This window comes from Ruegeria sp. K11 (assembly GCF_056531905.1).
On the sequence record NZ_JBQFMP010000004.1, the window covers coordinates 56,739 to 111,473 of the forward strand.

The window sequence follows — 54,735 nt, forward strand, 5'->3', positions numbered from 1 at the left end:
ATTAAACGCAAGTGCGGACTTCAACGCCGAAATATGTCAGTCGCCGGAAGGGGTTATACAGCGGATCACCCAAACGTCATAACGGGAATGATCCAACGCGTTCAATGCCGGAGACGTGGCAATCATCCACCCGTCAAACAGTTGATCCGACTTGCCATTTTCCCAAATCGTCAGATAGGCAAAAGCATCGCCGGTCGGGTTGTCAACGGGGTACCGGCAATCGCCCAAAGCCACATCCAGGCCAAACACCGGTTGGGTCTGACCATTTTGCATTTCAATGTCGATGGTCTGTCCGCTGACCTTGTCCAAACCCCGCAGCATAGCGCCGGGACCCGACTGAACCTTTTGCTGGGCTGACACACCCGTGGCCGCGAAGAACGCGACCATCACGGCAAAACGCATCATTCGCCGCCATCTCCGGCCACGAATTTGACCAATAGCGAGATCAGGCTGACCGCGCCTTGAGTGTCTTCGACCTGATCACCGGCTTCGAAATAGAACGGAGATCCTCCGGGCATCACCTCGACAAAGTTACCGCCAAGCAGCCCCTCGGAGGAGATCACAATCGCGCTGTCATCTGGCACCAGAATCCCGTCCGAGATCGTGAATGTCGTATCCGCCCGATAGGTGTCAGAGTTCAGCGTAACCCCGGTAACGGTGCCAATCTTGACCCCCGCAAGACGCACATCAGTCCCCACGCCGACACCTTCAAGCGAGCGGAACGAGGCGCCAAGCTCATATCCGCCACTGCTTTGCGACAGACCGGTGGATTGGCTGGCGTAAACACCAAAAGCTACGGCACATGCCAAAACGGCGCCACCAACAAGGACTTCGGTTACGTTATAAGTCGACATCGCGCGCCTCGTCTATTCCGGGCTCCAGGCCTCATAATCCGTGCGTTCAAGCGGATCAGGACGACGCAACGATCCTGCCGGCGCATATGCCAGCGCCGTGCCCGTCAGATTCTCCTGATGCGGTTTTTCCCAGGATTTGTGTTGCAAGGGCTTGTCCGTTGGTGGTTCATCCCAAGTCCGGTGCAGCCAGCCATGCCAATCAGGGTCGATCCGGCTTGCCTCGGCCTCGCCATTGAAGATTACCCAGCGTTTGCTGTCATCTTCCGTACGATAGAACACATTGCCTTCATTGTCTTCGCCGACCTTGACGCCGTTTCGCCTGGTATAGATCTGAGTATTCAAAGTGGCCCCGTTCCACCAGGTCACGGCCCGCAACAAACTGTTCACAATACCCATCAGGTGCCTCCGGCAATTCTGTTCCCGCAGATATGGACTAAAGGCTGTCTGAGGTCCAGTCCCACAACAGTCACATGCCCTATTCCGGCAACTTTGCCGTCACTTCAATTTCAATCCGGTATTTCGGGTCGATCAATCCGCATTCGATCATCGTAGCGGCAGGCGGACTGGCCCCGAAAACCTCAGAAAGTATCGGCCAGCAGATCTCGAATTCTCGACGGTCCGGCAGCATGTAGGTCACGCGCACCACATCGGAAAAGCTTGCGCCTGCCTCTGTCAAAGCCGCGCCAATGGTTTCCAACGCAGACCGGCATTGAGCAACAACAGTCTCACCCTGCCCAACAGTACCAGCAACGTGAACACAACCACCGGCAACCACTGCACGACAATATCCGGCTTTCGCCTCAAACTCGCCCCCGGAAGATATGCGCTTGATCGCCATGGCTTTAATGAAATCTTCGTTCTGATGGACAATCAATTTGCGAGGCTCTGCCTCGCGCTCCGGGATATTTATAGCCAGATGAAGAACGGATCCCCAGCTTCATCTTTTTCGAAGTACTCCGGGGGAGTCGCGGCTTGCCGCGGCGGGGGCAGAGCCCCCAACAGCTTATCCGATCTCACCACAGTCAGTAGCTTCAAGCGGACTCCTGGCTCGCATCGGCATAGATGATCAGCGGTTGAGAATCCGAGGTCACCGCTTCCTCATTCACGACGACCTCGGTTACGTTTTTCATACCCGGCAGTTCGAACATTGTATCCAGAAGAATGTCTTCCAGAATTGACCTCAACCCGCGCGCGCCGGTCTTGCGTTCAATCGCTTTTTTGGCAATGGCTTTCAGGGCATCGTCTGTAAACGCCAGTTCCGCATCTTCCAGCTCAAATAACCTCTGGTATTGCTTTACCAGCGCGTTTTTGGGTTTCGTCAGGATCGTGACCAGAGCATCCTCATCCAGATCTTCCAGTGTCGCAAGAACCGGCAGGCGACCAACAAATTCAGGGATCAGGCCGAATTTCAGCAGGTCTTCGGGCTCAAGTTCCTTGAAGATTTCGCCCACGCCGCGGTCATCGTTGTCACGCACATCGGCGCCAAACCCCATGGCCGAGCCCTTGCCCCGCTGCGCGATGATTTTGTCCAGACCGGCAAATGCACCGCCACAGATGAACAGGATGTTTGTCGTGTCCACCTGCAGAAACTCCTGCTGCGGGTGCTTGCGTCCGCCTTGTGGCGGGACACTTGCTACGGTGCCCTCCATCAGTTTCAGCAAGGCCTGCTGCACGCCCTCACCGGAAACATCCCGGGTGATCGACGGGTTTTCGGACTTACGAGTGATCTTGTCGACCTCGTCAATATAGACGATGCCTCGTTGCGCGCGTTCAACGTTGTATTCGCTGGCCTGCAACAGCTTGAGAATGATGTTCTCGACATCTTCACCCACATAACCTGCCTCGGTCAGGGTGGTTGCATCGGCCATCGTGAACGGTACATCCAGAATCCGAGCCAGCGTTTGCGCCAGCAATGTTTTGCCACAACCGGTGGGGCCGATCAGCAGGATGTTCGACTTTGCCAGTTCAATATCGCTGCCCGCTTTCTGGGCGTGGTTCAGACGCTTATAGTGGTTGTGGACTGCAACGGACAAAACCCGCTTGGCAGTGGCCTGACCGATCACGTAATCGTCCAGAACCTCGCAGATATCTTTTGGGGTCGGAACACCATCGCTGGACTTCAGGCCGCTGGCCTTCGTCTCTTCGCGGATGATGTCCATACACAGCTCAACGCATTCGTCACAGATAAACACTGTGGGACCGGCAATCAGCTTGCGCACCTCATGCTGGCTTTTGCCACAGAAGCTGCAGTAGAGCGTGTTTTTGCCGTCTCCGCCTGAATTCGTCGCCATGTTTTACCTTTCGGGCTTCGTCCCAGCGCCCCGTTCAGAAAGCGCACTTGCCGCAGCTTAGGCCACCGCCGGGGCGGCCACAATCTCAAAATGTGCCCCGCAGGAAACGCGCGGCACCTTAGTCTCAGGCGTCATCGCCATCCATCTTGGCACGGTTTTCGACGATTTCGTCGATATGCCCCCAGTCTTTTGCTTCTTCCGGGCTCATGAAATTGTCACGATCCAGCGCTTTTTCAACCGCCTTTTTGGTCTGACCCGTATGACGCACGTAAATGTCATACAGGCGATCCTTCAGCTTTTGCGTCTCGGCCGCGTGGATCATGATATCGCTCGCCTGACCCTGATAGCCGCCGCTGGGCTGGTGCACCATGATGCGGCTGTTGGGCAGCGAGAACCGCATACCTTTTTCGCCACCGGCCAGCAGCACCGATCCCATTGACGCTGCCTGACCGATTACCAAAGTTGAACATTTCGGCTTGATGTACTGCATTGTGTCATAGATCGAGAGGCCACTGGTCACCACGCCACCCGGCGAGTTGATATAGATCGAAATTTCCTTGTTCGGGTTCTCCGCCTCAAGATGCAGCAGCTGCGCCACAACAAGGTGGCTCATCCCATCATGAATCGGGCCGTTGATGAAAATGATCCGCTCTTTCAACAGGCGCGAAAAGATGTCGTAGGCCCGCTCACCCCGGCTGGTCTGTTCGACCACCATGGGAACGAGCGTATTCATATAGGTGTCTACTGGATCGAACATTCTGAACCTGCCTGCTTTGCTGTGGATCGGGACCTTACCCGAAGAACTGTTACCCGAGTCTTAGTGCCGCCACCGAGGGGCTGCAAGGGGTGCTGCGCGATCCGCCTTTTCTTGGTGCAGCCTGTGCCATTTGCTGTGATGCAACCCGACCCGATCAGCCAGAGCATGCCCGCGTCAGCTCCCCGGCATCCACGAACCCATCACGCTATTTTGATCCGTGCATATGGTTACAGATGCTCAGAATATGTTTGAATGCACTGTACCACTTTCGAAACTTACAGCGATCAAAGAACGAGCAAGGAACTGCAAGATGGCGCTTTCAAATCTGTCTGGGGAGGGGACCTCGGGCACATACGATCTGATGGCCGACAACGCGACTCGGGCATCGAATTTTCTCAAGGCCATTAGCCACGAAGGCCGCCTGATGATCCTGTGTCACCTGGTATCCGGGGAAAAATCCGTCACCGAGCTAGAAGAGCTTCTGGCCGCCCGTCAGGCTGCGGTGTCGCAGCAATTGTCCCGCCTCAGGCTTGAAGGACTTGTGATTCCGCGCCGCGAAGGAAAGGCGATCTTCTATCGGCTTGCGGATGACCGCCCCTTGCGCATCCTCGAAGTGGTTTATGATCTGTTCTGCGAAAGCAAATAGCCCCACCCCATTCAATCGGAACCGCATTGCAGACTGTATTTGCGCAACTCGTGCGGTATTCACCAAAGCCAAGAGCGGATCACATCCCCGATTGTCGCTTTGCGGCCCTGACCGCCCGCTGATCCCGAATGGAACGGATAGAAGGGCTGGACAAAACCTGCAGCCCTACGGCAAAACTGCATGCAAATCGGAACCAAACACTCAATGGAGCACTCAATGATCCGCGCATTCCTGATTGGCCTGGCCCTGTTCACCCTGACCGCCTGTGAAACGGCAAAAGGGGCCGGAAAAGATATCGAAAAAGCTGGCGATGCAATTCAGGACGCTGCAACGGACGTGCAGGAAAGCTTCTGATTCGATCCGGGCCGGGCGGCGCCAAAGCTGTCTCTGGCAATACCGCGCTGAAGGTCCACGACCGCCCGACCCGTCTCCTCCCTGCGGAGAGGCGGTGATGAGAAGCGCTCCGACCCGGGTGGTACTTCGTAACACGCTCTGCCGCGTTCAAATGTCAGCGGCAGAGATACCCCCTCACTTTCCAGCCGGACCGAAGACGCTTCAGTTCACCTGACGCTCAAGAACGGTGCTGTAGGCCGTTCCCCGACGCAGGCTACGGAAATCCGCGTAAATCTTGCCGTCCTTGTAATAGGCATCCACGATGGCGTTGACGCCCACATCCGGATCGGCCGAGCTTTCGACCAGCCCGATCTTGCCCGAGCCATCCAGACTGATGGTGCCGGTGGCATCAAAGACGCGCCAGTCGGCATCGGCATTCGGGCGCCACTTGCTGGGCCCCCAGAACAGGTTGTCCTGCTGCTGCTGGATGTCCAGCAGCCACTCACCCTGATGAAAGCGCGGCGCATCCCCGGTGGCGGTGCGCGAGGGCGAGACCTTGGTATAGGTCCCCGTCCATGCACCGCGCAGGTCCGGCGTGGTGTCGGCCATCGCGGCCGTGGCGAGGGTGAGGCTCGTGGCCAGAGCGGCTGCTCCGGCAGTCATGTATCTGGTCATGGTCTCTCCTCCTGAATGCGACCTTTTGGAGTTCAAATGCGAACATCCGTGTTGTGGGATACAGATTGGGAGGAGGTGCGGGGCTTACAAGTTTTCTAAAGGATTGTTCATGTGGGATTAATGTGGCCTCAGGCCCATGCCAGAGCGGTGCCGAGGATGACCAGACCGATGCCGATAGCCTCGCGATACGAGAAGTTCTCGCCGAACAGAAAGAACGAGGCGATGGCGATCAGAACAACCTCGGCCCCCAGAATGCCGGTATAGATGATGCCCAGCCGTTCCTCGCGCAGCGCGGCGAGTTCCAGTGTGGCCCCAGCCAGCAGGGTCGCGACGATCAGCAGGCCAAGACCCACACCGGGGAGTTTCCACCAGAACTTCATCGCGATCATGGCCACGGAATAGAGACCCGCCGACCCGAGGGCGATGATGGGGATCATGGATGCGGACATCTGCGCCTCCTGCTGAGGGTACCGTTGGGTGAATCTTAGCAGGTAGGTGAGCTTGAAGCTGTGAGATGGGTCACAGACCCGATCAGATCACAATCGCAATGAGCTCCACCAATGCAATAAGGCACAGCAGAACGTTCGATGTCATGATCAACCCCTTGAGATTGCGCGCCTTCAGCCCTCGGGCAAAACTGGTCTGCGCAAACTCCTCGGTCATGTCGCTACGCAGGTTTTCGACGTCTTCAAGGGCTGTCTTGCCCGCCAGAACGCCATAGGCCGTGACCACGAGCACCAGAACAATCAGCGGCAGGGCAACCCCTTCAGAGCCGAACCCAATGATCGCGGCGATGGCGACATAAGCAAGGATCGAGGTGCGCATGATGTCGTAATAATGGTCAAGACGGCGCATCGAAATCTCGGAACGCAATTGCGGGTCCATAACACTTCTCCCTTTGAAAAATCTGTTTGGAATGAGGCGAGTGTAGCACTTCTTGCGGGATTTCCGAAATTTGGACACTCCCGCCCCACGGCCGATCAAAAGAACTGAGGGCAGCGCCGACCCGAGGGGGTGAGCGGCGTCTCGGAATTCGTCCGGTGGACGAATTCAGCCGTGAACGGGCGGAGCCCTGGGGCGCAAACTTTTGCGACACCCTCACGGCATTTCTTAGATCTTTGTGGGCGCTCGAGAAAGAAACCGATAGAATTCAGAAAAGACATCGGCGGCTTCGGCCGCATCAAAAAAAATGTCGTTGTGAAAAGTCCCATACTTTGACGACAATCGATCTCTTAGTATCTCCAAATCGCTTTTCGACTGACCGCGCGATGTCACCAGAATCTTTTCCAATGACCTCAATTTCGTGGACGGTAATATGTCCATGTTGAGTGCGTGAAACCCGAAACCAAGAAACATCAAAACTTCACAGTCATCGAATGCGCTTTCAAGCTCATCAACAACCACATCACTATCGACGCCTTCCGTAAAAGTCCTGATGCAGCTCCTTCGATGTAATAATTGGTCTTGGTTCAGCTCCACACCGAAATCAGTATTCCTATTTAGTTGATAAAACTCTTCTCCAACTGCACCGTAAACATGGGTTACGTTTAAGTTTTTGAGGACTATTTCCGGGGCATCATTTCTGTCGAAAAAGTATTCCTTAGCCAAATATACAAAATACTGCTGGATGCACCTATCATAGTTGAATGTAACAAAATGAATCTTGGAAAGAGCATCGCAAAATTCTTCAAATGATCGTTCGGCGAGTAGAATTCTTGTGAAGGCGGCGAGCCAAGTACTCTGCAATCTGGAGAACTCGAGCGTGTTATAGATATTACTCTGATCTACATATAGTTTTGAACGGCGCTCCGCGTCGGAGATCGCGTACACTATAGCCATCTTTCCGACTGCGATTACTTCCGGTTTATCTTTATGAGTATCCAAGTAGTTATCTATCGAAGGGGCTGACGCCATTCCTTTAGAAATTGCGCTACACGCCTGGAAAAGACTTCCAAATGAGTATTTTCCCGGCTCCCGCGCAGCCAAATTTCTGACCGCGTTTTCTATGGTCTTGTTTCGTACCCTTCCGTCGCGCCCATCGTATATGTCGGTCGCACAAATCTTGGAGATATTTTCCTTTAGTTGTGAGCCGACTGGTAGGCCGAAGTCCGTGCTTGCACCCGCACCTACTACTACTACAAACCTGCGGTCCAGTTCACTCATTGTTCCTCGGTAAATCTAGATGACAACTAAAAATGTCATCAAGTTTCGTAACCACTTACTAAAAGAAGGCCAACCATTAGCTATCCATCTTAAGTGCTGAAATAAACGCCTCCTGCGGGATATCGACCTTCCCGAACTGGCGCATCTTCTTCTTACCCGCCTTCTGCTTGTCCAGCAGTTTGCGTTTCCGCGTGGCGTCGCCTCCGTAGCACTTCGCGGTCACGTCCTTGCGCAGCGCCGAGAGGGTTTCGCGGGCGATGACCTTGCCTCCGATGGCAGCCTGGATCGGGATTTTGAACATATGGCGCGGGATCAGGTCCTTGAGCTTTTCGCACATCGCCCGGCCCCGCATCTCGGCCCGGTCGCGGTGAACCATGGTTGACAAGGCGTCAACCGGTTCGTCATTCACCAGCACCGACATCTTGACCAGATTGTCCTCGGTGTACCCGGTCATCTGGTAGTCAAAGCTGGCGTAACCTTTTGTTACCGATTTCAGGCGATCATAGAAATCGAACACCACTTCGTTGAGGGGGAGGTCGTACACAACCATCGCCCGCGACCCGGCATAGGTCAGGTCAAGCTGGATGCCGCGGCGGTCCTGACACAGTTTCAGCACGTCACCGAGGTATTCATCCGGAACAAGAATGGTCGCCTTGATGCGCGGTTCCTCGATATGATCGACCTTGGACGGGTCGGGCATGTCGGCGGGGTTGTGCAGCTCGATCATCTCCCCCTCTGAACCTTCTTTGGCTTTCATGTAGACGTGATAGATCACCGACGGCGCGGTGGTGATGAGCTCGATATCATATTCGCGTTCGATGCGGTCGCGGATGACCTCAAGGTGCAGCAACCCAAGGAAACCGCAGCGGAAACCAAAGCCCAGCGCGGCCGAGGTTTCCATTTCGAACGAGAATGAGGCGTCGTTCAGCGCCAGTTTGTCGATCGCATCGCGCAGGTCTTCGAATTCGGAACTGTCGACGGGGAAGAGGCCGCAGAACACCACCGGCTGCGCAGGTTTGAAGCCCGTCAGCGCCTCTTCGGTGCCGTTGCGGTCATTGGTGATGGTGTCACCGACGCGGGTGTCGCGGACCTGCTTGATGGATGCGGTCAGAAAGCCGATCTCACCGGGGCCAAGCGAGTCCACCATCTCCATCTCGGGGCGGAAAACACCGACGCGGTCCACATGGTGCAGGGTGTTGTTCGACATGAACTTGACCCGCATCCCCTTTTTCAGCGTGCCGTCCATGATCCGGACCAGAACGATCACGCCCAGATAGGCGTCGTACCACGAATCCACCAGCATCGCCTTGAGCGGCGCGTCGAGATTGCCCTGCGGTGCGGGCAGTTGATGTACGATGGCTTCCAGAGTTTCGTGGATGCCCTGCCCCGTCTTGGCGCTGACCTGAATGGCTTCGGTCGCGTCGATGCCGATCACATCCTCGATCTGCTCGGCCACGCGGTCACAATCGGACGCGGGCAGGTCGATCTTGTTCAGCACCGGCACGATCTCATGATCGGCGTCGATGGCCTGATAGACGTTGGCCAGCGTCTGCGCCTCGACCCCTTGGGTCGAGTCCACGACCAGCAGAGAGCCCTCGACCGCGCGCATGGACCGGCTGACCTCATAGGCAAAGTCCACGTGGCCGGGCGTGTCGATCAGGTTCAGCACATACGCCTCGCCATTGTCGGCGGTATAGTCGATGCGAACCGTGTTGGCCTTGATGGTAATGCCACGCTCGCGCTCGATATCCATGCTGTCGAGCAGCTGTTCCTTCATGTCGCGATCCTTGACGGTCCCGGTCTCTTGGATGAGCCGGTCAGCAAGGGTGGATTTGCCATGGTCGATATGCGCGACGATGGAGAAATTGCGGATATGAGCGAGGTCAGTCATGGGTTGGGGATATGCGTCGGAAATGGGCTGTGGTCAAGGTGGGACGACGCGCGAAGAAACCCATTGTTTATGAGGTCTCCGGACAGTCAGACCAACCCGTTCTTCACCAGTTCTGCGTTCATCCAATGCGTCTCGCTTTGAACATGGCCTTCGCGCACGTATTTTGCCAGATGTGTGGGCATCTCCTCTTCTTTGAAGGCCGCTGTTGTGCGCACGACAAATCCTTCTTGGAGGTCAAGGTTCAGCCCAGAAATTACGTCGTCCGCAACCTGAGCGGAGAACCGCCCGCGATAGAGTTCGGGAACCGAAGTGATCCCAAGCTCAGCAAAGCGCGCGAGTGTGGTGTCCCAGGACTGAACCACCTCGGCTTTGATCCATGCAAAACCCAGAAAATAGGTAGGCAATTCTGAATAGGCGATGGAGTGGCGGGCGAAGAGGTACTCTCCAACAATGCGCTCATCTTCGGCCAACTGAGGCGCGACACTGGCGGCGAATGCCTTCATCCAATCGCGCGAAGGGTGGTATCTTGCGTCGATGCTGCGAGGGTGACAGCCTTGGCTGTGAATGGTCGTATTCTCGCCGTCCATCTTTTCGGTAAAGACCACCTCATCAGCCGACGCCAGCGCGTCAACGCTGGACATAATCTTGTCATCGCTGGTCGCGCCCGGAGACTGCGGCAGGTGAAATGTACGTCCGTATTTCTTAAGCATCTTGGTGCATCTGTAGTTTCCAAAGAAAAGTCCGACCAGAAAACGCGGCATGTCAGCCGCTTGCAATCACTTTTTCGCACTACATGATTGATCCGTTAACCACTTTGATTCATACTCCCGCGCAGACTGAGAGGGGCAGAAGACCCGTCCGGGCAGGCAAAAACGAGGCTCGAGTATGAAACAGTTCCTCCTAATCGCATGTTGTGCGGCGTCGCTGACGGCGGTGGCTCCAGTTGCAGAAGCGGCAAAGATCAAGCAGGCGTGTCTGGCATCAGATCGTGAGGCGGCGACGCGGGCGCGGTGTTCCTGCATTCAGCGCGTGGCGGATCAGGCGTTGACGCGCAGTGATCAGAAGACCGTGTCGAGGTGGTTCGAAGACCCCCATCAGGCGCAGCAGTTGAAGATGTCGCAGACCGCGCGCGATGATGCGCTCTGGGATCGGTATCAGAACTTTGGCCAGATGGCGCAGGCGATCTGCAGCTAAGCCGGACGCAATCCTTGACCTGATGCCCGCTGCGCCTCAGAAATGGCGCAGCGAAAGGTGTATCTGATGGTGATGAAAGGGCTGACCCTGCGGGGCCTTGAGGTGTTCGAGGCACTGGCGCGCACCGGATCGGTGGCGCAGGCGGCCGAGATCACGGGGCTCAGCCAGCCCTCGGTGTCGCAGCAGTTGCGCAATCTGGAAAAGGCGTTGGGCACCGATCTGGTGGATCACGGGCGGCGGCCGATGCGCCTGACGCAGGCCGGGCGCAGCTTTCTGGCGCGTACGCAGGCGGTTTTGGGTGAGTTGCAGGTGGCCCAGAGCGAGCTTGCGGTGATGGATCTGGGGCATCTGACCACGCTGTCCATCGGGTTGATCGACGATTTCGACAATGACCTGACGCCGCGCTTAGCGACCTTGCTGGCCGACAGCCTGACCCGGTCGAAATTCAAGCTGATCACGCTGCCCAGCCTCGAGATATTCGAGGCGCTGGTGGAACAGCGCCTGCATCTGGCGGTCTCGGCCCATTCGGGTGAGGTGCTGGAGGGGGTGGTCGAATACCCTCTGGTGCAGGATCCGTTCATTCTGGTCGCGCCCAAGGGGGCCGAGCGGCCGACGCAGCACCTGCCCTTTCTGCGCTACGCCCGCGAGCAGTTGATCAGCCGCCAGATCGAAGGCCATCTGGCCCGTCAGCAGATGGAGTTCGAGGAACGGTTCGAGATCGGCTCGCACCTCGCGCTGATGGCGATGGTCGCGCGCGGGCTGGGCTGGGCGATCACAACGCCGCTGGGCTATATGCGCGCGGCACGGTTCCATGACGGGATGGAGGCGCACCCTGCCCCGTTCGGCGCGTTCGCTCGCACGATTTCCCTGTTCACCCGCACCGACTGGTCCGATCAGGTCCCGCAGGAGGTCGCGGGAATGATTCGACGGCTGATGCAGAGCCAGATCGTTGATCCGGCGGTGGCGCAGTTGCCATGGCTGGGCGGGCAACTGAAGATTATGGGCTAAACCAGGCTTGAACCCGTGTCGGACCGTTGAGATTTCCGGACTTTTCGAGCCCGGCTTGCAGATTGAGTGTGGCCTAAATGCGCGTTGCAGGACGAACCGGGTTTTCGCCGCTCCCGTACAAGCGACCGCCCGCACGCAGTATAGGCCTCGGTTCAGCGAGGTCTTGTGCACGTTGTCTGCAAAGCCGAAGGTGCGATCATGACAACGGAACTAGAATTCTCCTTCGCTGCGCTGACCAGTCCGGCGAGGCGGCACATCCGGGTGTTTCAGGTTCACCAGTTTCTCGATCGTTTCGCGATGGGTTTGACGGTTGCCGTTGTAGCCTTGGCGCTGACCGATCGGGGCATGGACCTGTTCCAGATATCGCTGCTTTTCGGAGTCTATTCCCTTACAACCATGGCGATGGAGCTCCCCTTTGGTGGGTTGGCCGACACCATTGGGCGCAAGCCGGTCTTTCTGGCGGCGGTCGTCGCCAGCATGGTCTCACTGGTACTTTTCCTCTCCACACGCGATTTCTATGTTCTCGCACTCTCATTTGCCTTTATCGGTTTAGGACGTGCATTACGGTCGGGCACGCTCGACGCCTGGTTCGTTGAAACCTTCAAAACCGCAGCACCAAATGTGGATGTTCAACCCGCACTTGCCAAAGCACAATGGGCCAATGCCATGGGCTTGGCCACGGGGGCTGTTCTGGGAGGCCTTTTGCCCGATCTCTTCAGCACGGCGGCAGAGGGGCTGGGCGTCAGTGTCTACGATGTGTCCTATGTGGCGAGCTTGGCAGTGATGCTTGGGGTTCTCGTTTATACCCTGCGTTTCATCGTGGAAAAACCGCGCCCGCTGGACCCTCAAGCTCTGAAACAGGGGTTCGCGACCGTACCAATGGTGATCAAAGATGCAGGTTTGCTTGCCCTGAAACATCCGGCGTTATCGGTGCTTTTGGCTGCTTTGGCATTTTTCCTGATGGCGACAAATCCGGTCGAAGTGATCTGGCCGACCCATGCAAAACCTATGCTCGAAGCAGAGTATGCGACCACCATCATCGGTGTCTTGACTGCAACCTATTTCTTCTCAATCGCATTTGGCGCGTGGCTGTCACCTCGCATCAGTCGCATTTTCAAGAGAAGGCACGCGATGACACTCACGGCGGCATTCGCGTGCACGGCGGTCGTTCAGGTCGCGTTGGCTTTGCAGAGCAGCATCGCCGGATTTGCGTTGGTATTCATCGTATTTTCTGTTGTCCTTGGCATTTCAGAGACGCCAGCCAGCAGTGTTCTGCATAGATGCGTAGAAGACCGCCAGCGATCCACGATGCTGTCTTTGAGATCGCTGATACAGCAACTCGGGGCTGCATTGGGCCTGATTTTGGCAGGGGCCATTGCCGATATTTACTCAACACCCACGGCATGGCTTGTCGGCGCAGCGTTTCTTGTCATTGCCGCGTTCCTGACCGGAGTTTTGGCAAGACGGCTTGGTGCGGAGACCGATGGCTGACATTGATGCACGGCGCAGCTTTGATTGTAGAGGGCACCCGGAAGCCGCCGGACAACATCCAATCTGACCCTCTGCGCCTATACATTTGTCCGCAAATGCGTCTCCAATCCCGCAACTGCCTCTTCGATCAAATCCAGCGCGCCGTCGAAATCGCGGGTGTAATACGGGTCGGGCACGTGATCCGCGCCGGTATGGGGTGCGAAATCGGTCAGCAGGTGGACGGGGGTGTCGTTGCCTTCTGGGCGCAGGGCCTCAATTGCGGCGATGTTGTCGGAATCCATACCGATGATCAGGTCGAAGCGGTTGAAATCCCGTGCCACGAATTGACGCGCACGCAGGTCGCCAAGGTCGATGTCGCGGGCGCGGGCAGCCTTTTGCATGGGGCCGTAGGGCGGGTCTCCGATATGCCAGCCCGAGGTTCCGGCGCTGTCGGTCTTGAACTCCGGGGCACGGGCGCGGAAGGCACCTTCAGCTGCGGGTGAGCGGCAGATATTGCCGAGGCAGACGAATAGGATACGGTGTGTCATGGCAAAGGGTGTAGCGCGTGAGGCGGGTATGGGAAAGATCGTCATTCTGACCGGGGCCGGAATTTCCGCCGAAAGCGGGCTGGGCACGTTCCGCGACGAAGGCGGCCTGTGGGCACAGCACCGGATCGAGGATGTGGCGACGCCTGAAGGGTTCGTCCGCAACCCGGCGCTGGTGCATGGGTTTTACAATGCCCGCCGGGTGCAGGCGGCCAAGGCGCAGCCCAACGCGGCGCATCGGGCATTGGCGCGCTTGCAAAGGGACTGGGTGGGAGAGGTGATCATCGTCACCCAGAATGTCGACAGCCTGCACGAGGCCGGAGGGGCCGCGCGCGTGATCCATATGCACGGCACGCTGGCCGGGGCTTTGTGTGCGGCTTGCGGGCATCGTTGGACCTCACCGCCCGAGATGGAGGTGGGCGAGCCCTGCCCGGCCTGTCAGCAGCCCTCGGCCCGGCCCGATGTGGTGTGGTTTGGCGAGATGCCCTATTTCATGGAAGAAATATACGGGCATCTGGCCGAGACGACGATTTTTGCATCCATCGGGACCTCTGGGCAGGTCTATCCTGCAGCGGCCTTTGTGCACGAGGCCGCGCTATCCGGTGCCCGAACGGTTGAGTTGAACCTGGAACCGTCATCCGGCGCGGCGCGCTTTGATCGGGTCATTCTTGGCCCAGCTTCGGAAACCGTTCCGCGTTGGGTCGATCTGCTTCTCGATCAACAATAATGCGCAGGCGCGCATCTGGGGAATCGTGTAATCTTAAACCTCAACCGAACCGGAGACCAAAATGACAGATCCTGAGCCCCAACGCGGAGAAATTCTTGGCGATCACAGCATGGATGGACGCGATGCCTTGGGCGATCAGTTGGCGAACCTGTGGTGGACCTTTCTGCTGCGAGGGATTTTTGCGGGTCTCTTGGGCGTCGCGGCACTGTTCTGGCCGACCGGCAGCATCTCATTGCTGCTGCGACTTGTCGGCGTGATGCTCTTACTGGACGGCGGGTTGACCTTGTTAGGTTTTGGTCGGCGCGGGCTGATCGGCGGTGTGGGGATCGGTGCCCTTGTCATCGGGGTGGTCCTGCTGGTCTGGCCAGAAGGGGTTGCGCGGCTGACGTTCTTCCTGCTGGGTGCATGGGCGCTTATTGTCGGCATTGGCGCTTTAATGTCGTGGAAACAAATGTCCGCCCACCACCCCGACGCCACAACAATGCGCAACTCGGGCTTTTTAGCATTGGTCATTGGTTTGATATTGCTGTTCTGGCCCGGCAGCGGGATGGTTGCACTGGGTTGGGCCATTGCCTTCTCGGCCCTCGCCTTTGCTGCCGTGATGTTTTTGCTGGCTGCGCGTTTCAAACAAGCCCGGGATCGTGTGGCGATTCGAGTCGTCAACCGCTAGAGTGCAACGGAAACAGGCCGGGTATGACCCGGCCTGACGCATGGATGACGGCCGCAACGCGGCCTGAAGACGGGCGTTTTCAGTTCGAATGCCCGCCGTGTCCGCCGGCATCCTGACGCTCCAGATCAACCGGAACGTCGATCACGACTTCACCGGCCTTCTCGAAGATCAGGGTCACAGGCACGGTTGCGCCCTGTTCAAAGGGCGCTTTCAGGCCCATGAACATGACATGGTCGCCTCCGCGTTTCAGCATGTGAACCGTACCCGCCGGGATCTCCATCCCGTCTTCGACATGAACCATCCGGGCAACGCCGTTGCTGTCTATTTCGTGCGTGTGCAACTCGACCCGGGCGGCCGCATCTGATGTGGCCCCGATCAACCGATCTGCCGTGTCGCCCTGATTTTCGATCATCATGAATGCCGCCCCGGCCTTGGCCGCTTTTCCGGCCGAGCGGGCATAGGCGTCTTCGACGACGATAGTGCCTCCGGCAAAGGCCGCCGGGGCCAGAAGGCAGGTTAACAGAGATGCCAGTAGAGTGGATTTGAGTGGCATATCGCCTCTCCTTTAGAACTGTTTGATTTTCAAAGTGAGTTAATGGGCATCAAACAGGAGGAGGCGACCGGGCTGGCGCATTCGGGACAGCTGCGGCAATCAGGTGCAGCGCAAGCTCGCACGGCGCGATGCGGATTGGCGCAGGTGCCGCCGGCAAGTGCTGCGCAGGTTCGTGAACGGCCCCCAACAATGACAGGGCGTAATCGGGGCAGTAATGCGGTGCCTTGGTGGGCTGGCCATCCTTGTCCATGTAGACAACCACCGGACCCGTGCCGGTGCACAGAACCATCTGACCCACCGCGCGATCCAACCCGCGGGACATGGCAAGGCCCTGTCCGGTCAGAACAACCAGCAGGGACATTGCGATCATAAGGGGTGTTCGAACAGAGACCGACATCCTGCCCTGGATATACGCCTAGCGGAAAGCCCGCTTCAAGCGCCAAGGCAGGACTGGGACAAATCGCCCTTTTCAGGACTCGGTGTTTTTCACTGCCTCGGAGTTCAATCCGGTATGCAGCCGATTGACCCGACGCTGCATGCGCGTACACCGCGCGACAGCCGCTGCAATCGAAGTGGGAATAAACATAATGTAATCAGTAACTTTGAAAGGCATGGGGAACCCTCCACAATGAGAATAAGTATAAACATATTCAATATTCAGCGAATCGTATGTGAACAAGATCACGAAAGAGGCTGAATTGTTGCGGTTACCTCAACAAAGCACTGAACGCTCACAAGCGTTCGGCAAAGAAAAAGCCCCGCACCCGAAGGTGCGAGGCTGAATTTCGGTCGCGAAGTGGTGTTACGCCGCAGCTTGCGCCTTGGCGATTTCTTTCTTCACTTTCAGCGCGTTATCGGACAGGTCCTCGTCCTTGGCCTTGGCCAGGAACGCGTCCAGGCCCCCACGGTGGTCTACCGAACGCAGCGCAGCCGCCGAGATGCGCAGCTTGACGCCACGGCCCAGGGTTTCCGACTGCAGGGTGACGTCATTCAGGTTGGGCAGAAAACGGCGACGAGTTCTGTTTTTGGCGTGGCTGACATTGTTGCCAGTCATCGGGCCTTTTCCGGTCAGTTCGCAACGGCGCGACATGGTTTCTTCCTTTGTTTCTGGAGGCCGGGCGTATGCCCGCGGCCAAATCACAAGAGGCGCAACCCGAAGTCGCGCCCGAAAACTGGTTGGATGCGTGTAGTGGGAATCGCAGGAAGGGTCAAGACGCAACACAGGAAATCTTTGAGACATGCGAGGGGTGCACAAATGGCCCTGACGGGCCATGCCTCCGGCGGGAGTATTTTGGAAAAGATGAAGCGGCGGGCGCGCTGTTTTCAAGTCAGTTTTGACAGGAATTGTTCGGAGGCGGCCGTCGGGCTGAGGAGGCCTTGTGCCACTTTCTGGTTGAGTGCGGCGATCTCCGCCTTTGCCTGGGGTGTTTCCAGCTTTGCCAGAAGTGCATGGCGGAGTTCCTGGTCAAACCAATAGCGGGCCTGAGCGGCGCGATTGACCTGCCACTGCCCGGATTCGCGACGCCATTGAGTCAGCGCCTGCATTTCGCCCCATGCGTCACTCAGCCCATGTTCCGCAACAGCCGATACGGTCATGGCTTTGGGAAACCCTTCGGGGTCCTGCGGTCGCTTGCGCAACAAGCGCAGAGCGCCTGCGTAATCGGCACAGGTGCGGGTCGCGGCGGCCTTGAGGTCTCCGTCGGCCTTGTTGATCAGGATCATGTCGGCCATCTCCATGATGCCGCGTTTCACACCTTGCAGTTCGTCACCGCCTGCGGGGGCCAGAAGCAGAAGGAACAGGTCCGACATTTCGGAGACTACGGTTTCCGATTGTCCGACGCCCACGGTTTCGATCAGAACAATGTCAAACCCCGCCGCCTCGCACAGGGCAATCGCTTCGCGGGTTCGGCGGGCGACGCCACCAAGGTGCGATTGACTGGGGGACGGACGGATGAAGGCGCCTTTCTCGCGGCTCAGACGTTCCATACGGGTTTTGTCGCCCAGGATTGATCCGCCTGAACGGGCCGAACTTGGATCGACCGCCAGGACGGCCACACGCAGTCCCTGCCCGATCAGCATCATGCCGAAGCTTTCGATAAAGGTGGATTTGCCGACCCCCGGCGTGCCCGAAAGACCGATCCGCAGGGCCTGACGCCCGGCCCCGGCAAGACGCGTCAGTAGCTCGGTGGCCTGTGCACGATGATCGGCGCGACCACTTTCGACCAGGGTGATCGCCCGGGCCAGAGCCCGCCGATCTGCGTTCAAAATCCTGTCAGCCAGGCTGTCTTTTTCCATTATTACCCCGATCTTTTGCGGCAAGACTACTTGCCGCCCCAAAGGGGGATTTGTCCAGACCGGACTGTTTGGGAAATCGATCACATGCCATCTGTTCGCACCTTTCTGTTGCTTTGGGTCTTTTGCTTCCTGCCCGAAATGGGGATCGCCGATCAAAGCCGGTATGCGCTTCGCGCTCTGGGGGTCAAAATGGGTGAGATGGTGCTGGATGCCCGGCTAAGCGAGGGTCGCTATGCGGTCTCAAGCCAATTGTGGACAACAGGTCTGGCTGGCGCGATCAAACGGGTGCGGTTTGTGATCGAGGCGGAGGGACATCAGGATGGCACACGCTTTGTCCCATCGCTTTATGTCGAGGATCTGGACACCGGGCAGCGGGAATCGCGTGTGCGGCTTGAGTATCAGAATGGTCTCGCCCAGGCGAGTGGCCCCAAGATCAGGAAGCGCAAGCGATATGCCGTGACGGATGCGCAACAGCGCGGTGCCGTGGACCCTCTGACTGCGATTTACATGGTTCTGCGCGATCAGGATCCAAGGACGATGTGCAGCTTGCGTCAGAAGATATTTGACGGCGAGCGCCTGACCGAAATTGCCCTGACCCGTCGCGAGGACAAGCGTGATGAAGTGCGGTGCAGTGGGACGTTCACACGGTTGGCCGGATACCGTCCCGATGACTTGCGAACAGGCAGCCAGTTCGCTGTCACGGTGACTTATGTGCCCGATGGAAAGGTCATGCGGACCAAGCGGGTTGAGGCTCAGACGATCTATGGCGCGGCGGTCGTCGTGCGCAAATAGCGGAACTGGACGTCGCGCGGTCATTGACGGATAAAGCCCGCATGACTCGCCTGCCTATCGATGATGCCATTCCCGACCTGCTTGCGGCTTTGAAGGCCTCAGGGAGGGCGGTGTTACAAGCGCCACCGGGTGCGGGCAAGACAACAAGAGTGCCCCTGGCCATGCTGGAGGCCAGCCTGTGCGCCGGTCGGATCGTGATGCTGGAACCGCGCCGTCTGGCTGCGCGCGCCGCCGCCGAGCGGATGGCGGAAACGCTGGGTCAGCCTGTGGGCCAGACGGTGGGTTACCGGGTCCGCGGCGCGGCAAAGGTTTCGAATTCAACGCGGATCGAGGTTGTCACCGAAGGTATCCTGACCCGGATGTTGCAATCCGACCCGGATTTGCCGGGTATCGGGGCAGTGATATTTGACGAGTTTCACGAACGCTCTTTGAACGCCGATCTGGGGCTGGCTTTTTGTCTTGAGGTCGCCGGTGCACTGCGTGAAGATTTGATCTTGCTGACCATGTCAGCCACGCTGGATGCAGAGCCTCTGGGTCGATTGATGAATGCGCCGCTGGTGACCTCCGAGGGGCGCAGCTTTCCCGTTGATATCCGCTGGCTGGACCAACCTTTGGGCCTCCAAAAGCGGCGGTTGGACGCCTTGATCGATCTGGTTGTTCAGGCCGAGCGCGAAACCTCGGGTGGCATGCTGGTGTTCTTGCCCGGTGAAGGCGAGATCCGCCGGGTCGAAACCGCGCTGGCAGGGCGCGTGCGCGATGGGTGTCAGGTGCGCCCTTTGTTTGGCGCGATGCCTTTTGCGGCGCAGCAACAGGCGATTGCGCCCGGTCAGGAAGACCGCAAGATCGTTCTGGCGACATCGATTGCCGAAACATCCCTGACTATCCCCGATATTCGCGTGGTTGTCGATATCGGGCAAGCGCGACGGGCGCGGTTCGATCCGGGCTCGGGCATGTCGCGGTTGGTGACCGAACGGGTGACACGCGCCGAGGCGACGCAACGGGCCGGGCGTGCAGGTCGCGTGGCCGAGGGGGTTTGCTATCGCCTGTGGTCCAAGGGCGAAGAAGGGGCACTGGCCGCTTACCCGCCTGCCGAGATCGAAGCTGCCGATCTGACCGATCTGGCGCTGGAACTCGCTGTGTGGGGAGCCGCCCCGGATGATTTGGATTTCCTGACAACGCCACCCGAGGGCGCGATGTCCGAGGCGCGGGCGCTGCTGCGCATGCTGGGCGCGTTGGGGCCAGAGGATCGGATCACCGGGCATGGCCGCGCTTTGGCTGCTTTGCCCTTGCATCCGCGATTGGGCCATATGGTACAGCTTGCAGGCCCAGATGCGGCCCCGTTGGCAGCCCTGATGGCCGAGCGCGATCCCCTGCGCGGTGCCCCGGCTGACCTTCTGTTGCGGCTCGAGGCCCTGCGCGATCTCCGTGCGTTTCAGCGCAACCGTGTTTGGCAGGTCAACGCGGGCGCACTTGATCGCGTCAGGGCCGAAGCCAAGCGACTGCGCCGCAACGGTGCGTCTTCGGACCTGAGCCCAGCTGCGATGGCGGCGCTGGCTTATCCCGATCGCATCGGTCAGCGTCGCAAGGGGGACACTCCGCGTTATGTTCTGTCGGGCGGCAAAGGTGTTGTGCTGGACAGCGACGACACGCTGGCAGCAGCCCCTTTTCTTGTGGTCTTGGATACTGATGGAAATCCTCGGGAAGCGCGGGTCCGGATGGCTGCACAAATCACCGAGCGCGAAATCCGCGACCTGTTTTCCGATCGGATTAACTGGGTCGAGGTCTGCGAATGGTCCCGACGCGATCGCCGCGTTTTGGCCCGCAAGCAAGAGCGGCTTGGCGCGATCACGCTGGACGATCGCATCTGGAAGGACGCCCCGGATGACGTCATTGCCCGGGCTATGCTGGACGGCGTGCGCGATCTTGGCATTCGGCTGGACGGGGCCGCCGCGCGTCTGGCTGCACGTGTCGAGCTGGTTCGGGCAGAGGGGCTGGACTTGCCGGATTTCTCTGCTGAAGGGTTGATGGAAGCCGTTGAGGACTGGTTGTTGCCTATGTTGTCCGGCGTACGCAGCGCCGAGGACTGGAAGCGTTTCGACATTCTGCCTGCTCTGCGCGCGAGGTTGGAGTGGTCGCAGATACAGGAACTGGACCGCCGCGCGCCGGGGTCATTCGAAACGCCTTTGGGGCGCAAGGTGCCGATTGATTATGGGGGGGCCGTGCCTGAAATCTCGGTTCGATTGCAGGAACTGTTCGGCGTCACCCATCACCCGGTCGTTGGCGGCACACCGTTGAAGATCACCCTGTTGTCACCGGCACAACGTCCGATCCAGATCACCCGCGACCTGCCGGGGTTTTGGGCGGGCTCTTACGCCGACGTACGCAAGGATATGCGCGCGCAGTATCCGAAACACCCCTGGCCCGAAGACCCAACGCAAGCCGATCCCACGCTGCGGGCCAAACGGCGCAGCTGAGACCGGCCTTGACCGTTTGTTTAGAATTTTCGACGAAAATTCTCGCGCGGCGGCAATGGAAGATGCCGCAACAGGGGTTTCATTGAAGAAAAGACCGTTCGTTGATATGTCTTTAGATGTTGAAATGCGCGCCTCAATAGTCTGGTAAGAATGTCCAAATGGCTGAAAAACATGTGGGAAGAGGCTGTCCGCCCCCTGTTTCTGCGCCCCCGCCGGGTGCAGTTTGCAGCCCTGTGCACACGCGACACAGACAATGGGCCCGAGGTTTTGCTGATCACCAGCCGAGACACCGGACGCTGGATCATCCCCAAGGGTTGGCCGATGGATGGCAAGGACGGCGCCGAAACTGCCCTTCAGGAAGCCTGGGAAGAAGCAGGCGTGCGCGCCAGGCACCTGAACCACAAGGCTGTGGGCACATACACTTATGACAAGCGGTTGGATGACGGCTCATCCCTGCCAGTGTTGACCAGCGTGTATCGGATCGAGGTTGATGAACTGGTTGACCAATTTCCGGAAGCAGGACAGCGCACACGATGCTGGGTGACCCCGACCGAAGCCGCAGCACGTGTCGACGAACCGGAACTGAGCGCGCTGTTCCGTCGTTTGTAATCCAGTTGCAACATATGTCGGGCAATACACTTGAACAGTCCGCCGCAACCCGATATCCGCGTATGTCATCCCAAGTGACCCTGAAACCCATGTCTGAAACACGAACCAATAGCCGATGGAAAGCGCTGGACAGCGACCTGCACCGCATTTCGCGCGTCGAACACGCGAATGCGTTTGTTGCGCGCCCATTGCTTGCACCTGGTATCGCACTGGCGTTTCTGGTGCTGGCGGGGCTTATGGCTGCTGTTTTGTTTGGTCAGGCCGATGGACGTCTGGTGGTCGTCGCGGCGGCCGTTTTCGGCGCTTATATGGCGATCAACGTCGGTGCCAATGATGTGGCCAACAACATGGGCCCCGCAGTCGGGGCGAAGGCTCTGCCCATGGGCGTGGCCATCGCCATAGCAGCGGTGGCCGAAGCGGCGGGTGCCTTGCTGGCGGGCGGGGATGTGGTGTCAACCATTTCGACTGAGATCATCCGTCCGGCCTCGGTCACCACCGAGGCACAATATGTCTGGGCCATGCTTGCGGCGCTGATGTCTGCCGCGCTGTGGGTCAATCTGTCGACTTGGATCCGGGCACCCGTCTCGACGACCCACTCGATCGTCGGAGGGGTTGTTGGCGCAGGGCTTGCCGCCGCCGGGTTCAGCGCGGTGAACTGGGATACGGTTGGCACAATCGCGCTCAGCTGGATGGTATCGCCGGTGGTCGGTGGCGTCATCGCCGCCGGGATTCTGGCGCTGGTCAGATCCAAGATTCAGGACCAGGATGATCGCCTTGAAGCCGCGCGGCGGTGGGTCCCAATCCTTGTTGGCGTGATGGCAGGTGCCTTTGCCGCATATATGGCCGTCAAAGGCCTCGCCCGTGTGGCACATATCGCGCCACCGACGTCGTTTATGATCGGTGCGGTCTGTGGCCTTGCCATCTGGCGGGTCACAATCCCATGGGTCCATCGCCGCACGCGCGACATGAACAACAGTCGGAAAGCGACGAAACCGCTCTTTCGGTTGCCGTTGATCGTCGCCGCAGTGTTTCTGAGTTTTGCGCATGGCGCAAATGATGTGGCGAACGCAATCGGACCATTGGCAGGGATCGTGTACGCGACCGAGTTCCACGATGTCACCGACCTGGTTGCGGTGCCGCAATGGGTGATGCTGATCGGCGCGTTCGGTATCTCTTTCGGGTTGTGCCTGTTCGGGCCGCGACTGATCCGCATGGTCGGCACGCAGATCACCAAGCTGAACCCGGTACGGGCCTATTGTGTCGCGCTTTCCACCGCAATCACCGTCATTCTGGCCAGTTGGTTCGGCCTGCCCGTCAGCACAACTCATATCGCTGTTGGAGCCGTCTTCGGGGTCGGCTTCTTTCGCGAATGGGAAACCAACCGACGCTGGAAACACCCAATCCGCCCGCGCCCGCCTGAGCGACGTTTAGCTCAGGAGGAACGCCAGCGCCGCAAACTTGTCCGGCGGTCGCATTTCATGACAGTCGTTGGCGCTTGGATCGTCACGGTCCCGGCGGCGGCGGCGATGTCAGCACTGATTTTCACACTTCTGACCGCATTTCACTAAAGGATCAGCCAGCGATCTGGTCTACCGCCACCGGCCCTGTCGGTCCCTTCAAGATCAAATCACGGACGCGCGCGCATAGGGGCGTCGGGACACCGTTCTGCGCCCCCAGACGGATAATCTCACCTTGCAGGCTGTCAATCTCGGTCGCGCGGCCCGCCATCAGGTCATAAGCCATCGAAGTCCGCGCCTTGGGATCGATCGTCAACATTTGAGCCGCAATTGCGGAAAACAGTACCGTCGGCATTCGCAGAATATGCGGAGTCATCCATGTGGGCAGCGGCGTGGTCGAGGCCACAGGGATCTCGGCCGCCCTCAGGACCGACAACGCCTCAGCCATCTGATCGGCCATCAGGCATCGCCAGGCCCGATCCATGAGTTGTTGCTTTAGTGTCAGCCCCGACAGAGCGTTCAGCGCATTGTTGAGATTGATCACCAGCTTGCCCCATTGCACCGCCTCGATCTGCTCGCTTTCGATCACGGGCAGCTCGGGCGTGCTGAGCATCCGACCCAACTCACCAGCGCCGGATTGCATCACAATTTCGCCGGACGTGGCCCGGTGGAAACTACCAGGTTCAGTGGGCACCACGTTGAACGGGATCATACCGGCACGAACGTCGTGCTCGGGCAAAGCGGCGCGCAGAATCCGGGCGTTATCCATTCCGTTTTGCCAGGACAGGATCGGGGCCGGTTGAACGTGATCTGCAATCAGTGCGCCCATTTCCGCGGTGGCGCCAGACTTGACCGTTACAATCACCATCTCGGCTCCGGCCAGACGGTCCGGGCTTTCGGCCAGAGTCAGGCCTTTGATGTGATGGCGCAGACCCGCGAAATCGGTGACCGTCAGACCCTTGGCCCGGATAGGCTCCAGCACGCGGGCGCGTCCCAGCAAGGTCACGTCATGCCCACCGCGTGCCAGCAACCCACCGCAATAGCAACCGATGCTTCCCGCGCCTGCAATGACGATCTTCATGACGACCCTCCGCTTTGGCGCGCAGGATCGCCGGGATGCGTGCCCGAGGCCAGCGTAACGTCAGGTCAGACACGCGCTAGCCTTGGGCGGGTGCGCTCCAGCTCTTCCGAGATCGGGATAAACTCCTGATCGTCGCCGGGCGGCAGATGAAAGGCGCCGTTCGCCCAGTCTGCGGTTTTCCATTCGCGGGTGGCAGTTTCGATCTTCTCCTTCGAAGAGGAGACAAAGTTCCACCAGATATAGCGATCCTCGCTCAACGTTGCGCCGCCCAGCAGCATCAGACGCGCGCCTTTTGGCCCAGCCTTGACCGAGAGACGATCGCCCGGCCGGAATACCATCATGCGGCCTGCCTCAAAACTGTCGCCTGCGATCTCGACCGAGCCCTGAGTGACATAGACGCCGCGGTCCTCATGATCGTCCGGCAGCGGGAACGCGGCACCGGGGTCAAGCTGGACGTCGAGATAGAAGGTCTCGGACAGCATCGTGACGGGGCTGGTCTCGCCATAAGCCGAACCGAGGATCAGCCGGGCGCTGACGCCTTGATCGGCGATATGCGGCAGCGCGGCCTGTTTGTGGTGTTCAAAATCGGGGGCCATGTCTTCGTGCGCTTCTGGCAGGGCAATCCAGGTCTGGATGCCGAAAAGGCTGTGTTTTTGGCTGCGGGTTGCGTCACTGGTTCGTTCGGAATGGGTGACACCGCGCCCGGCGACCATCCAGTTCACCTCGCCCGGATAGATCATCTGATGGGTGCCAAGGCTGTCGCGATGCTCGAATTCGCCCTGATACAGGTAGGTCACGGTGCCCAGCCCGATATGGGGGTGCGGACGCACGTCAATGCCGCCCTGCGTGATGAACTCGGCGGGCCCCATCTGATCAAAGAAAATAAACGGGCCGACAAGCTGACGTTTGACCGACGGCAGGGCGCGGCGCACCTCGAACCCACCCAGATCGCGGGCGCGCGGAATGATCAGCGCATCAAGGGCGGGGTTTTCAGATGGGCAATCGGGGCTATGGGTGGGGTTCCAACTCATTACTGCGCTCCCTTTGTAAATGGTTTTATGTTCACAAATAGAGGTATAGGTCAGACTTCACGAAATCTATTCGCACAATCGCACATAAGCCGTGCGGCGTGAGTGCCGAGACCCACTAACACTGCGCGCCAAATGCGCTGGAGGTTCGGTTCACAATTGATCTGCCGGTCTCGGAATGACAGCCAATCGTGCTATCTTTGTCGGACAGGCGTCCCGGATTGGGATATCATTTCGGCAAAGAGGTTGGCATGACACGTAATTCATACTCTCGTCGCACTTTGATGGCCGCCGGAGGCGCATTGCTGGCCACCGGCACATCCGGTCTTTTGATCCCCGCGCGGGCCAAAAGCGTGGCTCCGACACCTTCAATGCGTGGCGGGTCGAACAATTACCGGCCCGGTGCGCCGATTGTCGAACGGATCGGTGGTGGCGGTTTCTGGATGACCGGCACCGTGCGGCGCGCGGGCGACGGAGCCCCCCTGCCCGGTCAGCGCATTCAGATCTGGGCGCATACGACTGAAGGGCACGAACGCGATCAGCGCAGCCACGGGGCGACACTGACCGATGCCAATGGGGAATTCAGGCTTGAGATGCCGCAGATCGTACCCGCCTTTGGGCAGGCACATGGGCATCTGGCCTATGACAGCGGAGCATTCGAAACAGTGTTCCTGCGCCCCGTCATGGCGAGTTCAAAAGACAAGACCCTGGCCGCCCATTTCGTGCTGCAGCCTGCCTGATATTCCGTGCTACGATCCGTGACCCCATGGACGGCGCTGGCCGTTGCAATCGTCGTGCCGCTTATCGCGGCGGCGTTCAGCCCCCTGTTGGCGTGGCGGCAGCCGGTTTACATCTTTGCGGGTTTCTCGGGGATCATAGCCATGTGTCTGTTGTTGATGCAGCCGTTGCTGGCCGGTCGGTGGTTGCCCGGCCTGACGCCCGTGGCCAGTCGCCTATGGCACCGGTGGTGCGGGATCGCGCTGGCGGTGGCCATCGTGGTACATGTGGCGGGACTGTGGGTCACCAGCCCGCCGGATGTAGTGGACGCCTTGCTGTTCGTCTCGGCCACCCCGTTTTCTGTTTGGGGCGTGACGGCCATGTGGGCAGCGTTTGCGGCGGTCTTACTGGGGCTATACCGGCAGAGGCTGAGGGTGCGGTTCCGGGTGTGGCGACTGGGTCATACAGCGCTGGCGGTCGTGACGATCACAGGCAGCGTCGTGCACGCATTGCTAATAGAGGGCACGATGGAGATCATGTCCAAGATTGCCCTTTGCGCGCTGGTTATGTTGGCGAGCGCCGCGACGCTCGCCAGACTGCGGGTTTGGCAAATCAGGCGTTAAACGCCCAGACACCAACGCATTACCGCCTTTTGCGCGTGCAGACGATTTTCCGCTTCATCGAAGATGACCGAGTTCGGTCCATCCATGACCTCGGACGTGGCCTCTTCTTCACGATGTGCGGGCAGGCAATGCATAAACAGCGCGTCCGGCTTGGCATGGGACATGAGTTCGGCGTTGACTTGGTAGGGACGCAGCATGTTGTGACGGCGTTCCTTGGCGGACTGGCTGTCATGCATTGAAACCCATGTATCCGCGACGACCAGATCGGCCCCTTCGACAGCTTTGAACGGGTCGCGCTCGACGGTGATGGTCGCGCCTTTTTGGCGGGCGAAGCCCATGAATTCTTCCTCGGGGTCCAGTTGGGCCGGGCCGGTGAAGGTCAGGTCGAACCCGAACTGGCCTGCGGCGTGCAGGAACGAGGCGCAGACGTTGTTGCCGTCACCGGTCCAGACCACTTTTTTACCCGCAATCGGGCCGCGATGTTCTTCAAAGGTTTGGACGTCGGCCATGATTTGGCAGGGATGGGTGCGGTCGGTCAGGCCGTTGATAACAGGCACGTCCGAGTATTCGGCCATCTCGGTCAGGATCGTTTCGTCGAAGGTGCGGATCATGATCATGTCGACATAGCGCGATAGGACGCGAGCGGTGTCCGCAATCGTCTCGCCGTGGCCCAGTTGCATGTCCTTGCCCGACAGAACCATGGTTTCGCCTCCCATCTGGCGCACGCCGACGTCGAAGGAAACGCGGGTCCGGGTCGAGGGTTTTTCGAAGATCAGCGCCACCATACGGCCTGCCAGTGGCTGCTCGTCGTCCGGGGCAGCTTTGGGACGGCCAAGGCGCGCCAGTTTCATGGCGCTGGCCTGGTCGATCATGGCCCTCAGAGCGGTGGCGTCGGTTTTGTGGATATCAAGGAAATGGTTCATATCGTGTCGCTTTTGGCTATCGATGGCCGAGGGCTCTGCCCCCGGACCCCCGAGGTATTTTTGAACAGAAGAAGGGTCAGGCGGTGGCGAGTTGCCCCTCGACCTGGGTTGCGGCTTTGTCGAGGCGGATCAGGGCTTGAACGATGTCGTCCTCGGTCAGCGTCAGGGGTGGCAGCAGGCGGATCACGTTGTCAGCGGCGGGGACGGTGATGACCTCGTTATCGTAGCCCGCGTTGACCACGTCGATATTGACGGGCTTGCATTTCAGGCCGAGCATCAGGCCCGCGCCACGCACCTCTTCGAACACATCGGGGTGGTCGGCGATCAGGCCTTCGAGTTTCTGGCGCAGCAAGCCCGCCTTGCGGTTGACCCCTTCGAGGAAGGCAGGTGTGGCGACCTGATCAAGCACCGCGCAGCCTACCGCGCAACCCAGCGGGTTGCCGCCATAGGTCGAGCCGTGGGTGCCCGCGGTCATGCCCGAGGCGGCCTCTTCGGTGGCCAGCACCGCGCCCAGCGGGAAGCCGCCGCCGATGCCCTTGGCGACCATCATGATGTCGGGTGTGATGCCTGCCCATTCATGGGCAAACAGCTTGCCGGTGCGGCCGACGCCGCATTGCACCTCATCAAGGATCAGAAGCAGGCCGTGTTCATCGCAGATCTGGCGCAGGGCTTTGAGTTCAGCGTCAGGGACGGGGCGGATGCCGCCTTCGCCCTGCACCGGCTCTATCAGGATGGCCGCCGTTTGGTCGGTGATGGCGTTGGTGACGCCGTCGAGGTCTCCGAATGTCAGGTGCACGAAGCCCGGTAGCAGCGGGCCGAAACCTTTGGTCATTTTCTCGGACCCGGCGGCGGCGATGCCTGCGGACGAGCGGCCATGGAAGGAGCCGTCGAAGGTGATGATTTCGACCCGTTCGGGCTGGCCTTTGTCATAGAAATATTTGCGGGCCATTTTCACGGCCAGTTCGCAGGACTCGGTGCCTGAATTGGTGAAGAACACTGTGTCGGCGAAAGTGTGTTCCACCAGCTTGTCGGCCAGCGCCTGTTGCTGCGGGATGTGGTAGAGGTTCGAGACATGCCACAACGCATGCGCCTGTTCGGTCAGCGCCGCGACCAGTGCCGGGTGCGCGTGGCCAAGCGCGTTCACCGCGATCCCTGCGCCGAGGTCCAGAAAACGTCGGCCATCCGCCTCGGTCAGCCAGGCGCCTTCGCCCTTCACGAAAGTCAGGGGCGCGCGGTTATAAGTCGGCAGAACGGACGGGATCATCGGATCATCCTTTTTCGTAGCTTGAGCCCAAGTGAGTGAAACACCGGGGCCGGGTTCGTCAACTGATTTGGTGGAGAATGCGCGGATTTCATCAGCGCAATAGATCAAACGGGCCGGTTACGCGGTCAGGCGTCGGCGTCGGAGGCGCAGGATATGTGCATGTTTGATCATGCGGGCCGTATAGCCGGGTGTGGACGTTCTGGGAACCCTGTTTTTCAAAGGCGGATAAAAAATCATTCTGAGACCGGGATTTGCCGCTTGCCATTTGGCCCACACTGACGCACGGGTGGGCCATGACCCCGATCCGCCAGAACCCTGCCCTTGCAGCCCTTTTGATCCTTGCTGCCAGCGCGTTGCTGGCCGGGACGACCCTGCTGGCCAAGGCGCTGGGGACGGATATACTGGGCCCCGCCTTGCATCCGATGCAGATCAGCCACGGGCGGTTTTTGTTTGCATTTGTGGTGATCGTGACGGCGGTGGGCATCCTTCGCCCACGCCTCAGCCGCCCGCATTGGGGACTTCACATCGGGCGGACGAGCTTTGGATGGCTGGGAATTACACTGATGTTTGCCTCGGTCGCGTTCATTCCCATAGCAGATGCAACCGCGATCTCGTTCCTGAACCCCGTTTTTGCAATGGTTCTGGCGATCCCACTGCTTAAAGAAGGCGTCGGCCCGTGGCGCTGGCTGGCCGCCATCGTGGCGCTGGTCGGCGCGCTGGTTCTGTTGCGTCCAACGCCCGCCAGCTTTCAGCCTGCAGCGCTATTGGCGTTGACAGCGGCGGCCGTGATCGGAATGGAGTTGATCTTCATCAAGAAACTCGCGGGTCGGGAAATTCCGATCCAGATATTACTTATTAACAATGCTATGGGCCTGACCATTGCTTCGGTCGCGGTCAGCTTCGTGTTCCAGGTTCCGACACCCCAACAATGGGCGGCTTTGGCGGGGATCGGCGTTTTGATGGCATGCGCGCAGGCGTGTTTCGTCAACGGTATGGCCCGGGCAGATGCATCATTCGTGGCACCGATCAGTTATGCCACACTGGTCTTCGCAGCTTTCTACGACTTCGCGGTTTTCCATGTCATCCCCGATGGCGTCAGCATGATTGGCTCTGCCATCATCCTGACCGGAGGATTGATTCTTGTCTGGCGCGAGGCGCGGCAACGTCAGGCCTTGAGGCGATAGCCTGTTCGCAACATCTGCCAGGTCAATGCGCCCAATAGAAATGTTCCCCCCGCGCATACCAACATGCCCAGCCAGGGAGAGCTGTCCGAGACACCGATCATGCCATAGCGCAGCCCATCGATCAGATAGAACACAGGGTTCAGGTGGCTAAGACGGTTCAGCAATGGTGGCAGGGCCTCGACCGAGTAAAATGTGCCCGACAGGAACGACAACGGGATGACGATAAAATTGGTGATCGCTGCCATTTGGTCGAATTTGTTGGCGTAAATCCCGGCCAGCAACCCCAATGCGCCCATGAAGGCTCCGCCGAGGGTCACGAAGATCAACGCAACAAACGGGTGCTGTGGGACGATGCCCAGAACCAGTGCAAGTGCGATCATCACGGCCAGCGCGATGAAGACGCCGCGGATTACGCCTCCGGCCAGATAGCCCAGAAGAATTTCCAGCGGCGACAAGGGCGGCATCAGTGTATCAACAATATTGCCCTGCACCTTGGCCACCACCATCGACGACGACGTATTGGCAAAGGCGTTCTGGATCACGGTCATCATCATGATCCCTGGGGCCAGAAATGTCAGGAATGGCACGCCCATCACATCTGCCCGACTGGGGCCTATGGCGATGTTGAAGATCAAAAGGAACAGGCCCGCAGTGACCAGAGGGGCCAGCAAAGTTTGCGTCCAGACCGCCATGAAGCGCTGCGTCTCGCGCTGCGCCAGCGTGTAAAGGCCCATCCAGTTGACCGCGCCGAACCGGCGCGCGTTCTCATCCATAAGATTCTGCATGATCTGCCCTATAACTGATTCGATGACCGCTTGTAACTCGGCCCGCAGTGATTAGAATAGGACGCTGAGACGAATTCCCAAGGCGGCCCGAATCCGGGGCCGCTTTCCGCTTTTGAAAGGCAAATGATGTCCTGGACTGACGAGCGTGTAGAGCTGCTGAAAAAGATGTGGGGCGAGGGCCAGTCGGCCAGCCAGATCGCCAAGGAACTGGGCGGCGTGACCCGCAACGCGGTGATCGGTAAGGTCCACCGTCTGGGCCTGTCGAACCGCGCCACCGGTGCCGCACCGGCCAAGGCCGAGCCCAAGGAAAAACCGGCCCCCGCTGCCCCCAAGGCCGAGGCCAAGCCAAAACCCACGCCCAAGACCGAACCGGCGCGCCCGGCCCCTGCGCCCGAGGCGAAACCGTCTGTTCCCGCCCGCCGTCAGATCATCCCCGCCGGTCAGCCACTGCCACCGCAGCCCTCGGCCAACGAGATCAGCCCCGAGGCGCTGGCCAAGGTCAACGAGGTTGAGAAGAAGGCCAAAAAGCTGACGCTGATGGAACTGACCGAGAAGACCTGCAAATGGCCCGTCGGCGACCCCGCGACCGAGGATTTCTGGTTCTGCGGCCTGCCGGTTGAAGCGGGCAAACCGTACTGCGAAGCGCATGTGGGCGTGGCGTTCCAGCCGATGAGCTCGCGCAGGGATCGTCGGCGGTAAAAGTTAGCTACGCACGCCGTTATTTACGGCATGACATTTTTCTTGTCTTAACCGCTTACCCGTCGCAAGACAGGTGGGCGGAAATTTTTGACCCGAGAGATTCTTTCATTCAGCCCAACCTGAAATACAAGGTCCTGTTCTGTGCCTATGGTGTGTTGATCTTTGCTGCCTACGTACAGCCCATAGATCCGTATCTTTTTGAAGCCGACACGGACAAGAAAACCCTGTTATTATTCTTTCAAGGCCTACTTTTATCCTTGTGGCTCGTTCCCGCAATACCCGCATTCATTGGCGGCCTCGCCTTTCTGGGAATATGGCCGATCCCGCGACTTCTAGCAGGTTTCTTGGGATTTCTGTCGGTCGTGGTTGGTCTACTTCTAACGTTGCTCCATGGTTCACTTTCACTGTTTTCAAAAACTGAGCAGGTGCATGGGGTGACCCTTACAATTGCGGTTGCATCCAGCTTTCTCATTTGGTCAGGCCGTGATGGCAAGCCACAGCCCTCATGGATAGCAAAATCTGGGATTTCGATCGCAACGCTGACCGCGTTTTGGTCGCTGCTGACAATTCCGGTGGTTCTTTTTCAGGCCCGCTTGACCGCGGATGGCAATCCATATTGCATCGCCAAACATGTAGAAAATACTCCGATAGAAACCCTGCACGAACTACGTGGATTCTCTTTCTACACCACGGCAACAGGCTATAAATCCACGTCGGAATGGTACTTTCACGGTCTGATGATCGTCGATCACCCTGATGAGCAGCGCATCTATAACTGGTCTCCAAGAAGATGGAGGTTCGATCTGGTTGAACGCCCAGATGCATTGATCATACCTGTCCGCGAGGTCTGCGTTCCAAACTGACCCCTACTGCGCGGGGTGCGACGGCAAATCCGGCATCGGCACCCACCCCGGCAGTTCATCCGGCGAAACCGAGACATGCAGACGCTCGGACCTGTCCCGCCCGACCTTCCGGTGCTTGCGCAGTAGGAAAATCTTGCCCCAGCCGCGCCAGGTGCCGACCGAGGGGCCAGTGGTCGCGGTCGGGAAACGGTCGCGCCAGCCTTCGGGCAGGGGCAAACCGTGCATCTCGGCCTTGTCCAGCATCCAGATCAGAGAAATATTGCTGAGAGGGCGCGCCTCTTCGAACCCGTTGAGCTGACCGCCCACGTCTCCGTGCGTGCCCCGGAACCAAACCTGTTCCACATGGCCGTTAAAGCCGGGGGTACATTTCCACAGCACCGGCTCGAACACTTCGCGGGTCTCGTCCAGTGCCATGGCGTGATAGCCGTGGCGGGTGGCCGGGCCAAGCTGGTGGTTGTGGAAGGCGTGGCGTTCCTCGGCCCAGCGCCATAGCAGCGGCAGGCGCAGGCCCAGCGCCTTCACGGTATCCCAGACGCCGACCATCTCGATGGCAACATCCTCGTGACAGAACTGCCTGCGGAATGCGGCGGCTGCAGAGCCGCTGGCGTTGCATTCGTAATGGCGATAGGCCTGCTGAATATTGCGTTCCGTCGCATGTTCGGCCTTGAGCAGGCCAATGGCGTCGATCACACCGGCCAGGCTGCGCACACCATAGGCTCCGCGCGAATATCCTATGAAAAAGATGCGATCACCGGGTTTGTAGCGCGAAGCGAGATAGCCGTAGGCACGGCGGATCTGCCGGTTGATCCCCCGCCCCATCATCACGTCCAGAGAGGATTTCCAGCTCTCCCACTGCACCCCGGCCTCATAGAAGACCGAGACTTTGCTGCCCATCTCGCAGCATAGGCGAAAAGTCTGACCCGCATGGGTCTCAAACCCCTGCTCAAGCGTCGACATAGTGCCGTCGAGGATAATCACATGGCTGATCGGTTCGCGATGGCGCGACTCGGCCGAGTGCTCGGACCGTAAAGGCCGCCCGAGCCATCCCAGTACCTTTCTACTCAGCCGCGACAGAACCATGTGTCAGCAATTCCCATACTTTAAGGGGTGTGAACGGCATATCCGCCTGCCGCACCCCGTGATCCCAGAGCGCATCCTGAACCGCATTTGCCACAGCGGCCAGCGCGCCCACGGTGCCTGCCTCGCCACATCCTTTCATCCCCATCGGGTTGGACGTTGACGGAACCGGCGCCGAGGTAAACTTAATCATGGGTATCCCGGCGGCACGGGGCAAGGCGTAGTCCATCAACGAAGCCGTGAGCAGTTGCCCGCTGGAATCATGCACCACATGCTCGGACAAGGCCTGTCCGATCCCTTGCACGACTCCGCCATGCACCTGCCCTTCGGCGAGCATCGGGTTGATAAGGTTACCAAAATCATCGACCACTGTATAGCGGTCCACCCAAGTTTCACCGGTGTAAGAATCTATAACGATTTCGGCAACATGCGCGCCATTGGGATAACTGCGCGCATCAAGGTTGGCGCGCGCCTCATGGCGCAGCAGGTTGGTGCGGCCATCGGCGCGGGCCATGTCTGCGGCCTCGGTCAGCGTGGGGGTCAGGTTCGATCCCGGCGCGCGGAAGGTTTCATGATCAAAACGCACGTCGTCCTCCTCGACGCCCATCTTATCGGCCAGATAGGGCGTGAATGCGGCAATCATCACGTCGATTGTGGCCAGAGTGGCCGTGCTTTGCACCGTAACGGACCGGGACCCGCCGGTGCCGCCGCCGTGGGACAGACGGTCGGTATCGCCCTGTACTACGGCGATCCGATCCACCGGAACCCCGGTCTGATCCGACAGGAACTGGGCATAGACCGTCTCGTGCCCCTGCCCGTTCGATTGCGTGCCGACATAGAGGTTTACCGTGCCGTCGTCGCAAAACTCGATCTTTGCATTCTCAGACGGGTCGCCCAAAATGCTTTCGACATAATAACACAGGCCCTGCCCCCGGATCAGGCCGCGTTCGGCATCAGCTGCTTTGCGCGCGGCAAACCCGCTGGTCTGTTCGGCGGCGCGGCTCAGTACCATGTCGAACTCGCCCACATCATAGGTTTCACCTGTGGCGGTCTTGTAGGGGAACGCCTCGGGTTTGATGAAGTTCCGGCGGCGCAGCTCCCACGGATCGACGCCCAGCTCGCGCGCCGCCCGATCCATGATGCGTTCAAGGACATAGATCGCCTCGGGGCGGCCTGCGCCGCGATAGGCGTCGAGCTGTGTGGTGTTGGTAAAAAACCCCTCGACCCGCAGATAGGTGATTTGGACGTCATAAACGCCCATCAGCACCTTGCTGAACAGGCTGGTCTGGATCGCCTGCCCGAAATGACTGCTATAGGCCCCGAGGTTCACCTTGCTGTGCACCCGGTAGGCGGTGATCCTGTTGGTTTCGTCAAAGGCCAGTTCCGCCAGCGAGGTCAGATCGCGACCATGGTGATCAGACAGCATCGCCTCGGACCGGTCGGACATCCAGTGTACGGTCCGGCCAAGCTTCATGGCGGCGACCGAGACGCAGAAATATTCGGGGTAAGGCATGACCTTCATGCCAAAGCCGCCCCCAACGTCAGGGGTCGTAACGCGGATGGCCTCGGCCTCAAGCTTCAGCTTCTGCGCCAACTGCGCGCGCATGGCCCAGACACCCTGCCCGCCATAGGCAAAGTGCAACCGTCCATCGACCCAGCTGGCCTGACAGCCGCGCGGTTCAATCGAGGTGATGATCACGCGGTTGTCTACTACGTTAAGAGACACCGTGCGGGCCGCCGCGCGGAACGCAGCCTCGGTCGCGGCTTCATCGCCCAAGCCCCAGTCAAAGGCGCGGTTGTCCGGGGCTTCGGGATGAAGCTGCGGACCGCCCGCCTGAACATCCAGCTTTGCGGGCAATTCGTCGATCTCGACCCGGATCAGCTCGGCTGCGTCACGGGCCTGATTGAGGGTCTCGGCGATGACAACGGCAATCGGTTCTCCGACAAAGCGGACGCGCTCCGCAGCCAGCACATGTCTTTCGGTTTGGATGACATCCGAGCCATCGCGGTTCGGCACCGTAGCCGCGTTCATCACAGTCTCGATCCCGGCGGCCTTCAGGTCATCCAACACCATCACCAGATGTACCCCGTCAGCCGCCCGCGCCTCGCTCAGATCCAGCGCGGTGATCTTGCCATGCGCCACCTGACTGCGGACGAACACCGCATGCAGAGCTCCGTCAGGCACCGCGTCGTCCATGTATTGTCCCTGCCCGGTCAGAAATCGCAGGTCTTCGGTGCGCGTGACGGACTGGCTTTTACCGAACTTTTCCATGGGGGACCCTCTAATTGCCTACCGGCGCGACACTAGCCCCATGCGAAGTGATGTCCAGAGGCCCGCACATCTGCGTGAGACAATCCGAATGTCGCAATTGGCAAAGCAGAACGTATGTGCCGGTTTCTAGATTGGGATAACACTCAGTTCATGGGAGGTATCATGACCGCTTCGCTCACCCTGACGGATGGTCGTTTGGACAGAAATTCTGTGACTGCGTATTGGAATGACGGATACGTTTTTCCGATACCCATATTCACCCCCGAAGAAACAAAGCTGTTCCGGCAAGAGCTGGAAGACATCGAACAAAACTGGCGCGAAGCAGAGCTTCCTTTGCCAATCAATACCTACAAGCGGGTCAATGCACATGTCGTGATACCGCTGGCTGCGCGCATCGCCATGGACCCCCGTGTGTTGGACGTCGTTGAGGGTGTACTGGGACCCGACCTTCTGATCTGGTCCGCCGAGTTTTTCATCAAAGAGCCGCATACAACCCAGATCGTCGGAATGCATCAGGACCTGACCTATTGGGGAATGGGAGAGACGCCGGATCAACTGACAGCCTGGATCGCGCTGTCACCTGCCACGGTCGAAAGCGGATGCATGGATTTTGTAAAAGGCAGTCACAAGAATCCAATCCTGCCGCATAACGATACGTTTTCCGAAAACAACTTGCTTTCGCGGGGTCAGGAGATCGCGGTGGATGTGGCGGAGGCAGACAAAACACATATAGAACTACAGCCGGGTCAGATGTCCCTGCATCATGGCCTGACAATTCATGGCTCGAGCTCCAACACGTCAGGCGATCGTCGGATCGGTCTGGCCATTCGCTATTTGAACCCGAATGTGCAGCAACACGTGGCTGACCGTGACTACGCCATTCTTGCGCGTGGCGAAGACAAGGTCGGGAATTTCATCCACATACCAGCCCCGGCCGAGTTGTTTTCGCCCGCGGCGCTGGACCTTTATGCCCGCATTCGCGCCGATCAGGCCAAAGCGCTGGCCCAGGGTGCGGCCGGGAAACTGCATCTGTACTCTGCAGCAACCACTGCGCGCTAAGACTGGCGGAATGTAACCCGATGCGGCGGCGCAAGGCCTTTCCCTTCCCGCCGCCATTCGCTATTGCAGGCGCTGACCAAGGATTGATGACGCAGGACGCACCCCATGGCGATGGAAAAGACATTCAACGCGGCCGAGGCCGAGGCCCGTATCTACGAGGCCTGGGAACAGGCCGGAGCCTTCAAGGCAGGCGCGAACCGCTCGCGCGACGAAAGCTTTACCATCATGATCCCGCCGCCCAACGTGACGGGCGCTTTGCACGTGGGTCACGCGTTCAACAACACGCTGCAGGATATTCTGATCCGCTGGCACCGGATGCGTGGCTACGACACGCTATGGCAGCCCGGGCAGGACCACGCAGGGATCGCCACGCAGATGCAGGTTGAAAAAATGCTGATGCAAACCCAGCAGCCGGGTCGGCAGGAGTTGGGTCGCGAGAAGTTCCTTGAGAAGGTTTGGGAATGGAAGGGCGAATACGGCGGAACGATCATCGAGCAGCTGAAACGTCTGGGTTCATCCTGCGACTGGTCGCGTAACGCCTTCACTATGGCTGGTGCGGCGGGTGATCCGCGCACGGGCCACGAAAATTCTGCGAATTTTCACGACGCGGTCATCAAGGTCTTTGTCGATATGTACGAAAAGGGCCTGATCTATCGCGGCAAGCGTCTGGTCAACTGGGACCCGCATTTCGAGACTGCGATTTCGGATTTGGAAGTCGAGAATATCGAAACGCCGGGCCATATGTGGCATTTCAAGTACCCTTTGGCAGGCGGTGAGACATATGATTATTTGGAAAAAGATGAAGAAGGGAATGTGATCCTGCGCGAGGAGCGGGATTATATTTCCATCGCCACGACCCGCCCTGAAACCATGCTGGGCGATGGCGCGGTTGCGGTTCATCCGTCGGATGAGCGTTATGCGCCAATCATCGGGAAACTCTGCGAAATTCCGGTTGGGCCGAAAGAGCATCGCCGTCAGATTCCGATCATTGTGGATGAGTACCCCGATCCCGATTTTGGCTCGGGCGCGGTGAAGATCACCGGCGCGCATGACTTCAACGACAACATGGTCGCCAAGCGCGGCGGTATTCCGATGTACCGGCTGATGGACACCAAAGGCGCAATGCGGGCGGATGGCGCGCCTTATACCGAAGCTGCGGAGCTAGCGCAGAAAATCGCGCGAGGCAAGGACTTCACCGAGAACGAGATCGACGCGATCAACCTGATCCCCGACCACCTGCGCGGGCTCGATCGGTTCGAGGCGCGCGCGAAGGTCGTCGAAGAAATCACCGCCGACGGTCTGGCAGTGACGACCCGCGCGGATGATCCACGTCTGGGCACCAAGCTGGGCGAGAATGACGACCCGGCGGCGCTGGTCCCGCTGGTCGAGAGCAAACCGATCATGCAGCCCTTCGGCGACCGCTCGAAAGTTGTGATCGAGCCGATGTTCACCGACCAGTGGTTCGTGGACGCCGAAAAGATCGTTGGCCCCGCGCTGGATGCGGTCAAGGACGGCACGGTCAAGATCATCCCCGAGTCGGGCGAGAAGACCTATTACCACTGGCTGGAAAACATCGAGCCCTGGTGCATCTCGCGCCAGCTGTGGTGGGGGCATCAGATCCCGGTTTGGTTCGATCTCTTCGGAAATCAGTTTTGCGCACCAACCGAAGATGAAGCGGTAGAAAAAGCGAAGAACTTCCACCAGCAGAATTTCTCAGGATCAACTGTAGTCGTTGAGATTCAAGACAGATCATACACGCCGGTACCGGACGCTGCTGGTCGAGAGAAAAAGAGCCCGGGCATGACCGAAAGCGGTTGGGTCGGAGACGAAGAGAACTCCACACTTCGAGTAGGCTTGTACCGCGACCCCGACGTCCTCGACACTTGGTTCTCCTCCGGCCTCTGGCCCATCGGCACGCTGGGCTGGCCCGAACAGACCGAGGAGCTGGAGCGCTACTTCCCCACGGATGTTCTGATCACCGGCGCGGATATCCTGTTCTTCTGGGTCGCCCGGATGATGATGATGCAACTGGCCGTGGTTGATCAGATCCCGTTCCACACCGTCTACCTGCACCAGCTCGTCCGCGACGAGAAGGGCAAGAAGATGTCCAAGACAACCGGCAACGTCATCGACCCGCTGGAGATCGTGGACGAATTCGGTGCCGACGCGCTGCGCTTCACCAATGCCTCGATGGCGGCGATTGGCGGCGTGCTGAAACTGTCGCGTGACCGCATCACCGGCTATCGCAACTTCGGCACCAAGCTTTGGAATGCCGTCCGCTTTGCCGAGATGAACGAGGTCTTTACCGACGCCGTTCCACAACTCGACGTGGCCGACCTGAAGCCCAAGGCGGCCGTCAACCGCTGGATCATCGGCGAAACCGCCCGTGTGCGGGAAGAGGTTGACGCGGCGTTGGAGAGCTATCGCTTCAACGATGCGGCGAACGGGCTCTACGCCTTTGTCTGGGGCAAGGTCTGCGACTGGTACGTCGAACTGTCGAAACCCCTGCTGCAAGGCGATGACGCCGAGGCGCAGGCCGAAACCCGCGCCACCATGCGCTGGGTCCTGGATCAATGCATGGTCCTGCTGCACCCGATCATGCCGTTCATCACCGAGGAACTCTGGGGCCTGACCGGCACCCGTGCCAAGATGGTCGTCCACGCCGACTGGCCCACCTATGGCGCCGAACTGGTCGACGCCGAGGCGGATCGTGAGATGAACTGGGTGATCTCGGTGATCGAAAACACCCGCTCGGCCCGCGCGCAGATGCGGGTTCCGGCGGGCCTCTATGTGCCGATGCTGGTGACGGAAATCGACGCCAACGGTCAGGCCGCATGGGACCGCAACGAGGCGCTGATCAAACGCCTCGCCCGCATCGACAGCCTGACCAAGGCTGATGAATTGCCCAAAGGCACCATCTCAATCGCTGCCCCCGGTGCTTCTTTCGGCCTGCCGCTCGCGGATATCATCGACATCGGCGCGGAAAAAGAACGGTTGGAGAAAGCCAAAGGCAAACTGGCCAAGGAATTGGGCGGCCTGCGCGGACGTCTGAACAACCCCAAATTCGTGGCCTCGGCCCCGGAAGAGGTGGTTGAAGAAGCCAAAGCAAACCTCGCCGCCCGCGAAGAGGAAGAGGCCAAACTGAACGAAGCCCTCGCTCGTCTGGCTGAAATCGCCTGATCTTCTTCTCGTTCCAAATACGGAAATCCCAGCCTCACCGCCCTTGCCTGCGGTGAGGTTTTTCTTTGCCCTCAAAGCTTTCCCCTTGTTCGCGCCACCCGCTGCTTGTTAGCACTTCGGCACAGCAATCCTCTGAGGCTCTGATGGCGCGACCTCTCCCTCCGATGCAAACCGTCTCAACCGGGTTGGTTGTGGCCATTGTCGGGTTCTTCAGTTCCTTCCCCATCGTCCTGCAAGGGCTGGGCGCAATGGGCGCATCACCCGCGCAGGCAGCCTCAGGCCTAATGAGCGCGGCGATTGCCATGGGGCTGGCGGCGATCATCCTCAGCCTGCGGTACAAGCTGCCGATCAGCGTTGCATGGTCCACACCGGGGGCCGCGCTACTGGCCGTGTCCGCCGCCCCGGTCGAGGGCTATTCCGCCGCTATCGGAGCGTTCCTGTGCGCCGGGGCGCTGACCGTTCTGGCGGGCTCGTGGAAACCGCTCGGGCGGTTGGCGGCGGCAATCCCGACGTCGCTGGCGCAGGCGATGCTGGCGGGGGTGCTGTTGCCGCTGTGCCTTGTACCGTTCAAGGCGGCGGTCGAAATCCCGTGGCAGGCGTTGCCGGTGATCGTGACATGGTTCATCGCGGGGCGGTTCAACCGATTGTTCGCCGTTCCGGCAGCTGTGGTCGCCGCCGCCATCGTTGTGACCCTGAATGCCGGAGAAGCGCAGGTGATGCCTGACCGGCTGGTGGCGGCGCCGGTCTGGACCATGCCCACGTTCACCTTCGCCTCGGTCATCGGCATCGGTGTGCCATTGTTCATCGTCACCATGGCGACGCAGAACATCCCCGGCGTCGCGGTGATGCGCAGCTTTGGCTTTGCACCCGTCCCCGGACGTCTGTTCTCAGCCGTCGGCGGTGCAAGCCTGCTCTCGGCCCCGTTCGGAGCGCCAGCGACCTGCCTTGCCGCCATCACCGCCGCAATATGTTCGAACGAGGACAGCCATCCCGACAAGGCGCAGCGGTATTGGTCGGCGATCATGGGCGGTGTATTTTATTGCCTGTTCGGCATCTTTGCGGTGGCGATTACCAGCTTTGCCGCCCATGCCGATCCGTTGCTGATGGGAACCTTGGCCGGGGTCGCCCTGATCGGAGTGATGGCAAACGCCATCCACGCAGCGCTGGACGTACCCGCCGAGCGTGAGGCGGCCATTCTAACGCTCGCCATCACCGCATCCGGCATCACCGTCTTTGGTTTGGGCGCAGCGGTTTGGGGACTTTTGGCGGGCGGCGTCGCGTATCTGGTCACAAACAGAATGCGTTAACCGCTTTCGCCCAATCATCACAGACGGTATAATCGCGGCATGTTCGGATCACTTGGAAAACTGGTGGAACGCCAGATCAAGAAGGCGCAGGCCGAAGGGCAACTGAAGGGTCTGGAGGGCGAAGGCGCGCGCCTGCCTGATCGTTCCTCCGAGGCGCAAAGCGATCCGGTCATTGCCGCGGGTCACCGGATCATGGCGCAGGCCGGCGTGCTGCCGCAAGAGTTCGACATCAAGAAACAACTGGACGCGGCGCGCAAGGACTATGCCACGCTGACCAAGGCAGAGGACCGCAAGGCCGCGATGGCAAAAATCGCTGATCTTGAGATGCGCTATAATATGGCCCGCGATGCGCGACGGGCATTCATGCGGTGATCATTTGAACTCGGGCTTGCGGCCCTGCATCTGCGCCATCACGACCTCCATCTGGTCCGGCTTGCCGATCAGGTCCACCTGTTCCGAGGACTCAGCCATCAGAACATCGGCGCGATCCCGGGTTTCGGCCACGTCGATCAGGCGTTTGGCAGCCCGGATGGCCGAAGGGCTTTTGCCTGCAATATCTTCGGCCAACGCCAGCGCTTCGGTCAGCGGGTCATCGGACAGCTTCGTCACCAGCCCCCAATCGGCGGCCTGCTGCGCGCCGATGGGACGGGCCGTGTAGGTGAGCAGCCGCAGCACGTCCGAGCGCACCAGCTCGGGCAGCAGCACCATGCCACCCATGTCGGGGATGATACCCCATTTCATCTCCATCACCGCCAGCTTGGCCTCGGGGTGGGCGATGCGGATATCAGCGCCCAGCGCGATCTGCAAACCTCCACCATAGGCCACGCCCTGAATGGCGCAGATCACCGGAACCGGCACGCGCCGCCAGATCAGGGCAAGCTCCTGCATCTCGTTGGCGTCCTCGTGGCTGCGGGTCATCAGCCATTCGGTCGGGTCGGTGTGAGCCATGCTGGCAAAACTGGCCATGTCCAGCCCGGCGCAAAAGCTCTTGCCCTCGCCTGAAAGCACCACGGCGCGGATATCTGCGGCGGCGACCTCTTGCCCCGCCGACAGGATCGCCTTGATCATCGCATCATCCAGCGCGTTCATCTTGTCGCCGCGTGTCAGCGTGACATGGGCGATGTGGTCTTTGTATTCGATGGAAACGCGAGACATCAGGACCTCCGGACAGCAATCTTGCGCCAACCCTGCCAGACCGCGGGCCCAAGCGCTACCGCGACGTCAGGGCAGATCGGCGACAGGGATGCGCCCGAACCATGGCGAGTCCAGCGTCATGACGTAGAACTGATCCCCGACGATCTGACCCGCCGTGGTGATCCCCAGACGCCCATCCGGGTCTTGAAGGGTACGCAGAATAGTCCCATCGCCATCGAATTGCACCAGCATTCCCCGATGGATCGGCGCGGGACGGACCATCGGGCCCAATCGCCAGATCACCTTCCGCAGGAAGGGGTAAGGCATCAGAGCCTCGGCGGGTACGCGCGGGCTGGCGAAGGCCATCCAATAGGTCCCGTCACCCTGCGCCTTTATGTTGTCGGGATAGCCCGGCAGGTTGTCGAGCAGAACCTCTTGCGTGCCCGCCTTGGGTCCGGTGAGCCAGAGTTTGTGCACCCGCGCCCGGCCTGTTTCGGCGATCAGCAGAAAGTCTTCATCCGGAGACAGGGCGATGCCGTTGGTATAAACAAACCCGTCGGCGATTTTCTCGGCGGTGCCATCGGGAGAATAGCGGGCGACATATCCGGTGGGCGATTGCTCCCAGATGGTCATTACCGAGGTGGGTTTGGTGCCACCCAACGTTTCGGGATCAAACCGATCCGTGGAGTTCGAGAAATAGACCGTGCCGTCCTGCGCCACGTCGAGGTTGTTGGCATAGATCACGGGCGCGCCATCAATCTCGGACACCAGCGTTTCCAGCGTCCCCGGCCCGGTCCAGCGCATCAACCCACGAAAGCTGTCAGCGATGTAGAGCGCACCGTCCGGCCCCGCCCGCAGACCAAGGGGGCGGCCGCCCAATTGATCAACTGCAACCGGCTGATCCCCATCTATACGATAGAGTGTGCCCGTCTGGCTGGTGGTGTAGATCGCGCCGCCCGGAAGAACCGCAATGTCCTCGGGTCCGATCTCGCCATCCGGTAGCGACATCAGTTGCGCTTTGTCCAGATGCGTATTCTCGGCAAAGTCGTCGGTGAAACCGGGCGGTTCGGGCATTTGATGGGCGACGGGATCAACCGGGACAGGCCAGAACACCAGATAGGCAAGGCCAATAAGAAAAAATCCAAGCAGATAACGCATGTCGCCCCCTCATTTACTGCGCAGCCTGACGGCGAATGCCCGGCGTTGCAAGGCTTGCCCCGATTGGACGGTTGCGCTTATCTGCGGCTATGACTGGTCCTCGCTATACCCCGCTTGCGCAATCTCTGCCCGCAACCGTGCCCTTTGTCGGCCCCGAAACGCAGGAACGCCAGCGCGGTGCGCCCTTTGTCGCGCGGCTTGGCGCCAATGAAAGCGTCTTTGGCCCCGCGCCACGCGCCATCGAAGCGATGCAGCGGGCGGCCCAAGATATCTGGATGTATGGCGATCCCGAGAACCACGATCTGCGCCAGGCCCTAGCCGTGCATCATGGGGTTGCACCTGAAAACATCGTGGTGGGTGAGGGCATTGACGGGCTTTTGGGGTATCTAGTGCGGCTGCTTGTTGGCCCCGGAGATGCGGTCGTGACGTCGGACGGGGCGTATCCGACGTTCAATTACCATGTGGCCGGGTTTGGCGGCGATGTGCACAAGGTTCCCTATCGCGATGATCACGAGGACCCGGCAGCCTTGTTTGCCAAGGCCGCCGAAGTGGATGCCAAGCTGGTCTATCTGGCCAATCCCGACAACCCGATGGGCAGTTGGCATTCGGGCGCTGACATTGTTGCGGCGATGGAGGCTTTGCCGGACGGATGCCTGTTGGTTCTGGACGAAGCTTACGTGGAGTGCGCGCCTGAAGGGACCGCTGCGCCGGTTGCCGCGGATGACCCGCGCGCGATCCGGATGCGGACGTTTTCCAAGGTCTACGGCATGGCCGGAGCGCGGGTGGGCTATGCCATCGGTGCGCCAGAGCTGATCGCGGCGTTCAACAAGGTGCGCAATCATTTTGGTATGAACCGCGCGGCACAGGCCGGGGCCTTGGCGGCGTTGCAGGATGAGCCGTGGCTACAGGAGGTCCAGAACAAGATATCCGATGCGCGCGACAGGATTGCCCAAGTCGCGCGTGACAACGGTCTGACTCCGCTGCCTTCGGCCACCAACTTCGTCGCCATCGATTGCGGGCGGGACGGGGTGTTCGCCAAAGCGGTATTGGATGCGCTGGTGGCACAAGGGGTGTTCGTGCGGATGCCCTTTGCGGCGCCTCAGAACCGGTGTATTCGGATCAGCTGCGGTGAATCCTTGGATTTGGAAGCTTTTGCGTCAGCCTTGCCCGGGGCGCTGACCATCGCGGCGGAGCAGTGTGGCTAATCGGTGCAGGGGGCTGTCTGCCCCCCATCGCGCCTTTTGGCGCGATTCCCCCTGAGGATATTTTTGGCCAGATGAAGAGGCGGATCTGTGTTAGCTGGCGAGTGTCGCGGCGGCGGCTTCGAGCGCGCCTGAGCCGCGTGGGATGTCGAGCGCGGCCATAGCGGTTTCCATACTGCCCAGCATCGCCATGACCATCTGTGCGTTGACATGGCCCATATGGCCAAGGCGGAAGCATCCGTCCCAATCCTCCATACCCAGACCAATGCCCAAGGTCAGGCCAAGTTGGGTTTCGGTGAATTTGCGCAAGGGTGTGCCGCGCCCGTCAGTCAGGCGCAGGGCCGTCACGGCGTGGCTGCGATAGGCGCGGTCAGGCACGTTCATCTCAAGCGCACCGCCCTGGGCCCATGTCTCGCAGGCGGCCCAGATGGCTTGGGCAAGGCGTTCGTGGCGGGCCCATACATGCTCGATCCCCTCAGCGTGGATCAGGTCGAGCGCGGCGCGCATGCCGTAGAGATGGTGCGTCGGCGCGGTGCCGTTGAAATGCTGGTAAAACAGTTCGGGGTTGGCGCGCGGTTCCCAGTCCCAATACTTCGAGACGCGGGGCATAGTGGCCCGTTTGGCTTGTGCTTTTTCGTTGAAGAAGACAAAACCGGTGCCTGCAGGTGTCATCAGGCCCTTCTGGCAAGCGGTGACCGTGACATCGACTCCCCAGGCATCCATCTCGAACCGGTCGCAACCCAGCGAAGCGATGCAGTCTGCCATTAGAAGCGCGGGATGCTGCAGGTCGTCCAAAAGCGTGCGCAGCGCGGGGATGTTGTTTCGGATCGAGCTGGATGTATCGACGTGGACGGCAAGAACCGCTTTGATCTTGTGGTCTGTGTCGGCCCGCAACGCATCCTCGATCCGGTTAAAATCCCACGGCGACGCGGTGCCAAAGTCGATCAACTGCGCCTCAGCCCCGATCCCTTCGGCCATTTCCGCCCAGCCGTTGGTAAAGCGCCCCGAAGCCGGGGCCAGCACGGTTTCGCCGGGGGCGATGACGTTGGACAGCGCGGCCTCCCAAGTGCCGTGACCGTTGGCGATGTAAATCGCGACACTGTGCTGGGTGCGGGCGACACGGCGCAGGTCCTGCAGCAGGGCGGGCATCATCTCGACCAGTTCGCCGTCGTAGATATTGGGCGACGGGCGGTGCATGGCCTGCAGCACCGCATCGGGCATGACCGAGGGGCCGGGAATGGCCAGATACTCGCGCCCATGCGCGAGAGAGATATGGTTTGTCATGGGGGCAACCTGTTTGAATTGAGGCTTACCCTAGCGCGTCGCCCTGTGGCGTCAATCCATCAGGCTGGCGGCCTCGCGCGCAAGTGTTTCGATCCCGGCCCAATCGCCGTTTTGGACCATCTGTTTCGGAGCGACCCAGCTGCCGCCCGCGCAGATCACGTTGGACAACGACAGGTAATCAAGGGCGTTAGACGGCGACACGCCGCCGGTCGGGCAGAAGGTGATCTGGGGCAGGGGCGCGCCGATGGCTTTCAGGGCCGGTGCGCCGCCTGAGGCCTCGGCGGGGAAGAACTTCAGCATGTCATAGCCCTTTTCCAGCAGCGCCATCGCCTCGGTCGCGGTGGCTGCTCCGGGCAGAAGGGGCAGGCCTTCGGCCTCGCAAGCGGCAATCAAAGCGTCGGTTGCGCCCGGTGAGACGCCGAATTGCGCGCCGGCGTCCTTTGCCGCGCGCACGTCTTCGGGCGTGATCAGCGTGCCTGCGCCGACGACGCCGCCGGGAACGTCGGCCATGGCGCGGATGGCGTCGAGGGCTGCGGGGGTGCGCAGGGTGACTTCGAGCGCGGGGAGGCCCCCAGCGACCAGCGCTTGGGCCAGCGGGCGGGCGTGGGTGGCGTCATCGACGACGAGCACCGGGATGATGGGGGCCAGCGCGCAGATCTCGCGGGTGCGTTGGGTTTTGGACATGAAGTTAAACTCCGAAAATGCTGGCACCTGTGTCGGCGGAACCGACATTTTGGCGGAATGCACCGAAGAGGTCGCGCCCGACTCCGTGCTGATTGGCCGAGAGGTCGGCGGTGGCAGGGTCACGGTCGAGAACGCCGGGTGTGAGGATTTCAAGCTGGCCTTTGACGGCGTCGACGCGCAGGAGGTCGCCGTCTTGCAAATAGGCGATTGGGCCCTGATCCAGTGCCTCGGGACAAACGTGAATGGCTGCGGGCACTTTGCCGGACGCGCCAGACATGCGGCCATCAGTGACCAATGCGACCTTGTGGCCCCGGCCCTGCAGGATCGACAGGATCGGGGTCAGCGAGTGCAATTCGGGCATTCCGTTTGCTTTGGGGCCCTGAAAGCGGACGACGACTATGGTGTCGCCAGTGAACTCTCCGGCTTTGAAGGCCGCTTTCACGTCGTCCTGATCGTGGAACACGCGCACCGGGGCTTCGACCACTTGGTGTTCGGGCGCAACGGCTGAGACTTTCATGACGCCGGTGCCCAGATTTCCGGTCAGGCGCGACAGGCCTCCGGTGGGCTGGAACGGATCATTGGCGGGGCGGACAATCTTTTCGTTCAGGCTGTGGCCTGCGCCGTCTTCCCAGACCAGTTCGCCGTCTTTCAGCTTGGGTTCCTTGGTGTAGTTGTGCAGGCCCTGCCCCGCGACGGTCAGAGTGTCTGGGTGCAACAGGCCTTCGTTCAAAAGCGTGCCGATGGCAAAGCCCAAACCTCCTGCGGCGTGGAAGTGGTTCACGTCGGCCAGACCGTTTGGATAAACCCGCGCGACCAGAGGGACCACAGCGGAGATATCGGAAAAATCCTCCCAATCCAGAACGATACCGCCCGCGCGCGCCATGGCGATCAGGTGGATCAGCAGGTTGGTCGAGCCACCCGTGGCCATCAGGCCGACGATGCCGTTCACAAAGGCACGCTCATCAAGGATCTGGCAAACCGGCGTATAGTGATTGCCCAGCGCGCTCAGCGATAGGGCTCGGCGGGCGCCTTCCTCGGTCAGGGCGTCGCGCAGGGGGGTGTTGGGGTTGACAAAGCTGGAGCCCGGCAGGTGCAGGCCCATAAACTCCATCAGCATCTGGTTGGTGTTGGCGGTGCCGTAGAAGGTGCAGGTGCCCGGGCCGTGATAGGCGGCCATTTCGGCCTTCATCAAGGCGTCGCGGCCCACTTCTCCGGCAGCGAATTGCTGGCGGACCTTGGCTTTTTCGTCATTTGGCAGGCCGCTGGTCATCGGACCGGCGGGCAGGAACACGGCGGGCAAATGGCCGAAGGCCTGCGCACCGATGATCAGACCGGGCACGATCTTGTCGCAGACCCCGAGGAATACAGCAGCGTCATAGGTGTTGTGGCTGAGCGCCACGCCGGTCGCCAGCGCAATGACGTCGCGGGAAAACAGGGACAGTTCCATCCCCGCCTCGCCCTGCGTGACGCCGTCGCACATGGCAGGCACACCGCCTGCGACCTGCGCAGTTCCGCCCGCGGCGCGGATCGCATCGCGGATCAGGGCGGGGTAGCGTTCGAACGGCTGGTGGGCCGAGAGCATGTCGTTATAGGCGGTGACAATCCCCAGATTGCCTGCCGTGCCGGTGGCCATCGACTGCTGATCTTCGCCTGCCCCGGCATAGGCATGGGCCTGACCGCTGCAGGACAGATGCGCGCGGGCGGGGCCTTTGGATTTGGCCTGTTCCATCCGGTCCAGATGCGGACCGCGCAGATCGGCGCTGCGGTCGATGATGCGTTTGGTGACGTCAGAAATTACTGTATTGACCATGATTAACCTCCGATCTGCCGCCAACGGCGGCCATCGCGATGCATCAGCATCAATGCCTCTTCCGGGCCGGAACTGCCCTGGTCGTATTTCGCGGGCTTGTCGCCGCGTTCTTCCCAGCCCTGAATGATGGGATCGACCCAGGCCCAGGCGGCCTCGGCCTCATCCCCGCGCATGAACAGGGTCTGATCGCCACGGATCACGTCCATGATCAGGCGTTCATAGGCGTCGGGGGATTGCTGGCCGTCGCCCAGCGCATCGGCGAAGCTCATATCAAGCGCGACGTCGGACAGGCGGAAACCGCCCTGTCCCGGTTCCTTGATCGTGGTGCGCAGGGTGATGCCTTCGTCCGGTTGCAGACGGATTACAAGTACGTTGCCGTGCAAAGGGCCAACGTTCGGGAAAATCGTGTGCGGCGGGTCGCGGAAGAAGACCGCGATTTCGGATTCGCGCGCCCGCAGGCGCTTGCCAGTTCGCAAGTAAAACGGTACGCCCGCCCAGCGCCAGTTGCCGATATGGGCCTTCAGCGCAATGTAGCTTTCGGTCCGGCTGGCCGGGTCGCCAACGTGATCCAGATAGCCGTCGCCGCCCTTGTCAGTGCGGTATTGACCTCGGGCGATGTCCCTTGGCTCCACTGGCTCCAGTGCTTCGATCACCTTGACCTTTTCGTCACGCACCGCGTTGGGCGCGAATTTCGAAGGTGGCTCCATCGCCGTCAGACACAGCAGTTGCACCAGATGGTTCTGGATCATATCCCGCATCGCGCCGGATTGATCGTAATAGGCCCCGCGACCCTCGACCCCGACCGTCTCGGACACAGTGATCTGCACATGATCGACATGAGTGGCATTCCAAAGAGGTTCAAACAGGGAATTGGCAAACCGCAAAGCCATCAGGTTCTGCACGGTTTCCTTGCCCAGATAGTGGTCGATCCGATAAATCTGATGTTCTTCGAAACAGGCGCGCAGACCTTCGTTCAGCGCCTTGGCCGAAGCGAGATCATGTCCAAAGGGTTTTTCCACCACAATGCGGCTGTCCGGCGTCGCCAGCCCGTGATCGTTCAGGCGCTGCGCAATCCCCGCAAACAGGCCGGGCCCGACAGAAAGGTAGAACGCGCGCACCACATCAGGGCGCAGGGCCTTGGCCAGAGTGTCCCAGCCCCCTTCGCCCTTCACATCAACCGGAACATAATCGACCAGTTTCAGAAACTCATCCAACACGTCGCTTTTGAATTCTGGTGCGAATTCCTTCATCGATTTGCGAAGCTGGTCACGAAATCCGTTGCTGTCCATCTCGGACCGCGCTGTGCCGATGATCCGGGCCCCTTCGGGCATCTGGCCAACCTCGAACCGGTGGTAGAGGCCGGGCAATATCTTGCGTTGCGCCAAATCTCCGGTGGCTCCGAACAGCACCAGATCAAAGGGGTTTACGGGAATGACGCGTGAAACCATCAGCGGTCTCCTTCAGATCACACTTACACTGCTCGGGCGCGGGGTCCAGCGATGCAGATTTATGTTATCGCTAACATTCATGGTGTGGATATGAAAATCCGATGCATAAATCAACAGCGGATTTGAATAATATTTCAGACCGGGCACTCTCAGCTTTGATTGCGCAGCCAGTCCATCACGGAAGGCCGCACAGATTGTTCGCCTCGATGACGCGCATCGGCGATCACTTTCCGCAGCGATTGCAAATCGGTGCGCAGCAGCACGCTTTTGACCGGCCCGATCGAGGCCGGACGCATTGACAGCGAGCGAATACCCATGGCGGCCAGACACAGCGCTTCGACGGGGCGACCGGCATCTTCACCACAAAAACTCAGCGGAGTGTTCGAGATATTGCACCGCTCGACGATGCGTTCAATGAAGCTCAGAAAGCTGACATTCAGCGTGTCATAACGGCGGCGCACCAGCTCGTTCTCGCGATCGGCAGCAAAGAAGAACTGTTTCAGATCGTTGCCGCCGATTGAGACGAAGTCCACTTCGTCAAAGAACTTTTGCGGCGCAAAAGCCAGCGAAGGCGTTTCCAGCATCGCGCCGACTTCGATCTTCTCGGGCAAGACATGGCCCAGGCGTTTCTCGCGTTCGATGGTTTTGTTGACTTCCCAGCGGGCCTCGCGGAACTCATCCGCCTGTGCCACGAAAGGAAACATCAGCGTCAACGGCCGCCCGTTTGCAGCGCGCATCAAGGCCTGCAGCTGCATCCGCATCACGCCGCGCTTGTCCAACCCGACCCGGATAGCGCGCCAGCCCAGCGCAGGGTTCGGTTCCGCCACATGTTTCATGTAGGGCAAAACCTTGTCCGACCCGATATCCAGCGTTCGGAAGACCACGCGCTTTTCCCCGGCCGCATCCAGAACGCGCTGATATTGCGTTACAAGCTCTGACCGTTTGGGCATCTTGTTTCGGATCAGGAACTGGAGTTCAGTGCGGAACAGCCCCACCCCTTCGGCCCCGGAATTGCCAAGCGAAGGCAGATCGGCCATCAGACCGGCATTCATGACCAGATTGATCCGCTCGCCGTCGCGCGTCACCGTCGGTGTATCCCGGATCGAGGCATAACGCTCCTGCGCCTTGGCCTGCATCGCAATCTTGTCGCGGAACGCATTGACCACCTGATCTTCGGGGCGCAGATGCACCAGACCCTGATCCCCGTCGACCAGAATATGATCGCCGTTCAGCGCCTCGGTCGTGATGCGTCCCACATGCACCACCAGCGGAATGGCCAGAGCCCGCGCGACGATCGTGGCGTGGCTGCCGACCGAGCCTTCCTCCAGCACGATCCCTTTCAGTGAGCGGCCATATTCCAGAAGATCACCCGGACCGATATTGCGCGCGATCAGGATCGGATCGGGCGGCAGGTCCGCCCCGTTGGTATTGCCCTGCCCGGTCAGAATGCGCAGCAGCCGGTTGCTCAGGTCATCCAGATCGGCCAGCCGTTCGCGCAGATAGGGGTCGGTCACCTGCCCCATGCGTGCGCGGGCCTGCGATTGCTCTTTTTCAACGGCCGCCTCGGCGCTGAGGCCGCGGGCGATGTCTTCTTCCATCCGGCGCATCCAGCCCTTGGAATTGGCAAACATCCGGTAGGCTTCCAGAACCTGCAATTGCTCGGTATCGCCGTCTTTCGAAATCTCAAGCATCTTGTCGACGCCCACGCGCAGCTCGTCCACCGCATCCGTCAGACGCTCACGCTCGCGGTGCGGATCCTCTGCGATCGGGTTGGTGACCACGACGCGGGGCTCGTGCAGCCAGACATGGCCCTCGGCCGACCCTTCCTGCGCAGGACCACCAGTAAGCTGTACCGACTGCTGGTGTCGCGGCGACAGGGCCGCACCCTCGCCGACAAATGCGCCAAGTTCCGCCATTTCAGCCAGAACCATGGCGACGACTTCCAGCGCGTAAACCTCATCTGCCGAGTATTCGCGGGCTTCACGGGACTGAACAACCAAAACGCCCAGATGCTCGCCCAGTCGCTGAATCGGAACCCCCAGAAACGACGAAAACCGCTCCTCACCCGTCTCGGGCATATAGCGGAATCCTTTGGCCGAGGGCGCGTCAGCGGTGTTGACGATCTTGCCCGAATTGGCGACGCGGCCCACCAGCCCCTCGCCGATCCGCATCCGCGTCTTGTGCACCGCCTCGGGAGACAATCCTTCCGTCGCACAGAGTTCCAGCGTTTCTTCGTCGCGGAACAGATAGATCGAGCACACCTCGGCGGCGATGCTGTCTGCAATCAGGTGGGTGATCCGGTCGAGACGCTCCTGACCGGCCGCCTCGCTCGCCATCTCTTCGCGCAGCCGCCCCAGCAGCTTACGGGATTCAGTTTCGGTGCCGTCGGCCATGGCCCACCCAAATTAATGCGTCAGGCAAATCCTTTGGCAGAAAATCCTCAGGCCGCCTTATCCAGTTCAAAGGCATCATGCAGCGCCTGAACCGCAAGTTCCATGTATTTCCTGTCCACCAGAACGGAAATTTTGATCTCGGAGGTTGTGATGACCTTGATATTGATCCCCTCATCCGAGAGGATTTTGAACATTTTGGCCGCCACGCCCGATTGCGAGCGCATGCCGATACCGACAACCGACACCTTGCAGACATCCTCGTCCGCGACCAGTTCGGCATAGTTCAACTCGCCCGCATCCTTGATCGCCAGCAGTGCCTTTTCCGCGCGGGCCACCTGATCGGTTGGGCACGAGAAAGTCATATCCGTGCGTCCCTCGTCCGAGATATTCTGGACGATCATGTCGACATTCACCCCTTCATCGCTGAGCGCGGTAAAGATGGTCGAGGCGATACCGGGGCGGTCGGCCACCGAAACCACGGTCATCTTGGCTTCGTCGCGGGAATAGGCCACACCGGCCACAACATTGGATTCCATGATATCCTCCTCGTCGCAGACCAGTGTCCCGGCCTCGTCGGATTGTTCTTCAAAGCTTGAAAGAACGCGCAGTTTCACCTTGTTGCGCATCGCCAGCTCGACCGAGCGGGTCTGCAACACCTTGGCCCCCAGCGAGGCCAGTTCCAGCATTTCTTCGAACGAAATACGATCCAGCTTGCGCGCCTTGTCGCAGATGCGCGGATCGGTGGTATAGACACCGTCCACATCCGTGTAGATGTCGCACCGCTCGGCCCCGAAGGCGGCAGCGAAAGCAACGGCTGTGGTGTCGGACCCACCCCTGCCCAGTGTGGTAATCCGGCCTTCGGGGCTAAGCCCCTGGAACCCGGCGACCACGGCAACTTTCATGCCTTCGTCGAATTTCTGGGTGATGTTCCCGGTCGGAATGTCTTCGATCCGTGCCTGGCTGTGGGCGCTGGTGGTCAGCAGCGGCACCTGCCAGCCTTGCCAGCTGCGCGCAGGTACATCCATTTCCTGCAAAGTCAGAGCCATCAGGCCAGCGGTCACATTCTCACCCGAGGACACCACGGCGTCGTATTCCCGCGCGTCGAACAAGGGTGATGTTTCGTTGACCCAACCCACCAGTTCATTCGTCTTGCCCGACATGGCCGATACAATGACGATCACGTCATATCCCTTGGCCACTTCAACGCCCACGCGTTTGGCCGCGCGGCGGATACGGTCGAGATTGGCAACCGAGGTGCCACCGAATTTCATCACGAGTAAGGGCATGGGGGCAAATGTCTCCGCGCCTTGCATTTCTGGTTCCGTGCGTCTTATGCGAGGGGGGGCGCAAGGGCAAGTGCGCAAAGTCGTCTCAACGGATCGCCGGGCGGCTTTACTTTGCCCGCATGCAATGTCAGCCTGACGGCAACACCTTACAAAAAGAGGACATTCATGTTTCGCCTTGCTTTTGCCCTGACCCTGATGTCCGGCCCCGCGCTGGCGCAAGAGGCTACACTGTCTGCAACCGATGGGCAGAATGCGTTGGGCACTGTTCCCTGCGCCGTCATCGCAGGCGATCCGCTGCGTTCATGCAATGCCGAACTTCGCCGCCGTGACGACGGCACTGCCACCCTGGCCGTAGCCTTGGGAAATGGCGAGGTACGTCGCATCTATTTCACAGATGGCGTGCCGGATTCCAGCAGTTCGACATCCCCTCTCAGCTATGAGACGCGGGGCGATATCATGGTGATCTTCATCGAACCCGGTGAAGTGTATGAAATTCCGCAGGTTGCGCTGAACACTCAGTAAGCGTGCGGCGTCCCGTCATATGTTTCAAAACAGCCCGTCGTTTCCAGTGACAGGGCAGCAAACCGGTCGACCAACCCGTCTGCGGATTGTTCGACAGTAATGTCCGCCGCCTGACCGCCCATGTCGGTCTGGACCCAACCCGGATGGTAGATACCAATCGCAACCCCATCCGCCTTCAGGTCCATAGCCAGATTGCGCCCAAGATTTAACGCTGCCGCCTTGGACGCGCGGTAGATATAGCTGCCCCCCGGCGCGCGCGTGTGCGATGCCATTTGCGACGACATGATCGCAATTTTGCCCCGCGCGGCGCGCAACTGCGGCAACAGGTGCTGGATCGTCAGAAAAACC

56 protein-coding genes (2 of these 56 running past the window's edge) are annotated in these 54,735 nt (G+C 59.9%); 23 read left to right on the top strand and 33 right to left on the bottom strand.

The window, feature by feature from the left end:
- Positions 1-82, top strand: the final stretch of a protein-coding gene (aat, locus tag ACR0K4_RS07405) for a leucyl/phenylalanyl-tRNA--protein transferase (RefSeq protein WP_480517878.1). Its footprint begins 551 nt before the window's first position; the window shows 82 of its 633 coding nt (coding positions 552-633); its start codon lies beyond the left edge, outside the window; it ends in the stop codon at positions 80-82.
- Here aat and ACR0K4_RS07410 read toward each other — a convergent pair.
- The 6 genes from ACR0K4_RS07410 to ACR0K4_RS07435 all read right to left on the bottom strand — a co-directional run bounded on the left by ACR0K4_RS07410 (position 37) and on the right by ACR0K4_RS07435 (position 3,902).
- Positions 37-405 carry a DUF2155 domain-containing protein gene (locus tag ACR0K4_RS07410; RefSeq protein WP_480517876.1) on the bottom strand — a complete coding sequence of 123 codons (369 nt, stop codon included), beginning with the start codon at positions 403-405 and terminating at the stop codon, positions 37-39. The genes aat and ACR0K4_RS07410 overlap by 46 nt on opposite strands.
- On the bottom strand, positions 402-854 hold the full coding sequence (mlaD, locus tag ACR0K4_RS07415) for an outer membrane lipid asymmetry maintenance protein MlaD (protein WP_480517874.1): 453 nt from the start codon (positions 852-854) through the stop codon (positions 402-404). The genes ACR0K4_RS07410 and mlaD overlap by 4 nt, the downstream gene beginning before the upstream one ends.
- Positions 855-866: 12 nt before the next feature.
- A complete protein-coding gene (locus ACR0K4_RS07420; RefSeq protein WP_480517872.1) occupies positions 867-1,250 on the bottom strand; it encodes an NADH:ubiquinone oxidoreductase subunit NDUFA12 in 384 nt (127 codons plus the stop codon).
- 79 nt (positions 1,251-1,329) lie between these two features.
- Positions 1,330-1,692 (bottom strand): RidA family protein, encoded by a 363-nt coding sequence (locus ACR0K4_RS07425; RefSeq protein WP_480853451.1) that lies wholly within the window; start codon positions 1,690-1,692, stop codon positions 1,330-1,332.
- Positions 1,693-1,885: 193 nt separating this feature from the next.
- Positions 1,886-3,145, bottom strand: a complete 1,260-nt coding sequence (gene clpX / locus ACR0K4_RS07430) for an ATP-dependent Clp protease ATP-binding subunit ClpX (protein WP_480517868.1) — start codon at positions 3,143-3,145, stop codon at positions 1,886-1,888.
- A gap of 124 nt (positions 3,146-3,269) precedes the next feature.
- Positions 3,270-3,902 carry an ATP-dependent Clp protease proteolytic subunit gene (locus ACR0K4_RS07435; protein WP_170426621.1) on the bottom strand — a complete coding sequence of 211 codons (633 nt, stop codon included), beginning with the start codon at positions 3,900-3,902 and terminating at the stop codon, positions 3,270-3,272.
- A 310-nt stretch (positions 3,903-4,212) separates the two neighbouring features.
- Here ACR0K4_RS07435 and ACR0K4_RS07440 point away from each other — a divergent pair, with 310 nt between their 5' ends.
- Together ACR0K4_RS07440 and ACR0K4_RS07445 are read left to right on the top strand one after the other, a co-directional pair.
- A complete protein-coding gene (locus ACR0K4_RS07440) occupies positions 4,213-4,548 on the top strand; it encodes an ArsR/SmtB family transcription factor (RefSeq protein ID WP_480517866.1) in 336 nt (111 codons plus the stop codon).
- Between the two features lie 216 nt (positions 4,549-4,764).
- Entirely contained in the window at positions 4,765-4,902 is a 138-nt protein-coding gene (locus ACR0K4_RS07445) for an entericidin A/B family lipoprotein (protein ID WP_480517863.1), read from the top strand.
- Between the two features lie 201 nt (positions 4,903-5,103).
- Here the strand turns inward: ACR0K4_RS07445 and ACR0K4_RS07450 are convergent, their stop codons facing one another.
- The 6 genes from ACR0K4_RS07450 to ACR0K4_RS07475 all read right to left on the bottom strand — a co-directional run bounded on the left by ACR0K4_RS07450 (position 5,104) and on the right by ACR0K4_RS07475 (position 10,371).
- Complete coding sequence (locus tag ACR0K4_RS07450) at positions 5,104-5,556, bottom strand: hypothetical protein (protein WP_480517861.1); 453 nt, start codon at positions 5,554-5,556, stop codon at positions 5,104-5,106.
- A gap of 128 nt (positions 5,557-5,684) precedes the next feature.
- Positions 5,685-6,005 carry a hypothetical protein gene (locus ACR0K4_RS07455; RefSeq protein ID WP_480517859.1) on the bottom strand — a complete coding sequence of 107 codons (321 nt, stop codon included), beginning with the start codon at positions 6,003-6,005 and terminating at the stop codon, positions 5,685-5,687.
- 82 nt (positions 6,006-6,087) lie between these two features.
- A complete protein-coding gene (locus ACR0K4_RS07460) occupies positions 6,088-6,441 on the bottom strand; it encodes a hypothetical protein (protein ID WP_480853453.1) in 354 nt (117 codons plus the stop codon).
- Between the two features lie 225 nt (positions 6,442-6,666).
- Entirely contained in the window at positions 6,667-7,719 is a 1,053-nt protein-coding gene (locus ACR0K4_RS07465; protein WP_480853454.1) for a hypothetical protein, read from the bottom strand.
- Positions 7,720-7,795: 76 nt separating this feature from the next.
- Positions 7,796-9,610 carry a translation elongation factor 4 gene (lepA, locus tag ACR0K4_RS07470; RefSeq protein WP_480853455.1) on the bottom strand — a complete coding sequence of 605 codons (1,815 nt, stop codon included), beginning with the start codon at positions 9,608-9,610 and terminating at the stop codon, positions 7,796-7,798.
- A gap of 86 nt (positions 9,611-9,696) precedes the next feature.
- On the bottom strand, positions 9,697-10,371 hold the full coding sequence (locus ACR0K4_RS07475; protein ID WP_480853456.1) for an RNA ligase family protein: 675 nt from the start codon (positions 10,369-10,371) through the stop codon (positions 9,697-9,699).
- A 124-nt stretch (positions 10,372-10,495) separates the two neighbouring features.
- On the opposite strand from ACR0K4_RS07475, the gene ACR0K4_RS07480 reads away from it, so the two are divergent.
- The 3 genes from ACR0K4_RS07480 (at position 10,496) to ACR0K4_RS07490 (ending at position 13,303) form a co-directional block, all read left to right on the top strand.
- Complete coding sequence (locus ACR0K4_RS07480) at positions 10,496-10,804, top strand: hypothetical protein (protein WP_480853457.1); 309 nt, start codon at positions 10,496-10,498, stop codon at positions 10,802-10,804.
- 66 nt (positions 10,805-10,870) lie between these two features.
- On the top strand, positions 10,871-11,812 hold the full coding sequence (locus tag ACR0K4_RS07485) for a LysR family transcriptional regulator (protein ID WP_480853676.1): 942 nt from the start codon (positions 10,871-10,873) through the stop codon (positions 11,810-11,812).
- Positions 11,813-12,010: 198 nt separating this feature from the next.
- Positions 12,011-13,303, top strand: a complete 1,293-nt coding sequence (locus tag ACR0K4_RS07490; protein ID WP_480853458.1) for an MFS transporter — start codon at positions 12,011-12,013, stop codon at positions 13,301-13,303.
- A gap of 77 nt (positions 13,304-13,380) precedes the next feature.
- Here ACR0K4_RS07490 and ACR0K4_RS07495 read toward each other — a convergent pair whose 3' ends face one another.
- Positions 13,381-13,830 carry a low molecular weight protein-tyrosine-phosphatase gene (locus ACR0K4_RS07495; protein ID WP_480853459.1) on the bottom strand — a complete coding sequence of 150 codons (450 nt, stop codon included), beginning with the start codon at positions 13,828-13,830 and terminating at the stop codon, positions 13,381-13,383.
- A 28-nt stretch (positions 13,831-13,858) separates the two neighbouring features.
- On the opposite strand from ACR0K4_RS07495, the gene ACR0K4_RS07500 reads away from it, so the two are divergent.
- Both ACR0K4_RS07500 and ACR0K4_RS07505 read left to right on the top strand, forming a co-directional pair.
- Positions 13,859-14,554 carry an NAD-dependent deacylase gene (locus tag ACR0K4_RS07500; protein WP_480853678.1) on the top strand — a complete coding sequence of 232 codons (696 nt, stop codon included), beginning with the start codon at positions 13,859-13,861 and terminating at the stop codon, positions 14,552-14,554.
- Between the two features lie 61 nt (positions 14,555-14,615).
- Positions 14,616-15,224 carry an HdeD family acid-resistance protein gene (locus ACR0K4_RS07505; protein WP_480517843.1) on the top strand — a complete coding sequence of 203 codons (609 nt, stop codon included), beginning with the start codon at positions 14,616-14,618 and terminating at the stop codon, positions 15,222-15,224.
- Positions 15,225-15,303: 79 nt separating this feature from the next.
- On the opposite strand, the gene ACR0K4_RS07510 is transcribed toward ACR0K4_RS07505, so the two are convergent.
- The 4 genes from ACR0K4_RS07510 to meaB all read right to left on the bottom strand — a co-directional run bounded on the left by ACR0K4_RS07510 (position 15,304) and on the right by meaB (position 18,072).
- Entirely contained in the window at positions 15,304-15,777 is a 474-nt protein-coding gene (locus ACR0K4_RS07510) for a copper chaperone PCu(A)C (protein WP_480517841.1), read from the bottom strand.
- A 49-nt stretch (positions 15,778-15,826) separates the two neighbouring features.
- Positions 15,827-16,147, bottom strand: coding sequence for a hypothetical protein (locus ACR0K4_RS07515; protein WP_480517839.1), 321 nt, complete (start codon positions 16,145-16,147; stop codon positions 15,827-15,829).
- Between the two features lie 432 nt (positions 16,148-16,579).
- Positions 16,580-16,867, bottom strand: a complete 288-nt coding sequence (gene rpmB / locus ACR0K4_RS07520; RefSeq protein ID WP_480517837.1) for a 50S ribosomal protein L28 — start codon at positions 16,865-16,867, stop codon at positions 16,580-16,582.
- A 233-nt stretch (positions 16,868-17,100) separates the two neighbouring features.
- On the bottom strand, positions 17,101-18,072 hold the full coding sequence (gene meaB / locus ACR0K4_RS07525; RefSeq protein ID WP_480517835.1) for a methylmalonyl Co-A mutase-associated GTPase MeaB: 972 nt from the start codon (positions 18,070-18,072) through the stop codon (positions 17,101-17,103).
- 84 nt (positions 18,073-18,156) lie between these two features.
- Here meaB and ACR0K4_RS07530 point away from each other — a divergent pair, with 84 nt between their 5' ends.
- From ACR0K4_RS07530 to ACR0K4_RS07545, 4 genes are all read left to right on the top strand, one after another.
- Positions 18,157-18,864: a DUF3108 domain-containing protein gene (locus ACR0K4_RS07530; RefSeq protein ID WP_480853460.1), complete on the top strand. Its 708-nt coding sequence runs from the start codon at positions 18,157-18,159 to the stop codon at positions 18,862-18,864.
- Between the two features lie 41 nt (positions 18,865-18,905).
- Entirely contained in the window at positions 18,906-21,338 is a 2,433-nt protein-coding gene (gene hrpB / locus ACR0K4_RS07535) for an ATP-dependent helicase HrpB (protein ID WP_480853461.1), read from the top strand.
- A gap of 150 nt (positions 21,339-21,488) precedes the next feature.
- On the top strand, positions 21,489-21,947 hold the full coding sequence (locus ACR0K4_RS07540; protein WP_480853462.1) for an NUDIX hydrolase: 459 nt from the start codon (positions 21,489-21,491) through the stop codon (positions 21,945-21,947).
- 89 nt (positions 21,948-22,036) lie between these two features.
- Entirely contained in the window at positions 22,037-23,515 is a 1,479-nt protein-coding gene (locus tag ACR0K4_RS07545; RefSeq protein ID WP_480517827.1) for an inorganic phosphate transporter, read from the top strand.
- Positions 23,516-23,519: 4 nt separating this feature from the next.
- Here the strand turns inward: ACR0K4_RS07545 and ACR0K4_RS07550 are convergent, their stop codons facing one another.
- Together ACR0K4_RS07550 and ACR0K4_RS07555 are read right to left on the bottom strand one after the other, a co-directional pair.
- Entirely contained in the window at positions 23,520-24,485 is a 966-nt protein-coding gene (locus ACR0K4_RS07550; protein WP_480853463.1) for a 2-dehydropantoate 2-reductase, read from the bottom strand.
- Between the two features lie 65 nt (positions 24,486-24,550).
- Positions 24,551-25,516 carry a pirin family protein gene (locus ACR0K4_RS07555; protein WP_480853464.1) on the bottom strand — a complete coding sequence of 322 codons (966 nt, stop codon included), beginning with the start codon at positions 25,514-25,516 and terminating at the stop codon, positions 24,551-24,553.
- A gap of 248 nt (positions 25,517-25,764) precedes the next feature.
- Between ACR0K4_RS07555 and ACR0K4_RS07560 the strand changes: the two genes are divergently transcribed.
- The gene (locus tag ACR0K4_RS07560) at positions 25,765-26,253 is read left to right on the top strand and encodes a twin-arginine translocation pathway signal (protein WP_480517821.1); all 489 of its coding nucleotides are present in this window, start codon (positions 25,765-25,767) and stop codon (positions 26,251-26,253) included.
- 18 nt (positions 26,254-26,271) lie between these two features.
- Positions 26,272-26,853, top strand: coding sequence for a ferric reductase-like transmembrane domain-containing protein (locus tag ACR0K4_RS07565; protein WP_480853465.1), 582 nt, complete (start codon positions 26,272-26,274; stop codon positions 26,851-26,853).
- On the opposite strand, the gene argF is transcribed toward ACR0K4_RS07565, so the two are convergent.
- Together argF and ACR0K4_RS07575 are read right to left on the bottom strand one after the other, a co-directional pair.
- Complete coding sequence (gene argF / locus ACR0K4_RS07570) at positions 26,850-27,776, bottom strand: ornithine carbamoyltransferase (RefSeq protein ID WP_480853466.1); 927 nt, start codon at positions 27,774-27,776, stop codon at positions 26,850-26,852. The two genes, ACR0K4_RS07565 and argF, sit on opposite strands and share 4 nt — an antisense overlap.
- A 76-nt stretch (positions 27,777-27,852) precedes the next feature.
- Positions 27,853-29,040 (bottom strand): acetylornithine transaminase, encoded by a 1,188-nt coding sequence (locus ACR0K4_RS07575; protein ID WP_480517815.1) that lies wholly within the window; start codon positions 29,038-29,040, stop codon positions 27,853-27,855.
- Positions 29,041-29,333: 293 nt separating this feature from the next.
- Here ACR0K4_RS07575 and ACR0K4_RS07580 point away from each other — a divergent pair, with 293 nt between their 5' ends.
- Positions 29,334-30,224, top strand: a complete 891-nt coding sequence (locus ACR0K4_RS07580; RefSeq protein WP_480853467.1) for a DMT family transporter — start codon at positions 29,334-29,336, stop codon at positions 30,222-30,224.
- Here ACR0K4_RS07580 and ACR0K4_RS07585 read toward each other — a convergent pair.
- The gene (locus ACR0K4_RS07585) at positions 30,206-31,009 is read right to left on the bottom strand and encodes an ABC transporter permease (protein WP_480517811.1); all 804 of its coding nucleotides are present in this window, start codon (positions 31,007-31,009) and stop codon (positions 30,206-30,208) included. The genes ACR0K4_RS07580 and ACR0K4_RS07585 overlap by 19 nt on opposite strands.
- Positions 31,010-31,135: 126 nt before the next feature.
- Here ACR0K4_RS07585 and ACR0K4_RS07590 point away from each other — a divergent pair, with 126 nt between their 5' ends.
- Complete coding sequence (locus ACR0K4_RS07590; RefSeq protein WP_480517809.1) at positions 31,136-31,708, top strand: GcrA family cell cycle regulator; 573 nt, start codon at positions 31,136-31,138, stop codon at positions 31,706-31,708.
- Between the two features lie 152 nt (positions 31,709-31,860).
- Positions 31,861-32,571, top strand: coding sequence for a hypothetical protein (locus ACR0K4_RS07595; RefSeq protein WP_480517807.1), 711 nt, complete (start codon positions 31,861-31,863; stop codon positions 32,569-32,571).
- A gap of 3 nt (positions 32,572-32,574) precedes the next feature.
- Here ACR0K4_RS07595 and ACR0K4_RS07600 read toward each other — a convergent pair whose 3' ends face one another.
- Complete coding sequence (locus ACR0K4_RS07600) at positions 32,575-33,651, bottom strand: DUF2235 domain-containing protein (protein ID WP_480853468.1); 1,077 nt, start codon at positions 33,649-33,651, stop codon at positions 32,575-32,577.
- Positions 33,629-35,920, bottom strand: coding sequence for a xanthine dehydrogenase family protein molybdopterin-binding subunit (locus tag ACR0K4_RS07605; protein ID WP_480853469.1), 2,292 nt, complete (start codon positions 35,918-35,920; stop codon positions 33,629-33,631). The genes ACR0K4_RS07600 and ACR0K4_RS07605 overlap by 23 nt, the downstream gene beginning before the upstream one ends.
- A gap of 162 nt (positions 35,921-36,082) precedes the next feature.
- Here ACR0K4_RS07605 and ACR0K4_RS07610 point away from each other — a divergent pair, with 162 nt between their 5' ends.
- From ACR0K4_RS07610 to ACR0K4_RS07625, 4 genes are all read left to right on the top strand, one after another.
- The gene (locus tag ACR0K4_RS07610; protein WP_480853470.1) at positions 36,083-36,979 is read left to right on the top strand and encodes a phytanoyl-CoA dioxygenase family protein; all 897 of its coding nucleotides are present in this window, start codon (positions 36,083-36,085) and stop codon (positions 36,977-36,979) included.
- A gap of 105 nt (positions 36,980-37,084) precedes the next feature.
- Positions 37,085-40,159 carry a valine--tRNA ligase gene (locus ACR0K4_RS07615; protein ID WP_480853471.1) on the top strand — a complete coding sequence of 1,025 codons (3,075 nt, stop codon included), beginning with the start codon at positions 37,085-37,087 and terminating at the stop codon, positions 40,157-40,159.
- Positions 40,160-40,302: 143 nt separating this feature from the next.
- Entirely contained in the window at positions 40,303-41,466 is a 1,164-nt protein-coding gene (locus ACR0K4_RS07620; RefSeq protein ID WP_480853472.1) for a benzoate/H(+) symporter BenE family transporter, read from the top strand.
- A gap of 39 nt (positions 41,467-41,505) precedes the next feature.
- On the top strand, positions 41,506-41,838 hold the full coding sequence (locus tag ACR0K4_RS07625; protein ID WP_480853473.1) for a DnaJ family domain-containing protein: 333 nt from the start codon (positions 41,506-41,508) through the stop codon (positions 41,836-41,838).
- Here the strand turns inward: ACR0K4_RS07625 and ACR0K4_RS07630 are convergent, their stop codons facing one another.
- Complete coding sequence (locus ACR0K4_RS07630; protein WP_480517793.1) at positions 41,839-42,621, bottom strand: crotonase/enoyl-CoA hydratase family protein; 783 nt, start codon at positions 42,619-42,621, stop codon at positions 41,839-41,841.
- A 66-nt stretch (positions 42,622-42,687) separates the two neighbouring features.
- On the bottom strand, positions 42,688-43,758 hold the full coding sequence (locus ACR0K4_RS07635) for an SMP-30/gluconolactonase/LRE family protein (protein WP_480853474.1): 1,071 nt from the start codon (positions 43,756-43,758) through the stop codon (positions 42,688-42,690).
- Between the two features lie 89 nt (positions 43,759-43,847).
- Here ACR0K4_RS07635 and ACR0K4_RS07640 point away from each other — a divergent pair, with 89 nt between their 5' ends.
- Entirely contained in the window at positions 43,848-44,963 is a 1,116-nt protein-coding gene (locus ACR0K4_RS07640) for a pyridoxal phosphate-dependent aminotransferase (protein ID WP_480853475.1), read from the top strand.
- 90 nt (positions 44,964-45,053) lie between these two features.
- Here the strand turns inward: ACR0K4_RS07640 and ACR0K4_RS07645 are convergent, their stop codons facing one another.
- From ACR0K4_RS07645 to ACR0K4_RS07670, 6 genes are all read right to left on the bottom strand, one after another.
- Entirely contained in the window at positions 45,054-46,244 is a 1,191-nt protein-coding gene (locus ACR0K4_RS07645; RefSeq protein ID WP_480853476.1) for a pyridoxal-phosphate-dependent aminotransferase family protein, read from the bottom strand.
- A 51-nt stretch (positions 46,245-46,295) separates the two neighbouring features.
- Positions 46,296-46,928 (bottom strand): bifunctional 4-hydroxy-2-oxoglutarate aldolase/2-dehydro-3-deoxy-phosphogluconate aldolase, encoded by a 633-nt coding sequence (locus tag ACR0K4_RS07650; RefSeq protein WP_480853477.1) that lies wholly within the window; start codon positions 46,926-46,928, stop codon positions 46,296-46,298.
- 4 nt (positions 46,929-46,932) lie between these two features.
- Positions 46,933-48,738, bottom strand: coding sequence for a phosphogluconate dehydratase (gene edd, locus ACR0K4_RS07655; RefSeq protein ID WP_480853478.1), 1,806 nt, complete (start codon positions 48,736-48,738; stop codon positions 46,933-46,935).
- A 2-nt stretch (positions 48,739-48,740) separates the two neighbouring features.
- Positions 48,741-50,186, bottom strand: coding sequence for a glucose-6-phosphate dehydrogenase (zwf, locus tag ACR0K4_RS07660; RefSeq protein WP_480853479.1), 1,446 nt, complete (start codon positions 50,184-50,186; stop codon positions 48,741-48,743).
- Positions 50,187-50,335: 149 nt separating this feature from the next.
- Positions 50,336-52,579 (bottom strand): phosphoenolpyruvate--protein phosphotransferase, encoded by a 2,244-nt coding sequence (gene ptsP / locus ACR0K4_RS07665; protein ID WP_480517783.1) that lies wholly within the window; start codon positions 52,577-52,579, stop codon positions 50,336-50,338.
- A gap of 47 nt (positions 52,580-52,626) precedes the next feature.
- On the bottom strand, positions 52,627-53,865 hold the full coding sequence (locus ACR0K4_RS07670) for an aspartate kinase (protein ID WP_480517782.1): 1,239 nt from the start codon (positions 53,863-53,865) through the stop codon (positions 52,627-52,629).
- Between the two features lie 165 nt (positions 53,866-54,030).
- On the opposite strand from ACR0K4_RS07670, the gene ACR0K4_RS07675 reads away from it, so the two are divergent.
- Positions 54,031-54,387 carry a hypothetical protein gene (locus ACR0K4_RS07675; RefSeq protein ID WP_480853481.1) on the top strand — a complete coding sequence of 119 codons (357 nt, stop codon included), beginning with the start codon at positions 54,031-54,033 and terminating at the stop codon, positions 54,385-54,387.
- Here ACR0K4_RS07675 and ACR0K4_RS07680 read toward each other — a convergent pair.
- On the bottom strand, positions 54,381-54,735 hold the 3' portion of the coding sequence (locus ACR0K4_RS07680) for an SDR family NAD(P)-dependent oxidoreductase (RefSeq protein WP_480853482.1). It continues 284 nt past the right edge of the window; only the last 355 of its 639 coding nucleotides appear in the window; the start codon falls outside the window, past its right edge; the stop codon is at positions 54,381-54,383. The genes ACR0K4_RS07675 and ACR0K4_RS07680 overlap by 7 nt on opposite strands.

What these genes read in the sequence shown, in the direction of transcription:
- ACR0K4_RS07500 (WP_480853678.1), top strand. Translation starts at nt 13,859, where the DNA reads ATGGGAAAGATCGTCATTCTGACCGGGGCCGGAATTTCCGCCGAAAGC.
- ACR0K4_RS07550 (WP_480853463.1), bottom strand. Translation starts at nt 24,485, where the DNA reads ATGAAGATCGTCATTGCAGGCGCGGGAAGCATCGGTTGCTATTGCGGT.
- ACR0K4_RS07425 (WP_480853451.1), bottom strand. Translation starts at nt 1,692, where the DNA reads ATGGCGATCAAGCGCATATCTTCCGGGGGCGAGTTTGAGGCGAAAGCC.
- meaB (WP_480517835.1), bottom strand. Translation starts at nt 18,072, where the DNA reads ATGGAAAAAGACAGCCTGGCTGACAGGATTTTGAACGCAGATCGGCGG.
- ACR0K4_RS07505 (WP_480517843.1), top strand. Translation starts at nt 14,616, where the DNA reads ATGACAGATCCTGAGCCCCAACGCGGAGAAATTCTTGGCGATCACAGC.
- ACR0K4_RS07440 (WP_480517866.1), top strand. Translation starts at nt 4,213, where the DNA reads ATGGCGCTTTCAAATCTGTCTGGGGAGGGGACCTCGGGCACATACGAT.
- mlaD (WP_480517874.1), bottom strand. Translation starts at nt 854, where the DNA reads ATGTCGACTTATAACGTAACCGAAGTCCTTGTTGGTGGCGCCGTTTTG.
- ACR0K4_RS07530 (WP_480853460.1), top strand. Translation starts at nt 18,157, where the DNA reads ATGCCATCTGTTCGCACCTTTCTGTTGCTTTGGGTCTTTTGCTTCCTG.
- ACR0K4_RS07545 (WP_480517827.1), top strand. Translation starts at nt 22,037, where the DNA reads ATGTCTGAAACACGAACCAATAGCCGATGGAAAGCGCTGGACAGCGAC.
- ACR0K4_RS07635 (WP_480853474.1), bottom strand. Translation starts at nt 43,758, where the DNA reads ATGCGTTATCTGCTTGGATTTTTTCTTATTGGCCTTGCCTATCTGGTG.
- ACR0K4_RS07435 (WP_170426621.1), bottom strand. Translation starts at nt 3,902, where the DNA reads ATGTTCGATCCAGTAGACACCTATATGAATACGCTCGTTCCCATGGTG.
- ACR0K4_RS07515 (WP_480517839.1), bottom strand. Translation starts at nt 16,147, where the DNA reads ATGATCGCAATGTCCCTGCTGGTTGTTCTGACCGGACAGGGCCTTGCC.
- ACR0K4_RS07650 (WP_480853477.1), bottom strand. Translation starts at nt 46,928, where the DNA reads ATGTCCAAAACCCAACGCACCCGCGAGATCTGCGCGCTGGCCCCCATC.
- ACR0K4_RS07605 (WP_480853469.1), bottom strand. Translation starts at nt 35,920, where the DNA reads ATGGAAAAGTTCGGTAAAAGCCAGTCCGTCACGCGCACCGAAGACCTG.
- ACR0K4_RS07485 (WP_480853676.1), top strand. Translation starts at nt 10,871, where the DNA reads ATGGTGATGAAAGGGCTGACCCTGCGGGGCCTTGAGGTGTTCGAGGCA.
- ACR0K4_RS07450 (WP_480517861.1), bottom strand. Translation starts at nt 5,556, where the DNA reads ATGACCAGATACATGACTGCCGGAGCAGCCGCTCTGGCCACGAGCCTC.
- ACR0K4_RS07620 (WP_480853472.1), top strand. Translation starts at nt 40,303, where the DNA reads ATGGCGCGACCTCTCCCTCCGATGCAAACCGTCTCAACCGGGTTGGTT.
- ACR0K4_RS07670 (WP_480517782.1), bottom strand. Translation starts at nt 53,865, where the DNA reads ATGCCCTTACTCGTGATGAAATTCGGTGGCACCTCGGTTGCCAATCTC.
- edd (WP_480853478.1), bottom strand. Translation starts at nt 48,738, where the DNA reads ATGGTCAATACAGTAATTTCTGACGTCACCAAACGCATCATCGACCGC.
- ACR0K4_RS07460 (WP_480853453.1), bottom strand. Translation starts at nt 6,441, where the DNA reads ATGGACCCGCAATTGCGTTCCGAGATTTCGATGCGCCGTCTTGACCAT.
- ACR0K4_RS07625 (WP_480853473.1), top strand. Translation starts at nt 41,506, where the DNA reads ATGTTCGGATCACTTGGAAAACTGGTGGAACGCCAGATCAAGAAGGCG.
- ACR0K4_RS07475 (WP_480853456.1), bottom strand. Translation starts at nt 10,371, where the DNA reads ATGCCGCGTTTTCTGGTCGGACTTTTCTTTGGAAACTACAGATGCACC.
- lepA (WP_480853455.1), bottom strand. Translation starts at nt 9,610, where the DNA reads ATGACTGACCTCGCTCATATCCGCAATTTCTCCATCGTCGCGCATATC.
- ACR0K4_RS07600 (WP_480853468.1), bottom strand. Translation starts at nt 33,651, where the DNA reads ATGGTTCTGTCGCGGCTGAGTAGAAAGGTACTGGGATGGCTCGGGCGG.
- ACR0K4_RS07575 (WP_480517815.1), bottom strand. Translation starts at nt 29,040, where the DNA reads ATGATCCCGTCCGTTCTGCCGACTTATAACCGCGCGCCCCTGACTTTC.
- ACR0K4_RS07420 (WP_480517872.1), bottom strand. Translation starts at nt 1,250, where the DNA reads ATGGGTATTGTGAACAGTTTGTTGCGGGCCGTGACCTGGTGGAACGGG.
- ACR0K4_RS07455 (WP_480517859.1), bottom strand. Translation starts at nt 6,005, where the DNA reads ATGTCCGCATCCATGATCCCCATCATCGCCCTCGGGTCGGCGGGTCTC.
- hrpB (WP_480853461.1), top strand. Translation starts at nt 18,906, where the DNA reads ATGACTCGCCTGCCTATCGATGATGCCATTCCCGACCTGCTTGCGGCT.
- ACR0K4_RS07510 (WP_480517841.1), bottom strand. Translation starts at nt 15,777, where the DNA reads ATGCCACTCAAATCCACTCTACTGGCATCTCTGTTAACCTGCCTTCTG.
- ACR0K4_RS07495 (WP_480853459.1), bottom strand. Translation starts at nt 13,830, where the DNA reads ATGACACACCGTATCCTATTCGTCTGCCTCGGCAATATCTGCCGCTCA.
- ACR0K4_RS07610 (WP_480853470.1), top strand. Translation starts at nt 36,083, where the DNA reads ATGACCGCTTCGCTCACCCTGACGGATGGTCGTTTGGACAGAAATTCT.
- ACR0K4_RS07540 (WP_480853462.1), top strand. Translation starts at nt 21,489, where the DNA reads ATGTCCAAATGGCTGAAAAACATGTGGGAAGAGGCTGTCCGCCCCCTG.
- ACR0K4_RS07580 (WP_480853467.1), top strand. Translation starts at nt 29,334, where the DNA reads ATGACCCCGATCCGCCAGAACCCTGCCCTTGCAGCCCTTTTGATCCTT.
- ACR0K4_RS07480 (WP_480853457.1), top strand. Translation starts at nt 10,496, where the DNA reads ATGAAACAGTTCCTCCTAATCGCATGTTGTGCGGCGTCGCTGACGGCG.
- ACR0K4_RS07630 (WP_480517793.1), bottom strand. Translation starts at nt 42,621, where the DNA reads ATGTCTCGCGTTTCCATCGAATACAAAGACCACATCGCCCATGTCACG.
- ACR0K4_RS07560 (WP_480517821.1), top strand. Translation starts at nt 25,765, where the DNA reads ATGACACGTAATTCATACTCTCGTCGCACTTTGATGGCCGCCGGAGGC.
- ACR0K4_RS07445 (WP_480517863.1), top strand. Translation starts at nt 4,765, where the DNA reads ATGATCCGCGCATTCCTGATTGGCCTGGCCCTGTTCACCCTGACCGCC.
- ptsP (WP_480517783.1), bottom strand. Translation starts at nt 52,579, where the DNA reads ATGGCCGACGGCACCGAAACTGAATCCCGTAAGCTGCTGGGGCGGCTG.
- ACR0K4_RS07640 (WP_480853475.1), top strand. Translation starts at nt 43,848, where the DNA reads ATGACTGGTCCTCGCTATACCCCGCTTGCGCAATCTCTGCCCGCAACC.
- ACR0K4_RS07555 (WP_480853464.1), bottom strand. Translation starts at nt 25,516, where the DNA reads ATGAGTTGGAACCCCACCCATAGCCCCGATTGCCCATCTGAAAACCCC.
- ACR0K4_RS07590 (WP_480517809.1), top strand. Translation starts at nt 31,136, where the DNA reads ATGTCCTGGACTGACGAGCGTGTAGAGCTGCTGAAAAAGATGTGGGGC.
- ACR0K4_RS07585 (WP_480517811.1), bottom strand. Translation starts at nt 31,009, where the DNA reads ATGCAGAATCTTATGGATGAGAACGCGCGCCGGTTCGGCGCGGTCAAC.
- ACR0K4_RS07490 (WP_480853458.1), top strand. Translation starts at nt 12,011, where the DNA reads ATGACAACGGAACTAGAATTCTCCTTCGCTGCGCTGACCAGTCCGGCG.
- ACR0K4_RS07615 (WP_480853471.1), top strand. Translation starts at nt 37,085, where the DNA reads ATGGCGATGGAAAAGACATTCAACGCGGCCGAGGCCGAGGCCCGTATC.
- ACR0K4_RS07645 (WP_480853476.1), bottom strand. Translation starts at nt 46,244, where the DNA reads ATGACAAACCATATCTCTCTCGCGCATGGGCGCGAGTATCTGGCCATT.
- ACR0K4_RS07675 (WP_480853481.1), top strand. Translation starts at nt 54,031, where the DNA reads ATGTTTCGCCTTGCTTTTGCCCTGACCCTGATGTCCGGCCCCGCGCTG.
- rpmB (WP_480517837.1), bottom strand. Translation starts at nt 16,867, where the DNA reads ATGTCGCGCCGTTGCGAACTGACCGGAAAAGGCCCGATGACTGGCAAC.
- ACR0K4_RS07410 (WP_480517876.1), bottom strand. Translation starts at nt 405, where the DNA reads ATGATGCGTTTTGCCGTGATGGTCGCGTTCTTCGCGGCCACGGGTGTG.
- zwf (WP_480853479.1), bottom strand. Translation starts at nt 50,186, where the DNA reads ATGGTTTCACGCGTCATTCCCGTAAACCCCTTTGATCTGGTGCTGTTC.
- argF (WP_480853466.1), bottom strand. Translation starts at nt 27,776, where the DNA reads ATGAACCATTTCCTTGATATCCACAAAACCGACGCCACCGCTCTGAGG.
- clpX (WP_480517868.1), bottom strand. Translation starts at nt 3,145, where the DNA reads ATGGCGACGAATTCAGGCGGAGACGGCAAAAACACGCTCTACTGCAGC.
- ACR0K4_RS07465 (WP_480853454.1), bottom strand. Translation starts at nt 7,719, where the DNA reads ATGAGTGAACTGGACCGCAGGTTTGTAGTAGTAGTAGGTGCGGGTGCA.